Source organism: Geodermatophilus sp. URMC 63 (assembly GCF_053502565.1).
In genome coordinates, this window is sequence record NZ_CP199956.1 from 2,099,830 (window position 1) to 2,157,500 (window position 57,671).

Sequence of the window (57,671 nt, forward strand, 5' to 3'; positions counted from 1 at the left end):
GTGTCGCAGCGCCCGGCGAGGGAGGAGCGCAATACGGCGGCGGCGACCGCGGAGGGGGCCAGCCCGAGCACCGTCCCGCCGCCGGCGGTCCAGGCTCGGGCGAGGGTCGCCAGCGCGGTGGTCTTGCCGGCCCCAGCTGGAGCAACGGCCAGCTGTACCCGGGCGCCGCTACCGGCCAGATCGCGGACCAGCTGCGCCTGCCCGGGGTTGAGCTCGGTGCCGTTGGCGGTGACCTCCAGCAGCGCCAGCTCGACGACGGCCGCATCTGCGCGGCGCCCGTCCGTGCGCCCGGCGGCCGTGACCAGCAGAGCCTCGGCGTCCAGCACCGCCCGGCTGGTGTAGAGCTGGGCGCCGGCGACGGTGTAGACGCTGGCGCCGTCCGAGCGGCGCAGCTCAGGTGGCTCGACCACCGGATCCGGTGCCCCCAGCGGAACGGACAGCGCGGGGGACAGCGCCGTCTCGGTAACCCGGGACACCGCGCTCTCGACGTCGCCGGGGGCCAGGCCGGCGGCGCGCACCACCCGCTCGGCCTCGGCGCAGACGTGCCAGAACTGCCAGGTCGCCCGCTGCCCGCTCACCGTCTCCAGCACCCTGGCCGCAGCCGTTCGGACCCACGCCTCGGGGACACCGGACGGGCGCGGCGCCGGGGTGTGGCCCAGTACGCGGTCGAGCATGGCGGCCAGGTCCGACGGGCTGCCGAGGACGCCCAGGGCCTGCTGCCGCCAGGCCGCCCGCTGCTCGGCCAGCGAGCGCGGCTCGTGCTTGGCCTCCCGCGTCTCCAACGTGGCCTGCTGGGCGAGCGCGATCGCCTCACTCGTCGTCGGCGGCCGGCCGTGCTCGGCCTGGAAGCCGGCCGCCAGCTGCCCGCGGCGGACGTCGATCGCCTGCCGCCGCGAGGACCAGGTGGTGAGCAGCCGGGAGTCGAGGCCGACGACCTCGCGGACGGTCCGCTTGCCCGGCTCCCGGCCCGGGCGCTCGGCGAAGCGCACTCCCAGCGTCGCGACCAGGTGGGCCTCCAGCCGGGTGTTGTAGTGCTCCGAGGCGGCGACGTTGGCCTTGTACAGCACCCGTCCGTCCAGGGCCCGCCACCGCCCGTCGCCGGTCTGCACCTTGTTGCTCACCGCGACGTGGGTGTGCAGGTCCGGGTCCCCGGCGCGTGAGTCGCGGTGGGTGAACACCGCCGCGATCAGCCCGGTGGTCTCCACCTGCCGCGCTCCGCCGGCGCCCAGCCGGGTGAAGCAGGCGTGCCGCTCCAGCCAGGCTAGGGTGTCGGCGACCGCGGCGGCGTGGGCGGCCTCGACCTGCTCGGCCATCTCCCGCGGCGCCAGCGCCCACAGCGCCGAGACCGACTTCACCGGGGAGAAGGTCAGGTCGTAGCCGGCCACCGCGCGGGTCGCCGGCCGAGAGGCCCGGGCGAGGAACCCCGACAGCTCCCGGGCGTCGGCCGGCGGCCGGCCGTGGACCTCGGTGAACATGCCGCGCGCGACCCTGCTGCGGATGCGGGCACGCTCCGGCTCGGGCAGAGGCGCGTCGTGCGGACGTCCACGTGCGGCGTTGACCGCAGCGAACTCCTGCGCGCAGAGAGGGCGGAGGCCGTCGGCAGGTGCGGGGTAGACCAGGAACGGCAGGCCGAGGGCGCCCGCGGCCCGCGCCTGCTCCGCCGTCCTCCCGGCGGTGAGGGCCTCTGCTTCCAAGCGCTCGGCGTCGGGATGGCGCCCCTGCCCGAACAGCGCCTTCATCTGCGCTTCGCCGACCGGCTGCCTGGCAGACACCCCGCTCAACCCGGCCAGGCCAGCGCCGGCCCAGACGCCGGGGGACTCACCCCGCTGGGAGTAGTAGTCGCTCAAGCCGGCCAGGCCTCGTTCGGTGGCGTCCATCGCCGCCACCTGCCGCGTCAGGTACGTGTACCCGTCACCCGCGGTCAGCTTGTGCAGCGACATCACGGGCGCGGACGCTAGGAACGCGACCTCCGGTACTCCTTGCGTGGACCTCCTGTTCGGCGACCTCGTCTGTCGAGTGGGCTCGCCCCGGGTGTCACCGCGGCGCACCGCCGCGGGCGCGCAGGTCCTCGCGACGCGGCGAGCGAGACTTGGGACTTGGCGGCCACTCGGCTGGGGCAACGACCCGGCCAGGTGATCCTCGGGATCGCTCGCGTTGATCCCCATCGCAAGACAGCGCGGACGTCCGGCCCGCGAGGGAGCCACCTGGCGAAAGCTGCCGGGCCCGCAGCGAAGGCCAAGCCCTCGCCATCTTCCGCCCCGGCTGCCAGCTTGACGACACGGCCTTCGACCCCACAGTGCATAAGGTGTGATGGTCCGCGATCTTGAATCCTTCAGGACTCTCAGTTGGCTTCCGGGCGGCGCTCTTGTCCCTGCACTCCCTTGTCGGGAGTTCCGACGCGATGACTCTGTGGGGATGCGGGCGCTGCTCGTCGCCTCTCCGGTGGTGGGTCACGTGCGCTGACCGATCGCTGCCAACGGCGCCGAGATCATGTCCCGGCGAAGGTGAACCCCGCACCTGCCGTGGTGGCCGCTCGAGGACACGGGACTCAGTAGCGGCTGGAGCTGGTTGGTCATCATGTCGTCCGGCCGTGCTCGCGGTGGAGGAGGACGAGGGCTGCGGCGACCGAGTTCCCCTGGCCCAGGGAATGGCTCAGTGTCCTGGGACTCCGTTGACGCCGGGTGGCGACGGTACGGTGGACGACGTTCACATGCCCGGAACAACGGCAGGGCACCATCCGCAGGCGTGCACACGGGTGACCAACTGTCCCTGACCGCGGCGGACCTGGCGGGGCGCACGCTGGGCCCCGCCACGATCTCCTCGCCGCTTGCCGGTGGCCTCCTTGACCGGCGGGACACGGTTCATTACGTCGCCGAGACCGACCGGGTGCTGCTGGACGACACCCTGGACATGGCCGCGCGCCGGGGGGTGCCGACCTGCGAGCTTCCCCGCGTTCGAACCCGGCGGGCCCCGGTTGCGGCTGTTCTTCGAGCCGGAGCGAACCCGCGTGGGTGTGGTCACGTGCGGGGGTCTCTGTCCGGGACTGAACAATGTCGTCCACGGGCTCGTGCTGGAGCTGTACGGCCACGGAGAACGTTGCAGCGGCGAGTGCGAGCAGATCCAGGGCGTGGTCGTCGTGCCGACCGGGCAGCAACACCCGCCGCCTCCTTCGACGGCCGCCCTAGACCGCCGGCCCTACCCCCGCCGGCTTCGATGGCCCATGGGGTCCCCAGAGATGGGGCCCGTCGACGGCAGATCGGCGTCATCCCCAGGCCTTCAGCCCCTACGGGCTCTGGCACCCGTCAAGCCGACCACGAGGCCGAGGGCTGGGCCTCGACGCGGTCGCAGTCACCGAACGGGGTTGTCCCGTCCATGACAGGAGAGTGAGGGCGAGGATGACGAGGAAGAAGCAGGCCGGCGCCAGCATCGCGGAGTCGGGAAGTCCGGTGGAGGGCATCCCGATCGCCGCCGGAGGCTCCGTGCTCCGACCGCTCAAGGCCGCGCAGGTCGTGGCTCGTGACGTCGTTGCCAGCATCACCGCCGCCGGGCTCCAGCCCGGGGACGGTTTGCCCTCGGAAGCCCAGATGCTGCAGCAGTACGGCATCAGCCGCGAGTCCCTGCGCGAGGGGCTGCGCCTCCTGGAGGTCCAGGGGATGATCAGCATCCGTCGCGGCCCGGGCGGTGGCCCGGTGGTCGGCACCGTCGACACGGCCAACCTGGGCAGGATGGAGGCGCTGTTCTTCCACCTGGCGGGGGCGACGTACGACGAGCTGTTCGAGGCGTGGGTGTTCGCGGAGTCGACGCTCGCCCGGATGGCCGCGAGGAACCCGGACGCTGCGCTGCGCGCGCAGGTGATGGCCCCGTATCTGTCCGGTGACGTCGAGGCGGACGGACACGTCGCCCGCGACGTCTACGTGACCGGCCACGAGGGTTTCCACGGTGCGGTGTCCGGACTGGCCGGCAACCGGGTCTTCCAGATATCGTTCCGCGCGTACGGCCAGCTGGTCGCACACCGCCTCTCCACCGTCGGGGACGTCCGCAAGCTCCACAAACTGCTGGCCGAGGACCACCTCAAGGTGGCCCAAGCCATCATCGACGGCGACGGGGAGGTTGCCTCGACACTCATGGACGAGCACCTCTCGCAGATCGTCTCGATCAACCAGCGCGAGCTGGGCTCCCTGCTCGAGGGACCGGTCGGCTGGCTGTGAACGTCCCGGCCACAACGCTGGTCAAGAAGGCAGGACCCCCGGATCTCGGGCTACGGCGTGACGTCGGTGACCGGGTTCCGCAACGGATACCTGGGACTGACGCGTACGGGAGCCAAGGACAGCATGACGTTGGCGCCGGAAGGTGTGCGCGGGATCAACAGCCAGGGGGGCACCGTGCTCGGCACCTCCCGCGGCTGGCAGGACCTTGCGGAGATGGTCGATACCTTGACCCAGCGGGCGATCGACATCTTGTTCGTGGTCGGCGGCGATGGCACGTTGCGAGGTGCCCAGGAGATCGCCGACGAGGCGGACCACCGGGGCATACCGCTGGCCGTCGTCGGCATCCCCAAGACGATCGACAACGACATCCCGTGGATCGATCACAGCTTCGGCTTCCAGACCGCGTTCTCCCAGGCCGCGGAATCCATCCGTGCCTCACACACCGAGGCCAGCTCCATCCCCGACGGTGTCGGGCTCATCAAGCTGATGGGCCGGCACTCCGGCTTCATCGCCGCGTACGCGAGTCTGGCCAGCGAGGACGTCGACATGGTGCTCGTTCCGGAGGTGCCGGTCGTCCTGGAGGGCGAGGAGGACGTTCTCGCGCACGTCGACCGGGTCCTGAACCGGCAGGGGCATGCGGTGGTCGTCGTCGCGGAGGGCGCCGGTCAGGACCTCTTCACCGACCGGCCGACCGGCCGGGACGTCTCGGGCAACGTTCGCCTGGCCGACATCGGCGGTCTGCTGCGCGAGCGCATCACCGACCACACGGCGGCGGGCGGCCGCAGCATCAGCCTGCGTTACGTCGATCCGGGTTACGCGATCCGCAGTGTGCCGGCCAACCCGTTCGACAGCGTTTACTGCACCCGCCTGGCGCAGGCGGCCGCGCATGCGGCGATGGCCGGGAGGACGGCGATCGTCGTGGATCGATGGCACGGACGCTTCGTGCACCTGCCGATCGCCTTGGCCACCGGAAGCTGCAACCAGGTCGATCTCAATGGCGACCTGTGGCTCTCCGTGCTCGAAGCGACCGGCCAGCCCGTCCGCGCTGACACCAACGTATGACGGCCCTCGAGACGCAGCACGTCGCTGGACCTGTGGACGCGCACAGGCCGGCCGCGGGATTTGGCAGGCATACGGACTTTCGCTGCCTAAGAGCGCCCGCCAGTAGGTCAGCGGATGCGTGGTGATCGTGGTCGGGTGTCCCAGCGGTAGAGGTACCAGGCGGCCCGGCGGAGGGCACGAATAGTGACGATGGCCGCGGCGAGGCAGAGGTAGGCGTCCACGCAGTCACGGCGGCGTTCGGTGCAGCGGCGGAGTCTGCCGAAGTCGTTGAGCCAGGCGTGGGTGCGCTCGACGACCCAGCGCCGGCCGACCTGGATCGGGGCCGGCTCGCCGCGGTGGGCGATCTGACCGTGCAGGTCGCGGTCGGCCAGTGCTTGCCGGGCCGGCCGATGGTCGTAGCCGGCGTCGAGGTGCACGGTGACCCGTGCGGGCAGCGGCTGGAGGTCCTTGATCGCGTCGAGGGTGGTCGTCAGCAGGGTGTGGTCGACGGTGTTGGCCGGCGCGGACACCGCCGCGAGCGGGATGCCGGCGCCGTCGGTGAGCTGGGAGCGTTTCAGGCCGCCTTTGCCCCGGTCGACCGGACTGCGCCCGGCGCACTCCCCGCCGCAGGGCGCCTTGGTGGTGCAGCCGTCGACGGCGAGATCGGCCAGATCAAGGCCGATCATCTTCTCGTCGGCGTCCAGGCACGCCGGTCGCAGCCGATCCCATACACCCAGCCGGATCCACTCGTCCCGGCGGCGGCGCATCGTCGTCGCCGAGCAGCCAAGCCCGGCGATGCCTCGTACCCGGCGCCGAAGACCAACGCCTCCACCAGCTTGTCGACCACCACCGCATCGGCGATGCGCGGCCGGTGGCAGCCGAGCGGAGGCACGTCATGCCGGACGGGCAGCAGGGCCAGGAACTGCTCGCGCAGCGGGTCAAGGATGCACGATGGGAGGGCAGGCACGAGGGGTCCACAGTTCACGGAGCGTTAGCACCTTCGCGAGCGTGGCCCTCGTGCCTGCCCTCATCGATCAACCACGCCGGACTTCGCGACCGCGCCTATCGGCGGGCGCTCTAAGCGCCGGGATCGGGCTCGCCCGGACCGGCACGCGTAGCGCGGTGCTGGGGGCAGTTGGCCTGTGCTCGGGCGGAGCCGGGGCGTCGCTCGCGTGGTCTGCGGCGAGCGCCGCGCGGAAATCCCAGACGAGCACAAGACTGAGCCACCTCGCTTTCAGCAGGAAGAGCGGGTCGCCCGGTTCACGCGCGCATCTACGGCGAACGCCGCTTCGTGGCCGGCGTCGGTGATTCGGGCCTGTGCGCACTGCACGCCGGCGGCTCCGACCAATCCGGTGTCGGCGGCGCCTGAACACCGACTTCCCGGGGCAGGCGGGTTCGGCGTGGCGACGCACCGGCCTCGCCGAGTCGTTCGAGCATCGTGACGCGGTCGTCATCACGGCCGCTCACTCTCGAGACCATGACTGCGAGCGTTCACGTGACCGGAACCCATGTCGCCTCCGTCGAGCGCGACCCCGTGCGCGATGGCCGTGACCTCAACCGGGCGGGCAGCCTGGCTCACGCCGTGTCCAAGCCCGTGGTCGACGGTCTGGCGTCTTCGGTGTGCGGGGTTCTGGTCACCGCGATAGCGGACATGGACTGGCACGACGTCTGGGGTGTCCCCCGGTGCGAGGAGTGTCAGCGGATCGCCGGTTGACTGCCGGCGTCACGTCTGCGGCATGCGACAGGTCGAAATTCCCCCATGATTGCGAGTCTGTATGTGACCGGCACGTGCGTCGCGTCCGAGGCGCGCGCGGCTCCTCGACGGCGAGGACGCAGTCGGGTGGCACTGCTCACGCGGTAGCCCGGCCGGTTGTGGACGGCCTGGCGGCCTCCGTCTGTGGGTGCTGGTCACAGCGATCATCACCATGGCCTGGGCAGACGAGCGTGCGGTGCTCCGTTGTGACGAGTGTTGGCGGATCGCGAGCTGAGGGGCGCCTCGCGTGACCGGATCCTGGCGAGCCCCGACCGCGGGGCGAAGTCGAAGTGCCAGGCTGCTCTCCCGGCTGATCTGCAGCGCGGCCGCCTCGATCCACGGATGGTGGATGTCCAGGCCCTCCGCGCGGGCGGCGGATTGCAGCGCCGCGGTCGTGACCTCAACCGGTTGACCTGCAGCGCGTTGGGCGACCAGCTCGTACACGAGGCACGCCCGCACGCACGTGCCCAGGGAGAGGAGCTCCAGCTGGTCCCGCCAGTCCTGTGGCATGGTCGCCGGATGTCCTGCGGGCCGCATCGCCACGCGGGTGTAACGAAGAAGTAACAGAGGAATCCTCTATCCGTGGGCGACCGTATGCGCCCTCACGACCCGGAACGTTCGGGTCGCCTCAGCGACGTGAGCACAACCGGGAGCCGACCGACGTCTCGAGCGGGAGGCTTGGCGGCACCCGATCAGGACCCCGATTTTCACCGGCGCGAAACTCCCCCGGTGCGCGGCATTCCTAGGTTGGTGATGTCGGGTTCTGCCGGGACTCCCGACCACACCGCCATCCCCCAGGGAGCCGCCGTGAGCGGGAACGCCGTCCGTATGCAGGCCAACAGAGCGTCGAGGCCTACGTGCCCGCGGCCGTAAGCTTCACGGCCGGCGAGACGCCCGGTGAGATCTTCGGCGCCAACGTCTTCAGCAAGGCCGAGATGCAGAAGCGGCTGCCCAAGTCGGTCTACAGGTCGGTCCTGGCCACCATCGATTACGCAGCGCCGCTCGACCCGTTGATCGCCGACACTGTCGCCGCGGCGATGAAGGACTGGGCGATGGAGAAGGGTGCGACGCACTACGCGCACGTCTTCTACCCCCTGACGGGGCTGACCGCGGAGAAGCACGACAGCTTCCTGGAGCCGGCCGGGGACGGCTCAGCGCTGGCCGAGTTCGCCGGCAAGACGCTGACCCAGGGGGAGTCGGACGCGAGGACGCCTGCCGGCGGGCCAGCGCGCTGGGAGTCAGCGGCCACGGTGGCGTGATGACAGCGGCCGCCGATGGGGGGTGCTGAGGCAGATGGCTGAGATGACCGGCACGCCCTCCCCCAGGCCAGGAACGATCGGTCCGCTGAAGCAGGGAGGCATCCCTAACATGGGCGCACGTGGTTCGAGGAGGCGCCGACTCCGTCGCTCCCCAACGCGGCCCGTGCCGAGATGGCGACCGCGGCGTTGGCCCGGCGGCACCCCTCATCGGCGCGGTCGCGCCAGGCTTCGCAGGCTGAGGTTCTCCCGGGCCCGAGGCCCGGCGTCAACGGGAGTGATGGCGGGGCACAGGGCTGCCCAGCGGCCGCCCTTCAGCGCCTGAGGCCGTCACAGGGGCGAAACACAGAGCCATACTGCGCTGAAACTGTGTGAACAGTCACGGTGGCCTCTTGTAGTGGGCCTGACGCTCGGGTTCCCTCATGCGAAGTCCGTCTCGAATGACGCAACAGAATAGGGAGTGTCATGGAGCAACAGCTCAGCAGGCCCGGCTGGCTCTCCCGCCAACGTGGCCAGGCCGACGGAGATGACCCAGCGCCGCAGGACCGCGCGGGCGGAGTAGGGGAGGAGCGCCCCACCGTCCATGCCACGGACGTGGTCGACACCGGAACTCATCCGGCCATCGCCGAACCGCCAGACTGCGTCGCAGATCAGCACTGGGCCGTGGACAAGGTGCTGTTCGCGGTCGCCGCAATCATGGCGCTGGGCTTCGTCGCCTGGGGCTTCGCGAGTCCGACGGGTCTCGGCACCGCGAGTGGCTCCGCTCTCGGCTGGATCACCGGCAACCTCGGTTGGCTGTTCGTGCTCCTCGCCTCGGCATTCGTGCTCTTCGTCATCTGGCTGGCGGCCGGCAAGTACGGGCGGATCCCGCTGGGGCGCGACGACGAGCTGCCGCAGTTCCGCACCATCTCGTGGATCGCGATGATGTTCAGCGCCGGCATGGGCATCGGGCTGATGTTCTTCGGGGTCGCCGAGCCGCTCTCGCACTACGTCTCCCCGCCGCCGCTGACGGCCGAGCCCGAGTCGTCGCAGGCGATCGAGACGGCGATGGCGACCACGCTGTTCCACTGGACGCTGCACCCGTGGGCGCTCTACGCCGTCGTCGGGCTGGCGGTCGCCTACGGCACCTTCCGCCGTGGCCGCCGTCAGCTGATCAGCTCGGTCTTCGTCCCGCTGCTCGGCCGGCGGCGGGCCGAGGGCCCGGTCGGCCGGGTCATCGACGTCCTGGCCATCTTCGCGACGCTGTTCGGGTCGGCGGCCTCCCTCGGCCTCGGCGCCCTGCAGATCGGCAGCGGGGTCGAGATCCTCGGCTGGGCCGGGGACGTCGGCAACGGCGTCCTGGTCGCGATCATCGCGGTCCTGACCGCCGCCTTCGTCGCCTCGGCCGTCTCCGGCGTCGAGCGGGGGATCCAGTGGCTGTCCAACACCAACATGGTCCTGGCCCTGATCCTCGCGGTGTTCGTCTTCGTGCTCGGCCCGACGATCTTCATCCTCAACCTGATCCCCGACGCGGTCGGGAGCTACTTCTCCGACCTCGGCGACATGGCCGCGCGCACGGAGGCCACCGGCGGTGACCCGATGGCGACCTGGCTGCGTGGCTGGACGGTCTTCTACTGGGCCTGGTGGATCAGCTGGACGCCGTTCGTCGGCCTGTTCATCGCCCGCATCAGCCGCGGCCGCACCATCCGCCAGTTCGTCACCGGCGTGCTGCTGGTGCCCAGCCTGGTCAGCCTGCTGTGGTTCGCCGTCTTCGGCGGCGCCGGCATCGCCGCCCAGCGCGACGGCGTCGACGTCGCCGGCCAGGGCACCACGGAGGGGCAGCTGTTCGCCGTCCTGGGGCAGTACCCCTTGGCCACCGCCGCGACCGTGCTCGTCATGGTCCTCGTGGCGATCTTCTTCGTGTCCGGTGCGGACGCGGCCTCGATCGTCATGGGCTCGCTCTCGCAGCGCGGCACCCTGGAGCCGAGCCGCTCGGTCGTCGTCTTCTGGGGTGTGGTGATGGGCTCCGTCGCGGCCATCATGTTGCTCCTGGGCGAGGAGGGTGCGGCGCTGACGGGGCTGCAGAATCTGACGATCATCGCGGCGCTGCCCTTCGCCCTGGTGATGGCAGCGATGGCCGTGAGCCTGGTCAAGGACCTCCGTCGCGACCCCATGGTGCTGCGCGGCAATTACGCCAACGTGGCGATCGAGAAGGCCGTCGTCGATGGCATCACGCGCCACGGGGACAAGTTCGTCCTCGTGGTGGAGCCGCCCGAGGGCCCGGAGACATCCGGCACTGCGCACGTGGCGGCGCAGGCGTTCCCCATGAGCCCCGAGCCGGGCGGCCGGCGTTCGGGTAGCCCGGCGGGGCACTTCGTGGCGTCGGCGGGCGAGACCTCCGTGCCTGGGCAGGGTCCGCCCGCGGCGGAAGTCATCGGCCGTCCACTCGACCCGCGGGACTGAGGCCTCGGCCGGCTGGTGAGAGCCTCCCGGCACTGGAGCTGCGATGTGCCGCTCCCGTGCCGGGAGGCTCGCCGTGTCACGGCGCGGTGCTCCAGGTGAGGGACCTGCCATTCGTCGTGCGCCTCGACCAGGACCGCGCCGGCCAGGCGGAGCAGGGCTTCGGGGTTGGGAAAGACGCCGACGACGTCGGTGCGCCGCTTGATCTCCTTGTTCAGCCGTTCCAGCGGGTTGGTCGACCAGATCTTCTTCCAGTGCACGACCGGAAACGCTGTGAAGGCGAGTAGATCCTCGGCGGCGTCTCGGAGCATTGCCTCCACGGCTGGGAACTGCCGGCCGAGCATGCCGGCGACGACGTCGAGCTGGGCGTGCACGTGTTCGGCGTCGGGCTGGGCGAAGATGGTGCGGATCGCCGCGGCGACCATCTCGGCGTTGCCCTTCGGCACCCTGGCCAGCACGTTGCGCATGAAGTGCACCCGGCAGATGAGCGCTGCCAGGCGGCGCCGAGCAGCACCGCGCCGATCGCAGCCTTCAATCCGGTGTGGGCGTCGGAGATGACCAGCTGGGTGCCGGCCAGCCCGCGGGCCTTGAGCGAGCGCAGGAACGCCGTCGGAGAACGCCCCATCCTCGGAGTCGCCGACGGCGAAGCCGAGCACCTCGCGGTGGCCGTCGGCGGCCACTCCGGTGGCGATGACCACCGCCGGGGAGACCACCCGCCGGTTCACCCGCGCCTTGCAGTAGGTCGCGTCGAGGAACACGTAGGGGAACGCGGTCTCGGCCAGGCTGCGGTCGCGGAACGCGGCCACCTCGGCGTCCAGATCGGCGCAGATCCGGGACACCTCGGACTTGGAGATCCCCGAGTCGGCGCCCAGCGCGCGGACCAGATCGTCGACCTTGCGGGTCGAGACGCCTTGCAGATAGGCCTCCATCACCACGGCGAACAGCGCCTGATCGATCCGCCTGCGCCGCTCGAGCAGCGAGGGGAAAAACGATCCGGCCGCAGCTTGGGGATGCGCAGCTCCAGATCCCCGGCCGTCGTCGTCAGGGTTCGCGGGCGGGAGCCGTTGCGCTGCGCGGTGCGGGTCTCGCTGCGCTCGTGGGGCGCGGCGCCGATCACTGCCGTGAGCTCGGCCTCGATCAGGGCCTGGTAGATCATGGTGGCCGCCGCGCGAATCCGGTCGTCGACGTCGGCGGCCTTCAGTGCGTCGAGCACCTCGAGCAGGGCTGACTGGTCCAGGGCCATCGTGTGCTGTGTCCTTCCGCGAGAACCATTGGCGTGGTCTCGCTGACCATCACACGATGGCCCCTTCGCGTGGTCCTCCACGCGGGCGGTGACCTGGACTTACACCACCAGCAGGGACGTCACCGCTCGGTCGGTGGCCGGGCCCAGCTGGCTGCACATCGCGGCCACGAGGGTGAGAACAGTCACTGGGGAGCGTTACGGGATAGACACAGGGTTCGGTGACGCTGAAAGGGGTGACGCTGAAAGGCATGAGCGAGGCATAGCTCCCGAACTCCCGTGACGACGCGGCAGAGCACCGGGAAGGACGGCATGCCGACACGGCGACCAAGCAGATCCGGGGCCTGCTTCGGCGCATCCGGCGCCGCCTCGAGGACTGCCCCTGATCGCGGTCAACTCGCCTAGTCCGGCCCGGCGGACAGGTGATCCGCCAGCCTGGCTGGCGGGGCCACTGCCGACCAGCGGCTCCGCCGCCCCAATCGAATTAGGACGACGCCGTCCTCCGCCTTGTCATTTCTCGACCTGAGCTGGAGGCATCTCATGTTCGGAGCATCCGCACGGCTGCGCGACCGAGTTCGCTCCACACTGGTGCGCCGGGGCCGGATTCCCGGCCTGCGGACGGCCAAAGCTACGCTGGCGGTGGTCGCCGCCAATTTGCTGGCCGAGGTGCTGCACCTTAGCGAGCACCCGATCGTCGCACCGCTGATGGCGCTGCTGGTGGTGCAGCTGACGTTGTACAAGACCCTGATGCACGGGCTGGGCCGCATCAGCGGCGTGCTCGCCGGCGTGCTGGTGGCCGTCGGCGTGGCCAACGTCGTCGGGCTCACCTGGTGGAGTCTGAGCGTCGTGGTCGCCGGTTCCCTGGTCGTCGGCCGGCTCCTGCGGCTGGGCCCGCATCTGTTCGAGGCGCCGATCACCGCGATGCTCTTGCTCGAAGTTAGCGCCGGCGGCGCGCTCGCGCTGACACGAGTGACCGAGGCGCTGCTCGGCGCGCTGGTCGGGATCACCGTCAGCGTGCTCGTCGCGCCACCGCTGTACCTGCAGCCGGCCGGCGAGGCCATCGGTGAGCTCGCCGAACGGATGGCGGATTTTGCCCGGGACTTCGCCGACGGCCTGCGCGGCCCCTGGTCTCGGTCGACGGCCGACCACTGGCTCACGCAGGCCCGTGCCGTCCGCGACGAGGTGCTCCGCGCGGATCTGACCGTGGCCCGGGTTGAGGAGAGCGCCCGGCTCCACCCCCATGCCCGCAGCGCCCGCGACGCCCAACCGCGGCTGCGCACTACCCTGACTGGGCTGGAACGCTGCCACCTCACTCTGCGCACGCTGGCGCGAGCGGTCCTTGACCGCACCTACTTCATGCCCCCCGCCGAGCAGTCCGCGGCCTACACCAGCGAACAGCGCGCCGCGCTGGCCGACCTACTGACCACCGCCGCGGCCGCGCTCCACAGCGTCACCCCCATCGCCACCGGCGCCAACCCGGACGCCGCCCGATTCGCCGTCGAGGCCCACCTCGCCGAGCTCGACGACCAGCGCCACCGGATCAACACCCTCCTCACCGTCGCCCCCCAGATCGACCAGGCCGCTTGGAAGCAACACGGCGCCCTGCTGGCGTCCATCGACCGGCTCCGCGTCGAGATCGCCGCCGCCGCACGCCACCCCGATGAGGTGAACCCAGAAGCCAGGCATACACCGGTCATCTCCGCTACGGGCCACTGGCCTGGCCTGGCCTGGCCTAGCCAGTCGTCGCAGGCGGCTTCCTCGAACAGCAGCAAGTTCACTCCCCGGCACACGCCCGGGACGCTGACCAGCGACGCCAACTGCGCCCTTCAACTGGGTGCAGATTGAGGTTTTCTCAACGGATTGGCCGCTCGGCGCTGGTCAGAACAAGTGCGGCCGCGACGATGGCGCCGATTCGCTGAGGACACAGCCGAATACGGTGTAGCGCCTTCCATCGGGTCTTGAGCAGCGCGATGCCGCGCTCGCCTTCGGCGCGCAGCCGGGTCAGCAGCTGGTTGCGGCAGGCCGTGCTGGGCGCCAGCCGACCGCCCTTGGCCGGCGTGTGCACGCCGATACCGGCGCCGTCGTAGCCCTTGTCGGCCAGCGTGGGCAGCCCGAGGAGGGCGGCCGCGGCGTGCAGCGTGCCGAGGAAGCCGGTGGCGCGGGCGGCGGCAAGGTCATGCGCTGACCCCGGCTGCACGTCGGAGACGGCGACCGGGAAGCCGGTCGGGTCGCAGACGACCTGCACGTTGCCGCCGTGGGCCTGGTGCTTGCCGGAGTACCACAGGTCATGACCGGTGTCCGGGTTGTTCATCCGACAGCGGTCGGTGGCGATGAGGGTGCCGTCGAGGGTGACGTGACTCCAGCCGGCGGCTCGTCCGGCCTGCAGCACCTGATGCAGCTCAGGGGCTTGCGCAGCCAGTACGTCGATGCCCTCGCGCAGATAGCGGTAGCCCGTCGCGGTCGACACTCCGGAGTCGCGGGCCAGGACCGGCATGCCGGTGTCCTCCCGGAACCAGCGCAGCACCAGCACCGCCTGGTCGAAGCAGGAGGCGGCGCGGGCGCCGATGCCGGTGCCCGGGCGGCGCCGCTCGGCGACGAGCAGCTCGACCAGCTGCGCGACGGTGTCGGCGGGTACGTCGAGCGTGGCAGAGTAGGTGATCACGCGGGGTCCTCGCGATCATGATCAGTTCGCTAGGAAGAACCGATCCTCGATCGCAGGGCCCCGCGCCTCATGCGGTGACACACCTCGCGCGCCGGCGACCTGCCGCTTCGGCGCCACAAGTAGGCCTCCATCGCCAATCCATTGAGAAAACCTCATTCCTGGTGATAAATTCTCAATCGTCACCGCGATCACCGTGATGAATTGGGCTGACGCGCGTGCTGAGGTTTTCTCACCTGGTTCCGCGGTCGAGTGAGGTCAGCACCAATGCGGCGGCGACAATCGCGCCGATGCGGTGCGGGCTGACGGTGACCCGGTCGAGGGCGCGCCAGCAGCCGAGCAGGGCATGGCCCCGTTCGGCGGGCGCGCGGAGCGCGGTGATCAGGGAGTTGTAGCAGCGGTTGTCGGTGTGCAGCGGCCCGTCGGGCTGGTGCTTGATCGGGACGTGCACCCCGATGCCGGCACCGGTGTAGCCCTTGTCGGCCAGCACCGGCAGCCCGCGGGCGGCATGCGGGTACAGCGCCGGCAGCACCAGCTCGCGGGCGGCGGTCAGATCGTAGGTCGAGCCGGGCCGGACGTCAGAGACCCACAGCGGAAAGCCACCGGGGTCGCAGAGGACCTGCACGCTGCCGCCGAAGGCGTGGTGCTTGCCGGAGCACCACAGGTGATGGCCACGCTCGGCGCGGGCGGCCACCCGGTCGGTCGGGATCAGCGTTGCATCCAGGCAGAGGAAGGACAGGCCGGCGGCGCGAGCACGGGCCAGCACAGCACCCAGGGCAGGAGCGTGCCCGGCGATTACCTCGAGCGCTTCATGCAGATAGCGGTAGGCGGTGGCGATGCTGACTCCGGCGTCTGCGGCCAGGATGCGCACGTCCAGACGGTGGCGCAGCCAGCGCAGCGCCAGCACGACCTGGGCGTGCACCGTGCCGACCCGCTGCGCCGGACGGGTTCCCGGCCGACGGCGGTACCGGGCGACCCAGCCGGTCACCGCCTTCAACACCGGTGCGGACACATCCAGGCTGACACGATGAGACACGGCGGGCTCCCGGGGAAGAGGAGATCGGTCTTTGGCGAGTCGATCTTTACCCCGAGAGCCCGCGCCCGGTTCTTCCACCCCGGCCGCGACCAGCGACGACGTCAGTCAAGCCGGCAATGCTGGTGAGAAAACCTCAATGTGGACGGTCGTGCGGCGACGGTGGCGCGCAGCGCCTTCCAGAGTTACGTGCGGATTTCAAGGCGAGGCAGAGCGATGCCTAAAAATAGCTCACCACCATTGTGGGGTCCAAAGCGGACGAGAACCTCCGTAATGACCAAGGGTTCATCTGGCACGATTTCGATAGGGTTTTTGATGTCACAGTTTGCGAGCTTTTTCCATTCTGCGCGCGGCTCGCAGAGTACTCGTTCATCCTGGGAGACGGTCCAGAATGCCTCCGCGCCAGGATGATTCGCATCCCCGGACTCATCTATACCGAATGTGCCAGAAAATCCCACGATCTTCGCACCGGGAGCATATTTCGGAATGTTGAACGTATATACCTGCGGGCGCGACACGTCGGCCGGCGTATAGCGGCACTGAACCTGCTCCTCCACGACGAAAAGATCATCGCCGAAAACCAGATTGTATGGGGCTCCAGTGAAGCAAGTATCACCTTCATTGTCTGCATAGTAATCCGCTAGCTGCAAGTCATCATTTGCCCGATGTTCATCTTCGCTGCCAGGGGTTGGTATCATGTTGACGCTGAACAAGAGGCCGATCACCGTCAGGCCGATGCCGGTGGAGGCGACAAGCACCCGCTGCCAATTCTCCAATTGTTCCTTCAGATCGATATTTATTCCCGGCACTGTGACCTTGACGCCAAGCGCAGCCAAAAACGCGGCAAAACCAAGTATGATCAGCGCAATCTGCCAAGGCATTCCGACTCCAGTGCTAGTAGCCGCCCGTCAAGTGAGAGAATCAAGTCTTGAGGTGGCCACTGGCCGGGTCACTGAGGTCTGCACCGAGCGCCACCGGCTTTAGCAGGTCCTAGCCTTCCTCAAGCAAGTCGCCACCGCCTACCCCCGCCGGCAGCTGCACGTGGTGGTCGACGACTACGTCACCCACAAGCACCCGCGGTCCGCGCGTGACTCACCCACTACCCGCGGGTCACCCTCCACTTCACCCCGCCCTCGGGCTCCTGGCTGAACCTGGTCGAGGCGTTCTTCGCGATCATCGTCCGGCAGGCGCTCCGGCGCGGCGACTTCCCCACCGTCGCCGACCTCATCGCCGCTATCGGGCAGTTCATCGGCGCCTGGAACGGCCGCTGCGCCCGGTTCACCTGGACCAAGGATCCCGACACCGCACTTGCCGAGGCCACCACTCCGCGACCCGCAAGGCAGGGACAGTGTTGGTTACGAGCACTAGCCGGCAGGATGTGGCACGGCGAGCTTCCGAAGAGGAGAAGTCACTTCAGCAGGGGCACCCTGACCTCGGAAGTCCGTCTCATATCTCCCAGTCGTTACCCCGCCGATGACTCGGACAGTTACCGTGACGGCGAAGGCAGATCAGAACCTCCTGCCGCTCGTGGTGGAGACGTGTCTCGGAGTTGCGGTCGGCCTACGCTGGTCCAACCGGGCGCAACCACTTGCACCATACGCCGGCTAAGTCATCAACGTAAATTTGCAGTGGCATGGTTGTTCCCCGAGAGTCCCGTAGATTTTCCCATGTCTTCTGCGGAAAATCCCGCAAGTAGAACCGGGAGAATCCTTGGGGTCCCCGAGGGGTTGTTATCTCAAGTGCTTGCGGATAGTTTCCGGAGCCGTCCTGCCCATGACTGTAGTCGGTCGTATAGGTTAGTATAAAACCATCTATCCATGGGTGAGGGTAATTAGTAGCGGGCCGTAGCTCAACAACTCTTTCAGTATCTTCTACTTCTGGCCGCACGGTCATGGACGGCACCTTTCTATTCGCGACGGGTATGGAACTGGGCTCACAAGGCCGGACAACGTCCCCGCTGCCTCTCGACTCCGGGGAAGGAAGCAGGTGGGGCGTTTGGTTCTAGCGGAACACAGCCGTTGGGCTGCCGGTCGGAGATTGTGTATGCAATCACCTCCCTGGGCACTCTCCCTGACTCGGTGGGCTCATCCCGGCTGCAGAGGGGGTGTCCTCGCGTTCAGGATGACCGGTAGACGTCACCGCCGCGTCACGCCGATATCACCGCGCTGCATGCGCGAGCATCCCGCGTCCCGCTACCCATCGGGGTGGATCGTCCTGCATCTGGCACCCGCAAGCGCGGGCCATAAAGCCTGATTTGGGACACGCTGAACCCAGGCCTTGCTTGGAGAAGGCGAGAAGACCAGACGGTGGCGAGGGAGACGTACTCAGAGGAGTTCCGCCGCGACGCGGTGGGCTGTACCGGTCGACGCCGGGGCGACGGTTAGAGGTGAAGCGGTTGTGCTCGACCGTGAGCGTGTCCCGCTCGTCGTTCTACGCCTGGGAGGCCACCGCGCCGGCGCGGGCCGCCCGCGCTACCGCTGACGCCGAGCTCGCCGAGCAAATCTGCGCGGTGCACGCCACCGGCCGGGCCTACGGGGCGCCGCGGGTGACCGCCGAGCTCAAACGACGGGCGGCCGGCGCCGGAACGGGTGACCTCAAGCGGGTCGCCCGGGTTATGGCCACTTATGACATCGCCGGCATCCGGCTTCGCCGCCGCGTGCGCACCACCGTCCCGGAGCTGGCCGACCAGCTCGTGCCCGACCTGGTGAACGGACCTTCACCGCGCATACACCCGACATCGTCTACGTCGGGGACATTGCCTACCTGCCTTAGGGTGGTGGGGAGAACCTGTACCTGGCCACGGTGATCGACTGCTTCTCTCGCCGGCTGGTGGGCTGGTCGATCGCTGGCCACATGCGCCCCGTGGTCGCCGTGGAACACCACCCCGGCCAACCTGTTGCAGGCGTACGGCGTCTCCCGACCACGAGCGGGGTCCCCCTGCCGATCGTGGCGGGCGGCCGCTGTGGTTGAGCACGGCGGTTGTCCACGCAGCATGTGGGGTTGGTCCCTCTGCCGTACGACGAGCGGTGTATGTCCAGAGCGTCGGCATGTTCGTGGGGCAGCTTCTGCAGTCAGCGCTCAACTTGGAACCTCTTGCTCGCCGCTGACCTGCATATCTGCAGGTCAGCACAGCGCTCAAGCGCAATGAGGTTTTCTCACCAGGATTCGCCGTCCGCGGACGGCTGGGAGAGGCATCGCTGCAGGTCAGACCCTCGTGCCAGCGAAGTGTCGAGTGCCGCCTGCCGGGAGCCTGCGTCGAGGGCCCGCGCCCGAAGTCGCTGACGACTCGCTGAAGCCCTGACCAGCGACGCCCACTACGCCCTTCAAATGGGTGGGGATTTCTAGTGAGAAAACCTCGCTGTCCCCCGTTGTCAGGAGCGCTGGCGGATCGGAGCTGGGCGGCCACCTCCCGAGACCGGTTCTGCGCGCAGTCGGCCGCGGCCGAGTCCGGCATTCGCGCCGTCCCGGGACGGTGACGGCGCATAGCGGTCACGGGCGTGCAAGGCTGCCCTCCCGGCTCATCTGCAACGCGGCCGCACCGATCCAGGATTGGCGGGTGTCCAGGCCCTCAGCCCGGGCTGCGGATCGCAGTGCTGCCGTGGTGACTTCGACCGGTTGACCGGCCACACGTTGGGCGACCAGTTCATAGACCAGGCACGCTCTCATGCACGTGCCCAGGGAGTGGAGTTCGAGCTGATTCCGCCAGTCCTGCGGCATGGTCGCCAGTTTTCCCGAACGCTGCATCGACACGCCTGTGTTACGCAGATGTAACATGGGCATTCTGTCCGTGGCGATGCTTGGCACGCTCGCGACCGGAAGTGTTCCGGTGACCTCGGCGACGTCGAGCGCAACCGGAACAACGGCCGCCGTCGCAAGCGCGAGGCATCGGCGGCACCCATCGCGAGCCCGGTGTTCACCGGCGCGCAACGCCCTCGGTGCGGGACGTTCCTAGGTTGGTGGGTGTCGGGTTCTGCCGGGGTTCCCGCGGAGCGCACCGCCATTCCAGAGGAGCCGCCGTGAGCGGGAACGCCGTCCGTACGCAGGCCATCAAGGGCGTCGAAGCCTACGTGCCCCCGGCCGTGACCTTCACCGCCGGCGAGACCCCTGGTGAGGTCTTCGGCGCCAATGTCTTCAGCAAGGCCGAGATGCAGAAGCGGTTGCCCAAGTCGGTCTACAGGTCCGTCCTGGCCACCATCGACCACGCCGCGCGCCTGGACCCGCTGGTCGCCGACTCCGTCGCCGCGGCGATGAAGGACTGGGCGATGGAGAAGGGGGCGACGCACTATGCGCACGTCTTCTATCCCCTGACCGGGCTGACCGCGGAGAAGCACGACAGCTTCCTGGAACCGGCCGGGGACGGATCGGCGTTGGCCGAGTTCGCCGGCAAGACGCTGGCCCAGGGCGAGCCGGACGCCTCCAGCTTTCCCAGCGGCGGGCTGCGCAACACCTTCGAGGCCCGCGGGTACACCGGCTGGGACGTGACCAGCCCGGCCTACGTGCTGGAGAGCCCCAACGGCAACACCCTGTGCATCCCGACGGTCTTCGTCTCGATGAACGGCGATGCTCTCGACCACAAGACCCCGCTGCTGCGCTCCCAGCAGTCGATGGCCAGGCAGGCCGAGCGAGTGTTGCGCCTGTTCGGGCACGCCGCGCCGGACGCGGTGGTGTCCTACTGCGGCCCCGAACAGGAGTACTTCCTGGTCGACCGGCACTTCTTCCTTGCCCGGCCGGACCTGCTCAACGCCGGCCGCACCCTGTTCGGCGCGAAGCCACCCAAGGGGCAGGAGTTCGACGACCACTACTTCGGGGCCATCCCCGAGCGCGTGCTGGGCTTCATGATGGACACCGAGCGGGAGCTGTTCAAGCTCGGCATCCCGGCCAAGACCCGGCACAACGAGGTCGCGCCCGGGCAGTTCGAGATCGCCCCGATGTTCGAGCGCGGTAACGTGGCCGCCGACCACCAGCAGCTGCTGATGACGACGTTCAAGCGGCTGGCCCGCAAGCACGGCATGGAGTGCCTCTTCCACGAGAAGCCGTTCGAGGGCATCAACGGCTCGGGCAAGCACGTCAACTTCTCCCTCGGCAACGCCACGGAGGGCAACCTGCTGCTGCCGGGGGACACGCCGCACGAGAACGCGCAGTTCCTGGTGTTCTGTGCCGCGGTGATCCGCGGGGTGCACAGGTACGGCGGTCTGCTCCGCGCCTCGGTGGCCTCGGCGAGCAACGACCACCGCCTCGGCGCCAACGAGGCACCCCCGGCGATCATCTCGATCTTCCTCGGGGACCAGCTGGCCGACGTCTTCGACCAGGTGGCCAAGGGCGGGGCGACGTCGTCGAAGGAGAAGGGGACGCTGATCATCGGCGTGGACACCCTGCCGGTCCTGCCGACCGACCCCGGCGACCGGAACCGGACGAGCCCGTTCGCGTTCACCGGCAACCGGTTCGAGTTCCGGGCACCCGGCTCGCAGCAGACGGTCGCGGGCCCGATGGTCACGATCAACACGATCATGGCGGAGGCGCTGGACCACATCGCCACGGAGCTGGAGACCGCCGTCGCCGCCGGTACCGAGTTCAACGTCGCGGTGCAGAAGCTCCTCGAGGAGATCATCACCGAGCACGGCGCCGTCGTCTTCAACGGCGACGGCTACTCCGAGGACTGGCAGGTCGAGGCGGCCGCGCGTGGGCTGCCGAACCTGCGGACGACGCTGGATGCGCTCCCCGAGCTGGTCTCGGAGTCGGCGATGGAGCTGTTCAGCACCTACGGGGTCTTCAGCGAGCGGGAGATGCACAGCCGGTACGAGGTCGGGCTGGAGCACTACGCGCTGACCGTGGGCGTGGAGGCGCGCCTGACCCTGGAGATCGGGACGACGTCCGTCCTCCCCGCCGCGGTGCGTCACCAGACTGAGGTCGCGCAGAACATCGGCGCGCTCCGGGCCGCCGGCGTGGGGGCCGACACGTCAGCGCTGGAGGAGGCGACCCGTCCGCTGACCGAGCTGCGGGTGGCGCTGGCCGGCCTGCGCTCGGCACTGGACGAGCACTCCGGCCCGACGGCGATGGACGAGGCGCAGCACGCGCAGGACGAGGCGCAGCACGCGCAGGACGCACTGCTACCGGCGATGGCGGCGGTGCGGGCAGCGGTCGACGCGCTCGAAGGCCTGGTCGCCGACGACGTGTGGCCCCTGCCGACCTACCAGGAGATGCTCTACATCCTCTGATCGGGCAGGCCGGCCCTGCGGTCGAGGTGTCCTCATCGGTCGTCCGGGTGACCCGCCGGCCGGGTCTGCCCGCGGCCTGTGTCTCCGTGTCGGCCGTGGACGACGAGCAGGGCACGGCGATCCGTTCCGCCGACGCCTGCGGGCGGGACGTCCTCGAGCCGGGCGCGGTCACCCGCGGGTGCCGTCCGGCCTGGCACGGGTTCGCAGCGTAACCAGCAGTTCACGCCGCGGGCCGGGTGGCGACACACGGAAAGACCATCGTCCGTGCTGGGCCGGGCGGCAGCGCATGGCCGCTCGTCCGGCCTGCTCGACCGCCGCACCCCTCGGAGGGCCTTGTGAACGAGACGACGTCCCGACCAGCCGCGCGGCCGGCACCTGCGGTCGCCCGACGCGCAGCGGTGGTGGCGTGGCCGTGACCGGCTATCTGCCGATCGAGGAGCACGGGATCATCGGTGATCTGCGCACGACGGCTCTGGTAGGGACCGACGGGACGATCGACTGGTACTGCCCGGGCCGGTTCGACGCTCCCTCCCTGTTCGCCGCGTTGCTCGACGCGAGGCGGGGCGGGTCCTTCTCGCTGTCGTGTCGCACAGCGGTCCGGCCCAAGCAGCTGTACCTGCCCGACACCAACATCCTGCTGACCCGCTTCCTCGCGGCGGAGGCCGTGGGGGAGGTCGTCGACTTCATGGTCCCGGAGACCAGCAGCGTGGCGGTGCCACGGGACCTGCTAGTGCGGCGCGGGAGCGCAGTCCGCGGGCGGGCAACGTTCGAGCTGTCCTGCCGGCCGGCCTTCGACTACGGCCGCGTCTCACACAGCGTCGACGTCGTCGAGGGCGTCGGTGCGGTCTTCCGGTCCGCCGCCGGTACGTGCGTCCTGCGCACGCCCGTGCCGCTCAAGGTGGACGACGACGGCGGAGTCGAGGCGACCTTCGTCCTCGACGAGGGCGAGGGCGTGGACTTCGAGCTGGAGTGGCGCGGCGAGGTACGGCCGCTCCAGCCCGGACAGACGGAGCAGCACTTCGAGGAGACCTCCCGGTTCTGGCAGCGGTGGGTCGCCCAGTCTCGGTACCGGGGTCGCTGGCGGGAGACCGTGCAGCGTTCGGCGTTGACCCTGAAGTTGCTCGTCTACCACCCCACCGGAGCGCTGGTCGCCGCGCCGACGACCTCGCTACCCGAGGAACTCGGCGGCACCCGGAACTGGGACTACCGGTACGCCTGGCTCAGGGATGCCGCGTTCACCACGTACGCCTTGATGACGCTGGGCTTCCTCGAAGAGGCCGCGGCGTTCATGGACTGGATCCAGCAGCGCTGCGAGACGGCGACCCGGGAGCGGGACGTCATGATCATGTACGGGGTCGACGGCGGGGAACACCTTCCCGAGACGGTTCTCGACCATCTGGAGGGCTACCGCGGATCGGCGCCCGTCCGGATCGGCAACAACGCCGTCGGACAGCGGCAGCTGGACGTCTACGGGGAACTGATGGACTCGGTATGGCTCTACAACCGCGAGGTCCCGATCTCCTACGACCTGTGGACCGGGCTGTCCAAGCGGCTGGACTGGCTGGCGGAGCACTGGCAGGAACCCGACGAAGGCATCTGGGAGGTCCGTGGCCCGCGCCAGCGCTTCACGTACTCGGCGCTGATGACCTGGGTCGCCTTCGAGCGAGCCGGCCGTCTCGCCCGGGACCGTGGGTTGCCCGCCCCCGTGTCGAAGTGGCGCAAGCTGGCCGGCGCGGCGTATCGCTTCGTGCAGGACGAGTGCTGGGACCCGGCCCTGGGGGCGTACACGATGCACCCCGGCAGCGACGCGCTGGACGCCTCGCTGCTGTGCATGCCCCTGGTCAAGTTCTCTGGTCCGACCGACCCGCGGTTCTTGTCCACCCTGGACCGGATCGGCGAGCAGCTGGTGTCCGACAGCCTCGTCCACCGGTACGCCACGACGGGGCACGACGGGCTGACGGGGACCGAGGGGACCTTCAACCTCTGCTCGTTCTGGTACGTCGAGGCACTGACGCGGGCTGGCCGGACGCGGGAGGCGCGCATGGTGTTCGAGAAGATGCTCACCTACGCCAACCACGTCGGCCTCTACGCCGAGGAGATCGGCCCCTCGGGCGAAGCACTCGGCAACTTCCCGCAGGCCTTCACGCATCTCGCGCTGATCAGTGCCGCGGTGAATCTCGACCGGGCGCTGGGTGTCCGCTGACCGACACGGGACCAGTGACCGCCACCGAGGGGACGCCCGGCACACCGGGGCGCGGGTGGGTCGGGCGCGGCCGGCCGGCCGTCGGGAGGAGTGTTGCGCGGCATCGACCTGCACGGGGTGCGGGCACCGGTCCTCCGTGGCCGGTGCTCGAGCGTGCGCCCCCGAGGAGCGCTGCATCGGGCGGTCTCGAGGACGTCTCAGCTGCGGCCCTCGACATCGCCGCGGGTGGGCATCCTCTCCGGACGGTCCCCGCACGTGTGGTGCTGCTCGTGGAAGGCCAGTCACTCCCGGCCGAGCTCCTCCCGGCGTGCCCGGTCGGTGTTCTCCCGGACGACGAACAGGGGATCGCACTCCTCCTGCCGGTGGTCCTCGTCGACCTAACGGGCCCTCCGCAGTGCCGCGTGCTCGACATGTCGGTCGCTCGTCGGCGGCTCGCGTCGGCTTCGGAGAAGCGATGGCCTCCTCTGCCCTTGCGTGGATCTCGGGGACTCGCGCAGGGTGGCCCACGCTGCGGTCAGCTCCTGTGCGCCGGTCAGCGAGTCGACGGCGCCTGACACTGGTGACGCATCGCCGCGTGTTCGCACTTCACGAGGACGGCGACGTCCCTGTCCGGACGCGCGCCGGAGGAGGGCCCGGCGTCCTCGGGGTTTGTCCTGGCCATCACGTCCTGCCAACCACGGGTGCGCCCGCAACCGCGGGAGGTCGTGACGAGCACATGGGGTACGCGTTCTCCTGAGAGCGGTGCGGGGCTCTTCTCGAACGACAGGTGATCCGATCAGCGCGGCGGTGACCGCCGCCACGTGCTTCTCCTGCTCCTCGTGCTCAGGAACCCGGGACGGGACTGTTTCCAGATCCAGCGAGCGGCTCGATCTGTGTGCAGGCGATGGATCATGCCTGCACCCCCCATCCGAGAGCTGTTCGATGACCTGCCGGGGCATCTGGCGGCACTCCGTGCGCATGACGCCGAGGCCCGGCTGGTCGTGGGTGACCCGGTTGACGCGCCCGCTCCGCAGTCGTCGGCACTGCAGAGTCAGTGACCGTGCCCGCCTGACCTCGGGAGTTGCCTGCCCGCCGGGACGCCGGTGACGGTCGGCTCACCACTGCGAGCGCGGTCCACCCGGTCGCGGTCCGACCGCCGGTCGCCGCGCAGGGGACCGGTGAGTCCTATGCCTCGACCGACGGCATAGCTGCGTGGAGCCGCGTGCCTGCAGGTAGGACTGGAAGCGGCCTGCGTCTCGTCACGCATTGAGCGCTGGAGGTCGAAGGGGCCACATCGGGGGGAGCGGAACTCGTATACCGGCACGGTGCTCCTGTCGGAGGAGTTGGGCGATGGCCCCGGGCCGGTCGGGCGCGGCGCACCGGTGGGGGTTCAGTCGGCGGTCAGGTCACGGCCGCCGCCGGCGCCGCTGGGGAGGATATTGCGGTCGAAGATGGACAGCGGGATGCTCAGGGACACGGCGCTGTTGGGGATGTCCACGACGCCGCCGATGCGGCCTTCGATGGGGGCGGCGCCGAGGAACAGGTAGGCCTGTTCGAAGGTCCAGTCCATGGCGGGCATCAGGTAGTTGATGGCGTTGAGGCAGGCCTGGCGGTAGGCGACGGTGGCGTTCATGTAGTAGTTCCGGCCGTCCTCCACGCTGATGCCCTCGAAGGTGATGAACTCGGAGTAGTTCGGGCCGACGCGGCCGGGCTTGAAGAACGGCATCGTCTGCTTGTAGCGGTCCATGCCGCCCTTGATCAGGTCGAAGTGCAGGTCGATGAAGCCGGGCATCTCGATGGCGCCGCAGAAGGTGATCTCGCCGTCGCCCTGGGCGAAGTGCAGGTCGCCGATGGAGAAGTTGGCGCCCGGGACGTAGACGGGCATGTAGACCCGGCTGCCCACACCGAGGTCCTTGATGTCGACGTTCCCGCCGTGTTCGCGGGGCGGGATGGTGCGGCAGGCCGTTGCGGCGGCCTGGTCGAACGCGCTGCCGGACAGCGTGCCCAGCAGTGCGTCCTGGGGCAGCGGCGGGAGGGCGAGGGCGGGGACCTGAGGTGCACCCGGGACGTCGCCGGGGTGGGCGGGGGCGTCCCCGGTGACTCGGTCGGGATTGGCGTCGATGAGGGCTTGCTCGCGGCGGTTCCATTCGGTGAGCAGGTCTGGGGACGGGGCGCAGCCGAAGAGGCCGGGGTGGGAGTTGCCGATAAAGCGGACACCGGGCACGTGCCGGGAGCTGGTCCAGATGCCGTCGAAGTCCCAGATCGCCTTGGACGCCCCGGGGGAGTAGTCGGTGAGGAACCCGCCACCGTTGTCCTTGGCGAAGACCCCGGTGTAACCCCAGGGCTGCTCCGGGAACGGGCCGATGCCGACGATATCGACGACCAGCAGGTCACCGGGCTCGGCGCCCTCGATGGCAAACGGGCCGGAGAGCATGTGACAGGGGTCGATGTTCATGTCCCGGATGTCATCGGCGTCGTCGCTGTTGCGGACCTGGTCGTCGGTCCAGTCCTTGCACTCGATCCGGTAGGAGGCGCCGGGCTTGACCGTCGCCGCCGGAGGGATGTCCGGGTGCCAACGGTTGTGCCCGGGCACCACCTGGTCGCGCATCGACACACTCAGATCACGGTTGACCTCGAAGATGACCTCGGGCACGGGAGCTCCTTCGTTGCAGTGGTGGACGGGGTCGAGGGGAACCGGCCCGGCGCCTCCGTGCTGGCGGGACTGCTGGATCAGAAGCCGGGCTACGGCATCCCAGGGCCCGAGTCGAGACGGCCCGGCCCTGCGGCCGACGGCTCGATGTCGCAGTCGCAGTCGGGTTGGACCGTTGCAGTCCGGGGCAGATCCACCGTCCGGGGTGGGGCGCCGATGGGGAGGCTCACCTCGACCGCCCCGTGGTCAGCCCACGGGTCCACGTAGGTCGTCGCGCGGTCTGCTTCCCGCAGTGTCGCGGCCACACTGCCGAGGCCCCGACCGGTCACCGGGTGTCCCGCAGGTCACCGGGTCGGCTCGGTGATCGCGGCTGGCTGGATGGCCGGCGCCGGCTGCTGCTCGAGCAGGACGTGTTCGCCGGTCCGGTCGGTCGACAGGCACAGCGAGCAGATGTGGGCGCCGTGCGCCTGACAGGCGGCCATGTCCGGTCGCTCGTAGTCCTGGCCGCAGACGTGGCAGGTGAGCACCTGGTCGGAGGGGTTGCCGTCCTGGTCGTACATCGGGAGGTCGATGCCGTCGTCGGTGCGCCGCAGGTACCAGCGCCCACGGGTGGCCACGGCGAAGACCGGGGGCAGCACAAGGGCCAGGACGATGGCCACCAGCGGCGAGTAGGGGCGGAGGGTCTCACCGAGGCCGCCGAAGAAGACCAGGATGGAGACGCCGGCGGAGATGAGCATCGATCCAGACCCGACCGGGTTGACCGCGTAGAGCATGCCGCGACGGAACTCCGGCTCCTTGGGGGAGATACCCAGCAGGTACTTGTTGATCGCGATGTCGCTGGCCACCACCACCACCCAGGCGATGCCGCAGTTGGCGTAAAAGCCCAGGATCGTGTTGAGGAAGTCGAACATGTTCGCCTCCATCAGCAGGAGCGCGATCAGCAGGTTCACACCGAGGAAGACCAACCGGCCCGGGTAGTGCCCGGTGACCCGGGTGAAGGAGTTGGTCCAGGCCAGCGACCCGGAGTAGGCGTTGGTGACGTTGATCTTCACCTGGCTGATCACCACCAGGACGACGGCCAGGGTCATCGCCAGCCAGGCCGGCACGAGGTCCTGGTAGATCTCCAGGAACTGGTGCACCGGCTGGTTGGCGATCGCCGCCGAGTCGGCCACGTTGGCGATCAGGTACACCGCCAGGAAGAGACCGATCACCTGCTTGGCCGCACCGAAGAGCACCCAGCCCGGGCCGGCGAGGAGCACGGCGGCCCACCACCGGCGCCGGTTGGCCGCGGTCTTGGGTGGCATGAACCGCAGGTAGTCGATCTGCTCGGCGATCTGCGCGATGAGTGACAGACACACGCCGGCGGCCAGCAGCGCCGAGCCCACGCTCGGCGCCGTACCACCCTCGCCCTGGTAGGCGAAGAAGTCCCCGACCGACTCCGGGTGGCTGATCAGTAGGTAGCCGAAGGGGAGCACCATGAGCACCAGCCACAGCGGCGTCGTCCACACCTGCAACGTGGCCAGTGCCTTCATCCCGTAGATGACCAGCGGGAAGATGAGCAGGGTGGACAGGGCATACCCCAGCCACAGCGGAATGCCGAGCCCGAGTTCCAGCCCCTGGGCCATGATGGCGCCCTCGAGGGCGAAGAAGATGAACGTGAACGTCGCGAAGATGACGTTCGTGACGACCGAGCCGTAGTAGCCGAAGCCGCTGCCGCGGGTCACGAGGTCGAGGTCCAGGTTGTAGCGGGCCGCGTAGTAGGCGAGCGGAAAGCCGGTCAGCAGGACGACGACGGCGAAGATCGCGATGCCCCACAGGGCGTTGGTGGTGCCGTAGGCGATCCCGATGTTGGCGCCGATCGCGAAGTCGGCGAGGTAGGCGATCCCGCCGAGGGCGGAGGTGGCGACGACTCCTGGTCCCCATCGCCGGTAGTGCCGGGGGGCGAACCGGAGGGTGTAGTCCTCCAGCGTCTCCCGGGTAGCGGCGTCGACGTTCCGGCCGGTGGCGTAGTCCGGGGCCGACGGACCGGCCGGGGGCGGGCTGTGAACCGCCTCGCTCTGAGCCATCTTGATTCTCCTGGGTGGGCGGGAAGAGCGGGAAATGCGCGCGTCCCTGCGTGCCAGGTGAAAAGTAGGTGCACCGTGATTCCCGGCGATGTACCCGCTGTTTCGTCATTGCTCGGAATTGTTTACGCGCCCCGAGTTGCGATCATGGCCCGCGACTGGCATCCGGACGGCAGCGTGGGTGCGGTAGGCACCCAACCGGTTCCCATGCAGTGCGCAGTTCGCCAAAGAGCCGGGCGCCACCCCGCTCGCGCTGGACGGCCACGCTCAGCAGGACCCCGAGGGAGGCGATCCCCGTGGACAGCCGTGACGATCTGTTGCCGCCCGATCCGCCCGACTGGTCCCGGAGCGAGCAGGACCTGGTGATGCCCGCAGCCGCGACCATCGGGCCCATGACGCGAGTGCTCGTGCAAGGTCGGCCGGTCCGACGGCCGCCGCAGACGTTGCTCGGGAAGCGGCGACCTCCCGGCTCGTGGGAAGCCGGCGCATCGGCGCCCGATGCGCCGAGGACTTCGCCGCCACGATGGCGCCGGTCAGCAGCGCCTACCCGCGCTTCAGTGTGTGGGTCCATTGTCATCTCATGCGCCTGGCGTGGCCAGTGCTCCGACGGTCGAGGCCCCGAGGCGCGCGATGGTCCAGCGATTCGGTCACGTGACGACACGGAGCGCCATGTAGTTGACCGCTTGCTTCAAGTCATCGGCGCGGATGCCGACATATGCAGGACACGTGGCAGGGTGAGACTTGCTTGATGACGGCCACTGTGTATGCGACTGGCGCGCACGTCGCCTCGGTGGAGCGTCACCGCCTCGTCGGCGACCGGGACGAGACGGGTGTCGTGAGCGTGGCGCATGCGGTGTCGCGGCCGGTCGTGGACGGCCTGGCGGCGTCGGTCTGCGGCACGCTGGTGACAGCGATCGCCGACATGGACTGGGTCGGCGCGCGTGCGGTCTACCGGTGTCAGGAGTGTCAGCGCATCGCCGGTTGAGGGCCACCTTGTGGGGACCGGCCACACCATGCGAGCCGACAGGAGCGCCGGCAGCTGCGGGTCGTGTCCTGGTCGCGGCCTGACGACCAGTCGGCTCGCCGCCGAACCACGACGCGACGGCCGCGACGGCGGTCTCCCGGGTTGCCGGAGGGGGCCGGAGTGCCGCACCGAGCGAAGCGCAACACGCCGGGGTAGCCACATCGGCCGCCGCCCCGGGCCATCCTGGCGGCGGCCCAGCAACACGGGACGACGCCGCTGCGTAAGGCGCAGCGACGCGCTGGGACGCGCTGCAAGCGTCCCCGCGGCAGCAGGTGCTCGTCGATGGCGCTGGCCAACGCACGAGCCGTTGCGGTTGCACGTCGATGAGGGCGTCGCGCAGGTGGAGCGATTGGGTGGCAGACACAAGTGCCAGGGTTGGGCGGCAAGGCCGACGAAGGCGCGACGGTGAGCCCGACTCGGCGAACCGCCAGCGGATTCCGAGTCGAGACCTGCTGCGGCACAGGGTCGAAGCGGCCTTCGCCGCGAGCCTCCCGGGTGTCGGTGATACCCCCGTGACGTCGCGGGGTACATCGTCACCCCGCCGGCCCGTCCGACCCTGTCTTGAGCCGGAGCATGACCCCCTCGCCCGCCTCAGGCTCAAGGAGTGCCTCTCCGGTCGGCGGACGGTCGCGTCAGCGCAGGTCAGCGGCGTCGGTATTGACCACCATGGTGCCTGATGCGGGGACGATCACTGCGGTCCGTCACAGTTCCGTATGCGGGTGAACTGCAGAAACGTACTTCCGCGAACCGCCGTGAACGGCTCCGCACGTCTGGGGGTTTCGGCGGCGCCGCAACTAGCGGTCGGGCGGTGTCCGCGGCCGGCCCCGCGAGTCGTCGACGGAGAGACGAGCAGGCTGGCGCCTGCCAAGCCGGCCGTGCGCTTGCGGCGGCGGTTGGGGCTCCACCCTCCGTGCACCGAGCTCCGTCTCAGCCGCGTCTTCACCAGCGCCGTGAGCTCGGTGATGGTGTGCTTGGTCGGGTTGGCCAGCGACCGCTTCAGGTGCGACCACACCGGCTCGACGGGGTTGAGCTCGTGGGCGTAGGGCGGCAGCCGGTAGACCGTCAGCCACGGCCGGGCGGCGATCAGTTCGGCCATGGCCTTGCTGGCGTGGGTGCTCAGGTTGTCCCAGACTCCCACGATCGGCCCGCCCAGCTGCTGATGGGCGGCGTCGAGCAGGCGGGCGTAGTCGGCCTCGGTGAACCCCTTGCGCCGGCTGCCGCGCCGGCCGCGGTGGGTGCGGTAGATCAGCCGCGGCCGGTGCCCGGGCCGGGTGGCCAGCAGCGCGGCCACTGACACTCGGGGGCTGATCGCCGCGGTCACCCGCACCACCGGGGTACGCCCCCGCCGGCCCCAGGTACGACCCGTGGGCGGCCTGAGCCCCTGGCCGGACTCGTCTTCGAAGACCAGCCAGGCGCCCAGGTCCGCCGCGGTCCTTTTATCTGCGGCCAGGTCTCCTCCCGCCAGGCGGCGATCTGCTCCTCATCCCGCTCGACCGCGCGCCGGGCGGGCACCTGCACGCTCCACCCGATGCGGTGCAGCAGCAGGTCGACCCCGGGCAGGGTGTAGTCCACGCCGAACCGCTCACGCACGACCGCGGCGATGCGCGCCAGCGTCCAGCACTGATCGGCCCAGTCCCAGGCGGCCGGGCCGGCCTCCAGCAGCACCTGCAGCTCCTCCAGCTGCGCCGGGGTAAGCCGGCAGCGGGCCCCGCCCGGGCCCTTGGAGGCCAGCGCCGGTCGACCGCCTTCGGCCAGCGCGCGGCGCCACCGGTTGACCGACATCCGCGTCACCCGGAAGCGCTCGGCCACCTCACGGTCGCTGGCGCCCTCCTCGATCACTCCGCGGCCGCCAGCCGCACTTGTTCCCGCCGGGCGCACTCCTCGGCGGTCAGCCCGCCACCCTGGGAATGCCGCATGTCACCGGCATAGCGCGCGCTGCGCCGACTGTCAGCAGGACGTCACCCGGGCACTGAAGTCCCGCCGTTAATGATCGTTAGGCGGTTCATCGGCATGGCGATGCGAAAGACCGCGCGGGTGGATGCCGCGACTGGGTGGAGCCCCGGGTCTGGTGGCCCGGGGCTCCGCCCGATCGTCGGAGCCGGCGGCGAGGCCGTCGACCTCGACGGGTGTCAGCGGGCGGGGCCGCCCCCCGCGGTCACCGTCGGCTCAGCCGTTGGTCCACCTGATCGTGATGTTGTCCTTCACCCACTCGTCGCGGCAGCCGTTGGCGTCGGCATCGGCGCACCAGACGACGTACTGGGTGCCCGCCGTGCTGGTGTTGTTCATTCGGGCGTGGAACTCGCGGTCACCCGCCGCGCCGGTCCTCTGGTAGCTGGACTGGAAGCACAGGTCGTTGCGGCCGTCGCGGTTGGTGTCGCTGAGCCGGGAGTACTCCGGTCCCGCGCCGTCGGGGTCGGGGCAGGCGCTGATGAAGCCGATGCCGGAGCTCTGGAAGGAGGCCGGCCCGTTCACCTTCTGGCCCTGCCGGTCGAGGAAGCAGGCGTCGTTGTGCACGTTGCGGTTCGCGGTGCCGGGGTCGCTGAGCCGCTGCTGGTCGTACTGGTCGGGGTCGGCGCAGGAGGACCCGCGGTTGACGTCGGGGTTCTCCGTCGCCGCGCCGGTGTCGCGGTTGATGTACGAGGCGGCGCGGACGCCGTCGCGGCCGTCGCCGCGGTCGTAGCTGGCGCCGTAGCTCCCCCCGCTGGTGCTGCCGCCCTCGCCGCCGTGGGCGAGCGCCGGTGGGGTGCCCAGGCCCATGGCGGCGATGCTCAGGGTGGCGATTGCTCCGGTGCGGAAGGCCAGTCGCATGACGAGCTCCTTGTGATGTCGACCTGACGGCCGGACCCGGCTCTGCGAGTCACTGGTACATACGGGGCTCTGGCGTGGTCTGTTGAACGCGGAGAGGTATTTCTCACGGCGCCCGCGAGCCCGTGGCCTCCCGGTCAGAACAGGGCCGGCGCTCGACGAGCACCAACCCTCCAGTCGACCGGTCCACCCGCAGCATACCGGCCTCAGCCAGGGCGATCACGGCAGTCTCCACCGCCCGGCGCGGCTCTTCGGCAAGAACGGCGAGCTCGTACACGTCCAGGGTGCGCGTTTCAGTCAGCTCCGTCGCTCTTCCCCGTGAGAATCAGCTGCAGCCACCGCCGGAAACGCCTCGGGGAGCCACCGAGCAGCGAAAGACACACCGCACAATCGTGACCTTGCACTGGACTAGTGCTGCGTATCTGACGTTGTCGGTGTGTTGTCATGCTGTTGATCGGTGGCCTTTGCGATGATCGTGTCGGGCGCCTTGATCCAGGTGACGGGTTCGTAGCGGTCGTTCCAAGCGTCGATGGAGCGTTCGATCCCGGCGATGAGGTCTGCCACGGTCGGGAAGTTGCCGCGGCGGGCGATCCGCGGGGTAATGCCAGGGGCGCGCAGCTGGCAGCTGTAGGAGTCGTGGTCGTAGCCGCGGCCGGCGAAGAGCTCGCGTGGTCGTCGTAGTGGCCGGCGACGCCTCCGCGGATCGGCGGCACGGCATCTAGCCTAGCTGCCTGACGGCAGGGTGATGTGGTTGTGCTTGCCGCCGTTCAAGGTCGCGGCCAGCGGGATGCCGCCGGCATCGTAAATTAGTGATGCTTGGAACCGGGCCGCCCACGGTCGACCGGCGACGGGCCGACGTAATTCCCCCCGCCGGCTATTGGGAAAGGCTCAGTAAATCCACGAGGCCTTGGTGACGCGCTGGTGACGTTCCCGTGACGCTCGCCGAGGACCTTACGGTTGACACCGCGCAGCAGCTCAGCAGGAGTGCGTGGAGAGGCCGGAGACATGACTGACTTCACCCCATGGCCCATATTCGGACCCGAGGATCAGCGGCTCCTTGTGCCGGCATACTTTTTTCCCAGCGGAACGAGATGGCAGGACACATGCGCCGCGATCCTCAATCGACTAGCGATCGCAGTCCTGATCATGAACCCCGACAGCGGGCCTGGCCAAAATGTGATCCCGGCCTACCAGGCAGCATTGACTTCCTGTCAGGATAAAATGCAGTCGGTGATCGGTTACGTCACCACGGATCGGACTAACCGTGACCTGGCAGACGTTAAACAGGAAGTCCTCCGATACTACGATTTTTACCCAACGATTGCCGGAATCTTCTTCGACGAAATGACCAACGATGCCGGTGATAAAGATTACTATCGGGAGCTCTACTCGTTCGTCAAAGAGAGGTCGCCGTTCGCTGCGGTTGTAGGAAACCCAGGCATCCCCGCAGCAACCGCTTGGCAAGTGACTGATCCGAAGGTCGCGGACGTCCTCGTTGTCTTCGAGGGTCCATGGGAAAAGAGGTCTGACCTGGTGGACGAGAGCGGGGAGGCCGTGAAGGATGTCGCGACGCCATACAAAGGTTGGCATCCCCCCGCATGGGTGTTATCCCGGCCGCGTCGCATCTTTGCGCATATCGTCTATGAGTCCCCCTCCGCAAGCGCCATACAGTCAATTTGTGAGTTGTCATATAAGGGGAACAATGCTGGCTGGATCTACGTGACCACGGATGGGCGGCCTAATCCGTTTGACGAGCCGCCTGATGCGGCCCTGATCGCAAGCCCGACCCTTGAGTGGCGATCCGTTCTTGGATAGTCCACCTCGCCGATTGCCCGCGCACCTCCGTTCACGGCCCCGTCGCTGGGGGACTTCAAGATGACCAGTGCGCGGGCGGAAGTCACTGAGCCGGGACACCGACACACGCCATCCAAATGACTACGCCGCCCACAATCCCGATCGATATTGGCAGCCCCAGCCAGAGGATGTGCAGTCGGATTGTCACTCAGCGAGATACTTTCGGCCGCTTCTTTACTGAGAAGATCGTTAGTAGCTTGATTTCGATCGAGTAGGCGCGGACGATCGAGGAATGCGGGAGGACGACGGCCGCAAGCTCGACCACCAGACCCTGGAGGCGCTGCGGCTGCGGGCGGTCGAGCAGGTGGCCCGGGGCGTCCCGGCGGCCCAGGTCGGCGCGGGGCTGGCCGCGTTGGGCCTGCATCGGCGGACGATCTACACCTGGCTGGCCACCGAGCGCACCGAGGGCCACGAGGCACTGCGGGCCCGCCCGGTGCCCGGGCGGCCGCGCAAACTCGCCGAGGAGCAGCTGGGCGAGCTGGCCGGGCTGATCGCCGCGAGCGATCCCCGCGATCACGGGTTCGCGGTGGCGCTGTGGACCCGCGAGGTCGTCCGCCAGCTGATCGCCGCCCGGTTCGGCGTACAGCTCACCGTGGCCAGCGTCGGGCGCACCCTGCACGACCTGGGCTTCTCCGCCCAGCGGCCGCTGTACCGGGCCGAGCAGGCCGACCCCGTCGCGGTGGCCCGGTGGAGAGAGATCGACTATCCGACGATCGCCGCAGCCGCCAAGGCGGCCGGCGGGACGGTCTACTTCGTCGACGAGGCCGGGGTGCGCAGCGACTACCACGCCGGCACCACCTGGGCCCCGGTCGGCCAGACGCCGGCGGTGCACACCACCGGCGCGCGGTTCGGACTGAACATGATCTCGGCGATCAGCGCGCAGGGCGCGCTGCGGTTCTCCGTCCTGACCGGCACACTCACCGCCGCCGGGTTCATCGCCTTCCTCACCCGGCTGACCCACGACGCCCAGCGCACCGGTGCCGGGCCGGTGTTCGTCATCGTCGACAACCACCCGGCCCACCGGGCCCAGGCGGTGGACCGCCTCGTCGACTCCACCCACGGAGCGCTGCGGCTGCACCGGCTGCCGGCCTACTCTCCGCAGCTCAATCCGGACGAGTGGGTGTGGAAGAACGTCAAGCACGACGGGGTGGCCCCCGCCGCTCCGAGGGGACCCGAGCAGATGAAGGCGGTCGTCACCGCCCGCCTGCGCCGGCTGCAGCGCCTCCCGCAGATCGTCCGCGGCTTCTTCGGCGACCCCGAGTTGGCGTACATCACCGCTGTCGCCTGAAGTCACACACCCTGCAATCCCATTGGTAAGAACGCCCGGGGCGGGGCCGGCACCGGGCGCGGGCTGAGGGGCGCCGGGTCGACCGTCACCGCCGAGCACATCGGCGGCCCTCCGCGCCGACGGTCCGGGGTCGCGGGCTCATGCAGGGAGGGGTTCCCGCTCGTCCTGCCGCGTCCCGCCGGACGTCGGCGCACGCCAAAGGCGGTGGCGCGGCACGGCGGCGAGTGCAGGCGGCCGTGCGGCCACCACGAGCCGCAGGAAGGACCCGCCGATGGTGTAGGCGGCGGAGGCGACCGGGTGGCAGGCCGAGCCGGTCGGCCGGCCGGCCCGGCGCGGTGACCCCGGCGACCACCGCTCCCGCGGTGCGCAGCCCGCGGTGGGCGCGGCCGGCGTGCACCGCGCCGACCAGGGTGCTCGGCGTGATCGACCACTCCACCGGCCGGGCCGGCATCCGACGTCGTGGCGTCACCGTCGGTGATCAGGCGGCGCGTCGTCCCTGACGGGTTGTCAGGGACGACGGGTGACTTGGCCAGCCTGAATGAAACTGTCTAGGACTGACCGCTGCACGCGGACGTGTTTGCCGAGCTTGATGTAGTCGATGCGGCGCTCGGCGATGAGGCGGCGGACGAACCGCTCACCGGTGCACAGGTACTCGCCGGCCTGGCCAGGGGTCAACAGCTCGCCCGCGTAGGCGATGCCGGAGGTCCCGTCGACCTCGGATCGGGAATGCATGGAAGAACGGTGCTCGAACGGCCTCTTGTCCACCTCCTGTCCCTCGGCACCGACCACGGTCCTTCGGCTAGGGCGCCGGAGGGTGGTTTGTTCGCTTCGGACGGCGCAACCAGGAGCAGTACCGGAGAAGAACCGCAAACTGCAGGGCCTCCTGTGCGGAGGCTGCTTCACCTTCAAATCCCCCAGAGCGGAGGTCGTACTCCGCTGAGCGGGGACCGCCCGACCTGACGGCTTGCGTACGTCCCCTCCCAGCGCATGGGTCCGGCCCATTCTGCGGGGGGACCGGTCCAGTGCTCAGTTTGTCAGCCTCGACAGCTGTCCGGCCTCTGCGTAGGAGCTGCCGCAGGGCGCAGGGCTTCGAGTGCCGCTGCGGCGCCGGTGGAGGCGACCTGGCGACCGAGGTAGACGTCCTGGGTGAGGCTCGGGTTGGCGTGGCCGAGCTGATCGGCGATGGCGCGCGCGGATAGGCCTGCCTCATCGAGCAGCGTCGCCGTCGTCTTGCGCAGGACGTGGCTGGTGACGTGCTCGAAGCCGGCAACGTCGAAGGCGGCTCGCAGGTCGGCCTGCGTGTTGGAGGGGTCGCGCCAGCCACCGAGCGGCGCGGGGAACACCGGCGTCTCTGCTCCTGCACCCTCGTCCGAGGCGCTCGGACGGGCAGCTCTGCTCCGCAACTTCTCGACGCACCAGGACGGGAGGAGCAGCGTGCGGGCGCCCGAGGCGGTCTTGTTGCTCTTGCGAATGAGCCCCTGCCCGGTCACCCGGACGATCGTCGCCCTGACGTCCACGGTGCCGGCGTCGAGGTCGAGGTCGCCCCAGGTCACGGCTGCAGCCTCGCCGATGCGACAGCCGCTGGCGAGCATAAACGCCACCAGGTCCGGCACGTCCCGCCTGTGGGCGGTCTCGTCGGCGTCGAGCTGTGCGAGGAGCTTGCGGGCCTCGTCGGCAGCGAGCGCCTTCGGCGCCTTCGCGGTCGAGGCCTTGAGACTGCCGGTGTCCCGGACGGGGTTGCGGTCTAGCGCGTCGTGACGGGCCGCCAGACCGCAGACACCGCTCAGGACGCTCTTGGTCATCTTCGCCACGGCCGGGCCGTGCTTGTCGGAGACGAGGCGCAGATGCCTGTCGATGTTGCCGATGCTGAGTTCTCGTACCCGCAGGTTGCCCAGGCCGGGGAGGACCTGCTGGTCGAGCCGGTTGCGGTAGGCCTGCATCGTCGTGGGGCTGAGGTTCTCCAAGGCGGCGAACCACGCCTCGGCCAGCACGTCGACGCGCGTGTTTGGACTGATGTCCCCGTCGACGTTGAACCGGGCCCGGTCGCGGAGGGCAAGCCGGAGCGCTGCCTCCGCGGCGGCCTTCGTCTTGGCCTGGCGCTGGACCTGTCGGCACTTGCCGTCGTAGTCCCGGTACCAGGCGACGGCGCGATGCCCCGACGGCGTCGCGTGCACGCGGATTTTGCCTGCCGTGCCGAGCGCCAGACCGGGTCTGCCCATGATTTACCCCTGAAATAAAGCGGCCTTCAGTGGCTCGTCACGGTACGACACGAACGCCAGGGCGGCCATGAACCTGCACGTCAAAGGTTAGTTCGGTATGTGACGGTGTGCTGCGGTCAAGGGCGACCAGGTAATCGGGCGGTTGGGGGTTCGAGTCCCCCCGTCGGCTCGTCCCTCCGGACGGGCGGCCTGGTCGTCTGCACCCGACGACCTGGTGGAGGTCCGTGGTGGCTGCGTATCCGTTGCCGACCACGGGTATCTCGGGGACGTGGCCCCGGACGACGCGCTGGAGCCGCGGGCCACGCGAGCGGCTGCTCCCTCCGGCGCCGGCCACGCCAGGCACCGTCGTCCCGCACGACGGCGTCGCCGGACGACGGTGGCGCTCCTGGCCGGCCTGCTGGCCGCCGTCCTCCTCGGCGCGGCCCTCGCCCTCGTCAGGACCGGTCAGGACCCGTCCCCCGGCGCCGTCGCGGATCCGCCCGCGCGGACGGACCAGGCGTCGCCGCCGGCCGGGGGCGCTCCCGTCCCGGACGGGACGTCCCTCCTGCCACCGTTGCCCGCCACCGCCACCACGCCCGTCGAGCGGCTGGGCCTGACCATCCCGGCCCTCGCCGAGGCGGCGGCGCGCACGCCGGACGCCGTGGGACCGCGGGCCGCCGACGTGCTCGAGGACCTCCGGCGGATCGAGACCCTCGGCGGGGGCTTCCGCCGCTCCGCTGCGATCACTGCGGACGTCGCGGTCGCCGACGCCGTGCTGGCCGGCGAGCTGGACGCAGGTGTGGGGCAGCGGGTCCGGCAGGTCCTCGACGACGTCGTCCGGCCCGACCGGCTGGTCGACCTGGTGGCGATGCTGGAGGTGGACCCGCTCGCCGCCGGGTCGGGCGGACCGGAGCTCTTCGACCAGATGTTCGCCCTCGACCACCGCGTGCCCGCCGACCAGACGACCGCTCGTGCCGGCGCGTTGCTGCAGGCGGTGACCGCAGGCGCCGAGCAGGGGCGGCTGACGGAGATGGTCGAGAGGGCGGTGGTCCCCACGTTGCTGGAGCTGGCCGACCCGGCGCCCCAGCAGGCACTGGTCGACCTCGTCGCCCGGGCCGAGGAGGACCCGGACGCCGTCGGTCCTGCCGCGGAGGAGGTCCTGGCGTCGCTGCGGAGCATGCGGGCGCTGCCGGTCTTCGAGCTCGGCAACGAGGCCGCCGGCCTCCTGCAGCTGCTCGGCGAGGACGGGCGGGTGACACCGGCGTTCCGGGACGCAGCCGTCCCCGTCCTGACCGCGCTGGTGCGGTGACCGGGCTCAGTCGAAGCTGCCGGCTCCGCCCACGCGGTAGGGGAAGCGCTGTTCGACGCGCGTCGCCCGCGCCGCCTCGGCCCGCTCCTCGCGCACCCGGGCCGCGGTGCCGGCGGGGTAGCCGGCCTTGGCGACACGGTGCTCGGTCGTCTCCACCATGAACGCCATCGAGTACACGAGGCCCACGAGCAGGCCGCCCAGCGCGGCGGTGAGCCGGTAGGCGACCGCCACCGGGACGGCGAACAGGCACAGCGCCACGAGCGGCGACAGCTGCACCAGGGAGCGGGCCAGGTGACGGCGCACCCAGCCGGGACGGGTGGTGTCGGCGAGCACCCAGGGCCACAGGGCCCGGGGCAGGCCGCCGCCGAAGGCATAGCGCAGCCACTGCCACGGGCCGGGGCGGGTGGGACGGGCCGCGTGCTCGGTTCGCACACCACGACGGTAGGCCGCCCGCGCCACCCGGGGGAGGGGTCCACGAGCCCGCACGGCCGGGACGCGCGGCGCGCCGGAATCCGTTGCCCGCCGGGCGCGTGCGGGTGGACACTGCCGGACGCCGAGGGAGGGAGGGCTCCCGTGCAGATCGCCCAGCTGCTGCGTCGCAAGGGCCCGCAGGTCGTCACGGTCGCGCCCGGTGCTCCGGTCCGCGCGGCACTGTCCCTGCTCGTCGAGCGCGGCATCGGCGCGCTCGTCGTCTCCGGTGCCCCCGGCGTCGTCGACGGGATCCTCTCCGAGCGCGACGTGGTCCGCGGGCTGCACGCCTCCGGGCCCGGCGTGCTCGACGGGCCGGTGTCGGCGCTGATGACCGCGGAGGTCCGCACCTGCGTGCGCACCGCCTCGGTCCACGACCTGGCCCGCCTGATGACCGAGCACCGGGTGCGCCACGTGCCCGTCGTGGAGGACGGCCGGCTGCTCGGCATCGTCTCGATCGGCGACGTCGTCAAGGCCCGCCTCGACGAGCTCGAGGACGAGCGCGCCCACCTGGTCGACTACATCCAGACCGGTTAGGCGAGGACGCCCCGGCCCGCTCGCGGCGGGGCCCGCACCAGGGCAGGCGTACGGTGCCCGCCGTGGACGAGCGGCGGCTGGGGACGGCGGCGGGCCTGTCCGCCTACGGTCTGTGGGGCGTCTTCCCGCTGTACTTCCCGCTGCTCGAGCCGGCCGGCGGCCTGGAGATCGTCGCCCACCGCGTCGTCTGGTCGCTGCTGTTCATCTCCCTGCTGGTCACCGTGCTGCGCCGCTGGTCGCTGGTCCGCGCCGCGGTCACCGACGCCCGCACGATGCTCGTGCTGGCCGGCGCGTCGGTGCTCATCGCGGCCAACTGGCTGGTCTTCGTCTACGGCGTCAACTCCGGTCACGTCGTCGAGACCTCGCTCGGCTACTTCATCAACCCGCTGGTCAGCGTCCTGCTCGGCGTCGTGGTCTTCGCCGAGCGGCTGCGTCCCCTGCAGTGGACGGCGGTGGGGCTGGCGACGGTCGCCGTCGGCGTCCTCACCGTCGACTACGGCCGGCCGCCGTGGATCGCCCTCACGCTGGCCGCCACGTTCGGCAGCTACGGCCTGCTCAAGAAGCTCGTCCGCGTCGAGGCGGCGCCGGGTCTGCTGGTCGAGACGGCGGTCGTGGTGGTGCCCGCGCTCGCCGTCCTCGCCGTGCTGCACGCCACCGGCCGGGGGACGGCGGGCACCGCCGGCACCGGGCACCTGCTGCTGCTCCTGAGCTCGGGGATCGCCACGGCGGTGCCCCTGCTGCTGTTCGCCGCGGCCGCCCGGCGCATCCCCCTGTCGACCGTGGGGCTGCTGCAGTACCTGACCCCGCTGATGCAGCTGGCCATCGGCGTCTTCGTCTTCTCCGAGCCGATGCCGCCGGCCCGGCTGGCCGGTTTCGCCATCGTCTGGGCCGCGCTGGTCGTCTTCACCGTCGACAGCCTGCGGTCGGCCCGTGCGGCCGGGCGCCGGGCGGCCGAGCAGGTGCCCGCCGCCGCCTGACCGCGCTCGGTGATCACGGATCGGACGAGCCCGTGCACGGCGCGCCGCGCAGTGTCGGCACCCGGGCCTACCGTTGTCGGTGACGGCTTCCCCCCGATCGAACGGACGTCCCCGGCCATGACCTCCGACCCCGACCCCGCGGTCCCCCCGCAGGAGGACGCGGCGTCGAGCGAGGGCCCCGCGCACCCCGCGGGCCTGACCCGGCGCGAGCACGAGATGCTGGCCTTCGAACGGCAGTGGTGGCGCCACGCCGGAGCGAAGGAGACGGCGATCCGCGAGCGGTTCGGCGTCCCCCCGACGCGGTACTACCAGGTACTGAACGCCCTGGTCGACCGGCCTGCCGCGCTCGCCGCCGACCCCCTGCTGGTGCGCCGGCTGCGCCGGTTGCGCACCGCCCGCAGACAGCGGCGTTCGCCTCACCTGCTGGGCAAGGACTCCTCCGCCCTCTAGATTTGGTCACTGTGGGCAGGCATGCGGCGCCAGGTAGTGACCAAACGGACCGGCCGGCCGCCCCGGCGGCCGGTGGCCGGCGCCGTACCGACGTCCCGCCCCCCGGGGGTGACACGTCCGTCCCCGGTCCTGCTGGGCCCGCCGCCCCTCGCGGCGCCCCGCCGGCCGCGGCGCCGCAGCCGGCCGACCTGAGCGAGCACCCCACGACCCCCGGCCGCAGCCGCGCCGACCGCCGGCGCGACGCCCTGCTGGGGGGCGACGGCGACCGGCGCCGCCCCCTTACCGGCCGCCCGTCCGCACAACCGGCACCTGCGCGCCCCGCACAACCGGCACCCGCCCGACCGGTCGCCCAGCCGGCCCCCGCGCGGCCCGTCGCCCAGCCGGCGCCCGCGCGGCCGGTCGCCCAGCCGGCGCCGGCGCGGCCGGCCGCCCAGCCGGCGCCGGCGCGGCCGGCCGCCCAGCCGGTACCCGCGCGGCCGGCCGCGCGGTCGCGCCCGCTGGAGCCCGCGCCGCTCACGCGGCCGCGGCTGCCCGCCCCACCGGCCGGCGCAGCCGCCGGCCCGGCACCCGAGCCACCCGCCCGTCCCACGGTGCTCGAGACCACCATGGCGCCCTTCCAGGCGGTCCCCACGCCCCAGGCCGACGCGCCCGAGCCCGCGACCCCCGTCCTGGACCCGTGGGACCAGCCCGCCCGGCCCGCCGCGCGCGGCCGGACGGCGTCCCCGGCGCGTCCCGCGCCGGCCGAGTCCCCGCGCCGGGCGCCCGCCCGCCCCGCACCCGAGGACATCCGCCCGGCCGCGGCCGGCAGCCGGGGCCCCGCCGCAGCTCCGTCCCCGTCCCCGTCGCCGGCCCCCGGTGCCGCACCGGCCGCCACGGCGCCGGCCGGCGGTGCGTCGGCCTACCGCGACTGGACCCGCCCGTCGGGCCCCGGTGCCGCCGCCCCTGCCGCGGCCCCGCTCACCGAGGCCATCCCCGACCGGGAGGTCTCCCGCGCCCGGGCGGCCGCCCCGGCCACCGAGGCCATCCCCGACCGCGACGTGGTCCGCGACCGCACCGACGCCCCGCCCCCGGCGCCGCTCACCGAGGCCATCCCCGACCGCGAGGTCGCCGACCGGCGCCGGGCCCGCGACCGCCGCGACGAGCCCGGCGCCGGGCCGCCGACCGGACCCTCCACGGGACCGTCGACCGGGCCCTCGACCGGACCGTCGACCGGTGTGGTCGGGAGCCGGGCGGCGTCGCGCGCCGAGCGGCAGGCGATGGAGGTCGAGCGCCGCCGGGCCGCGCGCCGGGCCGGCGTCTCCCCGTCGGCGCTGCGCGGGGACGACGACGAGGGCGGTCACTCGCGCCGGCGGTCCGTGGTCGGCCTGCTCGTCGTCGTGGTGGTCGCACTGGTCGTGCTCGGCGTCTACAGCTTCACGTCACCGGCCGCGCAGGAGAGCGGCGCCGCCTCGCCCGCGGAGCCGACCGCCTCGGCGTCCGTGGCGCCCACCTCCGGCCCGCTGCCGCCGCTGTCGGCCGTCCCGCTGCCGCCGGTGGAGCAGGCGCCGACCACGCCGGTGCGGGTGCCGGTGACCGTGCTCAACGCCACCGACGTCGGCGGGTTGGCCGGCGACGCCTCCGCCGCCTTCGCCGCCCAGGGGTGGACGGCGGCCGGCGTCGGCGAGTACCAGGGCAGCGAGATCGCGACGACCACCGTCTTCTTCACCGCGGGCAACGAGTCCCAGCGCCAGTCGGCCCTGCAGTTGATGGAGGCGTTCCCCGGGATCACCGTCGGGCCCACCGTGCGCTTCTTCGAGGTCCCCGGCGAGGCCGATCCGGGCCTGGTCGTCGTCCTCACCGCCGAGTGGCAGCCCTGACCCGAGTCCGTCGCGTCCCGTCCCGGAACACCGGTGCGGCGCCGTCCGTTGGCCGCAGCGTGCCTCCCGTCCGCGGGCCCGTGCGTCTCCGCCCGCGCTCGAGCACCCGTGCCGCCCTCGGTGTCCTCGTCGCCCTGCTCCTCGCGGGCACGGCGCTCGTCTCGCTGCCCGCACCCGCGGTCGCGGCCGAGGACGTGTCCACCGAGGACGCCCGCGTCCCCTCCGGCTCCGGTGCCGACGCCGTCGAGCTCGACACCACCCTGTACCGGCCGGCGTCGGCGACCGCGGACGCGCCGGCCCCCGCGGTCGTGCTCGCCCACGGCTTCGGCGGCAGCAAGCAGTCGGTGGCCGACGACGCGCGCGACCTGGCCGGGCGCGGCTACGTGGTGATGACCTACTCCGCCCGCGGGTTCGGCGCGAGCACCGGGCAGATCGGCCTCGACGACCCGCGCTACGAGGTCGCCGACCTGTCCACGCTGCTCGACGTCCTCGCCGCGCGCGACGACGTCCTGCTCGACGGCGAGGGCGATCCGCGGGTGGGCGTCGCCGGCGCCTCCTACGGCGGAGCGCTGTCGCTGCTCGGCGCCGCCTACGACGACCGCATCGACGCCATCGCCCCGCAGATCACCTGGAACTCGCTGACCGCGGCGCTCTTCCCCTCCCAGACCGGCACCGTCGACGCCGCCACCCCGGCCGCCACGCCGCAGACCGCCGGGGCCGGCGTCTACAAGCGGCTGTGGGCCGGGCTCTTCTTCGGCGTCGGCTCGGCGCCCACCGGCGGGCTGCTCGACGCCCTCGGCGGCGGCGCCGACGGCGCCGGCGCCTCCGCCGGCGCCGCGCTGCCGTTCGACCCCTCCTCGGTCGACCCCGCCGCCGTCGACCCGGCCGTGGTCGAGCAGGCGCTCACCTGCGGCCGGTTCCGCGCCGACATCTGCGCCGCCTACCAGGACGCCGCGGCCACCGGGACGCTGACGCCGGAGATCGCCGCCGTCCTCGACCGCAGCAGCCCCGCCGCCGTGCTCGACCGGATCACCGCGCCCACGCTGCTGGTGCAGGGCACCGAGGACTCGCTGTTCGGCCTCGGCCAGGCCGACGCGAACGCCCGCGGGATCGACGCGAACGGCACGCCGGTGGAGGTCGTCTGGTACGCCGGGGGCCACGACTCGCAGGCCTCGGAGCGGGAGACCGCCGACCTGCGCGACCTGGTGGCCGGCTGGTTCGACCGGCACCTGCGCGACGAGGGCGACCCCGCCCGCGGCGAGCACCCGGGCACCGGCTTCGAGTTCCCCGCGCCGACCGGGCTGGGCAGCGGCCTGGGCAGCGTCCAGGGCGGCACGCAGAGCGTGGTCGCCGCCGCCTACCCCGGCCTGGACGGCGGCGACCCGGCCGAGCGGACCGACGTCGTCCTCGACGGCGCGACCCAGCCGGTCGTCACCCCGGCCGGCGGCACCCCCGCCGCCATCACGACCGTGCCCGGGCTCGGCTCGCTGGCCTCGGCGCTCGGCGGCACCGCGGTGGAGATCCCCGGCCAGTTCGCCGCGTTCTCCAGCCAGCCGCTCGACGACGCCGTCGAGGTCGTCGGCGCCGCCACGGTGGACCTCGCCGTCGCCTCGCCCAGCGGCAGCGCCACCCTCTTCGCCAAGCTCTACGACGTCGGCCCCGACGGTGCGCAGACCCTCCCCGGTGGCGTCGTCGCACCCCTCGCGCTGACCGGACTGTCGGCCGACCCGGCCGCGCCGACCGAGGTCGCCGTCACGCTGCCGGGGATCGTGCACCGCTTCGAGGCCGGCCACACGATGCGCCTCGTCGTCTCCTCGACCGACCAGGCCTTCGCCCTGCCGGCCGAGGCGACGGTCTACTCGGTCGCCCTCGCCGGGGCGGGCGACGGCGGCGCGACGCTCGCCGTCCCCACCGTGGCCGGCCAGGCCCGGGACGAGGGCGGCACCTCGCGCTGGTGGTGGCTGCTCGGCGCGGTCGTCGCGCTCGGCCTGCTCGGCGTGCTGGCCGGGTGGCTGTGGGGCCGCCGGCGGCGCCGGGTGACCAGCGCGGTCGAGCCCGACGGCGAGGACGTGCCGCTGCGCTTCGAGGGCGTGACCAAGGCCTACAAGGACGGCTTCGTCGCCGTCCGCGACCTGTCCTTCGAGGTGCGGCGCGGGCAGGTGCTGGGCCTGCTCGGCCCCAACGGCGCGGGCAAGACGACCTCGCTGCGCATGCTCATGGGCCTCATCCGCCCGACCGAGGGGCGGATCAGCGTCTTCGGCCACGCCGCCGGGCCCGGCGCGCCGGTGCTCTCGCGGCTGGGCTCCTTCGTCGAGGGCACCGGGCTGATGCCGCACCTGTCCGGCCGCGACAACCTCACCCTGTACTGGGCCGCCACCGGCCGCCCGGCCGCCGACGCGCACATGGACGAGGCGATCGAGGTCGCCGGCCTGGGTGCGGCCATCGACCGCCCGGTGCGCCGCTACAGCCAGGGCATGCGCCAGCGGGTGGCGATCGCGCAGGCGATGCTGGGCCTGCCCGACCTGCTGGTGCTCGACGAGCCGACCAACGGGCTGGACCCGCCGCAGATCCACGCGATGCGCGAGGTGCTGCGCTCCTACGCCGCCACCGGCCGCACGGTCATCGTCTCCAGCCACCTGCTCAGCGAGATCGAGCAGACCTGCACGCACGTCGTGGTGATGGCCAAGGGGCAGAAGATCGCGCAGGGCACGGTCGAGGAGATCGTCGGCACCGGCGGGTCGGTGCTCGTGGGCCTCGCCGCCGACGACGACGCCGACCGGGCGGCCGCCGTCCTCTCCGGCCTGCCCGGCGTGTCCGTCGAGCGCACCGACGAGGGCCTGGTCGCCGACCTCGGCGACCGGATGTCGCGCGCGGCGGCGCTGCAGGCGCTGGTCGCCGCCGATGTCGCCGTCGACCAGTTCACGCCGCGCCGCCGCCTGGAGGACGCGTTCCTGGCCCTCGTGGGGGAGTCGTGACCGTCGACCACGAGAACGACGGCCGCGGGAGCATCGCAGCGAGCGCCAGCGAGCGAGGAGCGGACCGAGGCCGGAGTCGAGCCATGACACAGCACGTCCAGCCCACCGGCGCGGTCGCCGGCTACCGGCCCGAGCGGACGCTGCGGCTGTCGGTCGAGCTGCGCCGGCAGTTCAAGCGGCGGCGCACCATCGGCGTGTTCGCGCTGATGGTCGCCCTGCCGCTGGTGCTCATCGCCGCGCTGCAGCTGGGCGCCAGCGAGGAGGCGCAGACCAACAGCCGGATCAACCTCGTCGACGTCGCCACCGCCAGCGGCCTGAACTTCACGCTGTTCGTGCTGTTCGCGACGACGGGCTTCTTCCTCGTCGTGGTCTACGCGCTGTTCTTCGGCGACACCGTCGCCAGCGAGGCGCAGTGGGGGTCGCTGCGCTACACGCTGGCCACCCCGGTGCCGCGGAGCCGGCTGCTGCGGCAGAAGTTCGCCGCCGCGCTGGTGCTGTCGGTGGCCGCGCTGCTCACCCTGGCGGTCGTCGCGGTGGTGGCCGGCGGCATCGCGTTCGGGTTCGCCGAGATCCAGACGCCGATCGGGGTGACCCTGCCGCAGGGGGAGGGGCTGCTGCGGCTGGCCGGGATGCTCGGCTACCTCGCCGTCCACCTGCTCGTCGTCGGCACGCTGGCGTTCTGGCTGTCGACGATCACCGACGCGCCGCTGGCCGCCGTCGGCGGGGCGGTGTTCACGATGTTCGTGTTCGCGATCCTCGACCAGGTCGAGCAGCTCGGGTCCCTGCGCGACTGGTTCCCGACGGCGGAGGAGTTCGCCTGGACCGACCTGCTGCAGACGCCGGTCGACTCCTCCGACCTCTTCCGCGGCGTCGTCCAGTCGCTGGTCTACGCCGCGGTGTTCACCGCCCTGGGCTTCCGCCACTTCGCCCGGCGCGACGTCACCAGCTGACCACTGTGCACCGTCGCTTCTTGACAGCTTTAGCGGATTTTACGCTGCACTGTTAAAGTAGCTTAAACTTGTAAAGTTGGAGGGTCGGTGGATCGAGCCAACAACCCCTACACGCCTTAACGCCGGGGCGCCGCCCCGCTACTTGGCTGGTCGCCGTACGGAAGTTGACGACTTCAGGACACTCCTCCGGCGACTCGGGCGCGGCTATACGGAGCAGTCGCTGGTCATCACCGGTCTGCGCGGCGTCGGGAAGACGGTGCTGCTCGGTCAGTACCAACGCATCGCGGCCGAAGAGGATTGGGTCGCTGTCGACGCCGAGGTCTCGAAGAACGCGTCCTTCGGACCTCAGATCGCCAACTTGGCGCGGCGTGCCTTGCTGTCCATCTCGCCCAAGGCTCGTTGGTCCGAGAGAGGGCGTAGAGCTGCTGCTGTCGTCAAGTCCTTCTCCCTGACGGTCCAGCCAGACGGGACGCTGACAGCAGGTCTGGATGTCGAGGCTCAGGCCGGCCGAGCGGACACCGGGAACTTGAACGACGACTTGGCTGACCTCTTCGAGGCCGTTGGTGAGGCGGCGGTGGATCAAGGCCGTGGCGTCGTCTTCCTGTTCGACGAGATCCAGTTCTTGAGCAAGGTCGAGCTGGAGGCTCTGATCGGTGCGGTGCACCGGACGGTTCAGCGACAACTGCCCGTGACCTTCGCCGGGGCAGGCCTGCCCCAGCTGCCCGGGCTCGCTGGGGACGCGAAGTCGTACGCCGAGCGACTCTTCAAGTTTTCGATGATCGGAGAACTGCCGATCGGCGCTGCCGCCGAGGCCCTGACCGAACCGGCTCGACTGGAAGGCGTCGAGTACGAGCTCGACGCGGTGTCGGCCATCATCACGTACACGGAGGGCTATCCGTACTTCATCCAGGAGTTCGGTCGTGCGGTGTGGAACCTCGCCCGGGGCCGAAGATCACCGCGGCTGATGCCCGGGCGGCGGAGGATCTCGTCGAAGCAGAACTCGACGAGAGCTTCTTCCGAGCATGCGTGCAGCGCTCGACCCCGGAAGAGCTGCGGTACATGCGCGCCATGGCGGAGTTGGGGTCGGAGGCCCAGAAGGCCGCGGAGGTCGCGGACGTCCTCGGCCGGACCTCCGAGCAGGTGGCTCCGCTGCGTGCGCGCCTCATCAGCAAGGGCCTGCTCTTCACTCCCCGCTATGGCTTCGCGAAGTTCACAGTGCCTCAGTTCGACCGGTTCATGCGCCGCTACATGGCGCTCGAGAAGGTGCCGCCAGCTTGAGCGTCGCTATGAGGAGCCGAGACTGGCCCTGATGGCCTGCGCCCAGCCCTCGCCCATCGCCCCGCGCGTGACGGTCGCGTTGGGGACGGCGGCCAGCAGGTCGTCCATGCCCTCGACCTCGGCGCCGTTGGCCGTGATCCACAGCCGGCCGACGACGGGCGCCATCTCCAGGTCGCTGGCGCTGTCGCCGACCGCGACCGCGTCGGCGGAGTCGATCCCGCGGCGCTCGAGGTCCCAGGCGATCGCCGCGCCCTTGGTGATCCCGCGCGGCATGAGGTGGTAGACCCGAGCCAGCTGTCCCTCCGGCGCCAGGCGCAGCCGGGCCGAGGCGGGGATCGCGCCGTTGTCCTTCAGGGTCAGCCAGCCCAGCCCCCGCTCGGCCAGCCACGCGTCGACGGCGAGCGGGTCGACGTAGCCGCGCAGCAGCGCGTCGCCGGAGTGGGTGGTGTGCCAGGGCGCGTGCCACTCCAGCCGGCCGGGGTGGGCGGCGCAGAGGGCCTCGACGACGCCGAGCCCGGCCATGACGTCCATCGGCGTGCGACCGGCGTGCTCGGCGGGCAGCTCGCCGGTGAGCTGGTGGCGCGCCCGGCCGCCCTTCCAGGTGACCAGCGAGCCCAGTTCGGCGATGGCGCCGTCGGCGGCGAAGATCCGCCCGGCCTCGGTCACCTGGTCGACGGTCCGCCCGCTGACGATCACCAGCGCGACGCCGGCGGTGTGCAGCTCCAGCAGCGCGGCGGCGGGCTCGGCGGTGGGGACGCCGTCGGCGGTGTGCCAGAACGACCCCCGCGGGCCGACCATCGTGCCGTCGAGGTCGGTGTAGACGATGCGCGCAGCCACCCGACCAGCATGGCCGGGCGCCGGGGCGGTGCCGGAGGCCGGGTAGAGTCTCGGGCGTTCCACTCATCCAGAGGGGCAGAGGGACACGGCCCGGTGAAGCCCCGGCAACCGCGCGGCGCGAGCGGCGAGAGGTGCCAATTCCGTCCCGCGCGGCTCGACGGCCCGCCGCGGGGAAGATGAGGAGGTAGTCGTCGCATGACCCTGACCGCTCCCGGTTCCGTCCAGGCCGACTCCGCTGCCGGCGGCCCCGTCGCCCCGAGTCCCGCCCGTGGCCTGGTCTGTCGCAACTGCGGCGCCACCTTCGGCCTCATCGCCGAGCACGCCTGCGCCCAGTGCTTCGGGCCGCTGGAGGTCGACTACGACCCCGAGCGCATGCGCGCGGTGACGCGGGAGCAGATCGAGGCCGGCCCGCAGAACATCTGGCGCTACGCCGCCCTGCTGCCCGTGGGCCAGGACCCGGCCGACCGCGTCTCCCTCGACCCCGGCATGACGCCGCTGGTGCGCGCCGACCGGCTCGCCGCCGAGCTCGGCCTCACCGGCGGGCTGTGGGTCAAGGACGACTCGGCCAACCCCACCCACTCCTTCAAGGACCGCGTGGTCAGCCTCGCGGCCACCGCCGCCAGGCGGCTGGGCTACGCCAAGATCGCCGCCGCCTCCACCGGCAACCTGGCCAACTCGGTGGCCGCGCACGCCGCCCGCGTCGGGCTGCCCTCCTACGTCTTCATCCCGGCCGACCTCGAGCCGGGCAAGGTGGTGCAGTCGGCGGTCTACGGCCAGACCCTGGTCGCCGTCGACGGGTCCTACGACGACGTCAACCGGCTGACCAGCGAGCTCGCCGAGACCGACGAGTTCGAGGACACCGCCTTCGTCAACCAGAACGTGCGGCCCTACTACGCCGAGGGCTCCAAGACGATGGGCTACGAGATCGCCGAGCAGCTCGGCTGGCGGATCCCGGCCCAGGTGGTCATCCCGATGGCGTCGGGTTCGCTGCTGACCAAGGTCGACAAGGCCTGGCGGGAGCTGGCCGCCGCCGGCATCGTCGAGGCCACCGAGTGGCGGGTCTTCGGCGCCCAGTCGGCCGGCTGCGACCCGATCGCCACCGCGTTCGACAACGGCTGGGACGTCGTCAAGCCGGTCAAGCCCACCGGCATCGCCAAGTCCCTCAACATCGGCAACCCCGCCGACGGCCCCTACGCGCTCGACGCCATCCGGCGCACCGGCGGTGCCGTCGGCCGGGTCGGCGACGAGCAGATCGTGCAGGGCATCCGTGACCTGGCCCGCACCACCGGCGTGTTCGCCGAGACCGCGGGCGGGGTGACCGTGGCCGTGCTGCGGCAACTGGTGGAGGACGGGCGGCTGGACCCCACGAAGGAGACCGTCGTCCTCAACACCGGTGAGGGCCTCAAGACCCTCGACCCGCTGGAGCCGGTGGTCGGCCCCACGCACCGCGTGGAGCCGTCGCTGAGGTCGGTGCGGGCGGCCGGGCTCATCCGGTAGGGGCGTACGCTCGTCCCTGGCGCCGGTCCGGGTGAGCAGCTCCCCCGATCGGGCAGCAGTCGTGCGTGGGGTGACTCCCCACCTGGCTGTCCCTGATGTACGTTCTCGCGCGGTTGTCAGTTCCACGTTCGTGTCCGACGGGCGGAAGAGCTGTACCCGGCCCCCGGAACCCGGGGTCCGTCCGCACGCACGAACGTGGGAGCACACGTGGCACAGGGCACCGTGAAGTGGTTCAACGCCGAGAAGGGCTTCGGCTTCATCGCCGTCGACGGCGGCCAGGACGTCTTCGTCCACTACTCGGCCATCCAGATGGACGGGTACAAGAGCCTCGACGAGGGCCAGCGGGTCACCTTCGAGGTCGTCCAGGGCGAGAAGGGTCCGCAGGCCGACGCGGTCCGCACCGCCTGAGAACCACCTCTGCACGCCCACCGAGGCCCGGGTCCCCGACAGGGGAGCCGGGCCTCGGTGCCGTGTGCCCGCGGTGTCCTCCTCCCGGTGCTCCGCGGCCGGCCGCCGTGCGGCGGGGTGTGGCCCCGGGCTCCTCGCCGCGGGAGGCTGCCGCAGGAGGCGCGGCCGGCGCCGGGGGACGAGGGGGTGCCATGTCGCGCATCGCGATCGTCACGGGTGGTGCATCCGGGATCGGACGAGCCCTGGGCGCGGCGCTGGTGCGTCGTGGGGACCAGGTGGTCCTCGCCGACGTCGACGGCGCGGCAGCCGAGGGGACCGCGGAAGGGCTGCGCGCCACCGGACCCGGCACGGCCACGGCGGCTGCCGTCGACGTGCGCGACGCCGACGCGGTCGCCGCGCTGGTCGACGAGACCGCGGAGCGGCACGGCCGGCTGGACCTGCTGGTCAACAACGCCGGCCTCGGGATCGGCGGACCGGTGGAGGAACTCAGCCCGGCCCACTGGGACCGGACCGTCGACGTCAACCTGCGCGGGGTGGTGCACGGGGTGCAGGCCGCCTACCCCCTGATGCTGCGGCAGGGACACGGCCACATCGTCAACACCGCGTCGCTGGCCGGTCTCCTGCCGGGACCGGGCATGGCCCCCTACGCGACGACGAAGTGGGCGGTGGTCGGGCTGTCCCTCAGCCTGCGCGGCGAGGCGGCGCGGCGGGGGGTCCGGGTGAGCGTGGTCTGCCCAGGGGGCATCGACACCCCGATCCTCGACAAGGGGATGCCGGCGGACCTGCCGCGCGTGCCGACCGCCGAGGCGACCGACACCCGCGCCGCGATCACCCGGATGAGCGGAGGGCGGCTCTACCCCGCCGACGCGCTGGCCACCGACGTGCTGCGGGGGATCGACCGCAACCGGGCGCTGATCGTGGCCCCGCGGCAGGCGCGGGTGCTGTGGCGGCTCATGCGCCTGTCGCCGGCGCTCCTGCTGTGGCTCGAGACGGCGACCCTGGCCCGTCAGGAGACACGCGACCGCGCCGGGGCCCGGGCGACGTCCCCGGCCTCGGCGGAGGTCCCCCTGCGCTGACGGAGCCCAGCGGAGGTGGGGAACCGCCCGCGGCCACCCCCCGTTCTTGCACTCGGCAGGGGCGAGTGCCAGACTTCGGATTGGCACTCGACAGTGCCGAGTGCCAATCAGGTCGGAACGGTGAGGCACTGGAGCGCGGGCCACGTGAGCGCCCGCGGCGCCGGTGTCGTCCGTCGCGGGCGCCGGTCCCGGCCGTGCAGCGATCCATGCATGGAGGACATCACCACATGGCCAAGATGATCGCCTTCGAGGAAGAGGCGCGCCGCGGTCTCGAGCGGGGCATGAACACCCTCGCCGACGCCGTCAAGGTGACGCTCGGCCCCAAGGGCCGCAACGTCGTCCTCGAGAAGAAGTGGGGCGCTCCCACCATCACCAACGACGGTGTGAGCATCGCCAAGGAGATCGAGCTCGAGGACCCCTGGGAGAAGATCGGCGCCGAGCTGGTCAAGGAGGTCGCGAAGAAGACCGACGACGTCGCCGGTGACGGCACCACCACCGCCACCGTGCTCGCCCAGGCGCTCGTCCGCGAGGGTCTGCGCAACGTCGCCGCCGGCGCCAACCCGATGGCCCTGAAGAAGGGCATCGAGAAGGCCGTCGCCTCGGTCACCGACCACCTGCTCTCGACCGCCAAGGACGTCGAGACCAAGGAGCAGATCGCCGCCACCGCGTCGATCTCCGCCGCCGACCCGGCCATCGGCGAGCTCATCGCCGAGGCGATGGACAAGGTCGGCAAGGAAGGCGTCATCACCGTCGAGGAGAGCAACACCTTCGGCCTCGAGCTCGAGCTCACCGAGGGCATGCGCTTCGACAAGGGCTACATCTCGCCCTACTTCGTCACCGACGCCGAGCGCATGGAGGCCGTCCTCGACGACCCGTACGTGCTCGTCGTCAACAGCAAGATCAGCTCGGTCAAGGACCTGCTCCCGCTGCTGGAGAAGGTCATGCAGTCGGGCAAGCCGCTGGCCATCATCGCCGAGGACGTCGAGGGCGAGGCCCTCGCGACCCTGGTCGTGAACAAGATCCGCGGCACCTTCAAGTCGCTGGCCGTCAAGGCCCCCGGCTTCGGCGACCGCCGCAAGGCCATGCTGACCGACATCGCCATCCTCACCGGTGGCCAGGTCATCAGCGAGGAGGTCGGCCTCAAGCTGGACAACGCCGGCGTCGAGCTGCTGGGCCGCGCCCGCAAGGTCGTCGTCACCAAGGACGAGACGACGATCGTCGAGGGCGCCGGTGACAGCGACCAGATCGCCGGCCGGGTGAACCAGATCCGCGCCGAGATCGAGAAGTCGGACTCCGACTACGACCGCGAGAAGCTGCAGGAGCGCCTGGCCAAGCTGGCCGGTGGCGTCGCCGTCATCAAGGCCGGCGCCGCGACCGAGGTCGAGCTCAAGGAGCGCAAGCACCGCATCGAGGACGCGGTGCGCAACGCCAAGGCCGCCGTCGAGGAGGGCATCGTCGCCGGTGGTGGCGTCGCCCTGGCGCAGGCCACCACCGTCGCGTTCGAGAAGCTCGAGCTCGAGGGTGACGAGGCCACCGGTGCCAACATCGTGCGCGTCGCGCTCGAGGCGCCGCTGAAGCAGATCGCCGTCAACGCCGGCCTCGAGGGCGGCGTCGTCGCGGAGAAGGTGCGCAACTCCGAGGTGGGCAACGGCCTCAACGCCGCCACCGGCGAGTACGTGGACCTGGTCGCGGCCGGCATCATCGACCCGGCCAAGGTCACCCGCTCGGCGCTGCAGAACGCCGCCTCCATCGCGGCGCTGTTCCTCACCACCGAGGCCGTCATCGCCGACAAGCCGGAGAAGGCCGCTCCGGCCATGCCCGGTGGCGACGGCGGCATGGGCGGCATGGACTTCTGAGTCCGGCCACCCCGTAGCACCACCAGCACTGCCCGGCAGGGGTGGTCCGCTTCGGCGGGCCGCCCCTGCCGGCGTCTGCCGGACCCCGTCCGGGCCACCGCCCTGCGGTGATGTCGTGATCACCTCGGGTCCAGCGGGTCCTCGGCACGGAGGAGGCCCCACTGCACCCGAGGTGATCACGGGCGGCCGGCGGTGCGTCGGCCGGGACGGCGCCGGGTAGGTCGACGCCGTGGCCGTGGTGATCGGGACGTCGGGGTGGCAGTACCGCGACTGGCGCGGCCGCTTCTACCCGCAGCGGCTGCCGCAGCGGCTCTGGCTGGAGCACCACGCGCGGCACTTCGCGACCGTGGAGAGCAACGCGGCGTTCTACCGGCTGCCCGAGCGCGACACCTTCGCCGCCTGGCGCGAGCGGACGCCGGCCGACTACCGCTGGGCGGTCAAGGCCAGCCGGTTCCTCACCCACGTCAAGCGGCTGCGCGAGCCCGAGGAGCCGGTGGCCCGCCTGCTGCAGCACGCCGAGGGGCTCGGCGACCGGCTCGACGTCGTCCTGCTGCAGCTGCCGCCCACGCTCAAGGCCGACGCCGGCCTGCTGCGCGACTGCCTCGCCTGCTTCCCGCCCGGCGTCCGGGTGGCCGTCGAGCCCCGGCACGACACCTGGTGGACCGACGAGGTCCGCGACCTGCTGGAGCGCTACGGCGCGGCCCTGTGCTGGGCCGACCGGGCCGAGCGGCCGGTCACGCCGCTGTGGCGCACCACCGGCTGGGGCTACCTGCGGCTGCACACCGGCGCCGAGGGCTGGGGCTACCCCACGGCGGTGCTCGAGGAGTGGGCCCAGCGGCTGGCGGCCACCTGGACCGACGACGAGGACGTGGTCGTCTACCTCAACAACGACCCCGGCGGGGCGGCTGTCGCGGACGCGGTGGCGCTGGCCGGCGCCGTCCGCCACGCCGGCCGCACACCCACCCGGGTGCCCACACCCGAGCAGGCGAGCGGCCTGGCCTGGACGGCGGCCTGAGGGTCAGTCGTCCCCGCCGCCGTGACCGGAGGAGTCCGAGCCGCCCGAGCCGGAGCCGCCCGAGCCGGAGCGGCCCGAGCCGGAGCGGCCCGAGCCGGACCCGTCGTGGCCGGAGCCGTCCTCGCCGGAGTCGTCGAGGTCGCTCGTGGAGTCGGTGCCGGAGTCGTGCGACTCGTCGTCGTGGGAGCCGGCACCGGGTGCGGCGACGGAGGGGACGGCGTCGTCCTCGGGGTGGTCGCGACCGGAGCCGGAGCCCGGGCCGGGGTCCGAGCCGGAGCCCGGAGTGGTCGACCCCGGGCCGGAGTCGGGGCCGGAGCCGGAGTGGTCGGAGGGGTCCGGCGCAGCCGGGGTCCGCGTCGGGACGGCGGAGGGCCGCCCGGCGGAGTCGTCGGGGGCGTCGACCGAGGCGTCCGAGCCGGGCGAGCCGGCCGGGTGCTCGGCGGAGGGCGCGTCGTCGGAGCCGGGGGTGTCGCCGGCGTCCGGGGCGTCCGGGGTCGGTGCGGCCGGCGTGGGAGTGGGGGAGACGGCGGCCGGATCGGTCCCCGCGTCGTCGTCGGTGGTGGCCGCGGCGTCGTCGTCGGCCGAGTCGGGCAGGTCGAACGGCGTCACGGTCTCCAGGACGCCGGCGACGCCGTCCTGGACCGGACCGGGGAGGACCCCCGTGGCGCCGGCGCCGGTGACCCCGACGACGGCGATGCCCACTCCTGCCGCGGCCTGGGCCACGGCGGAGGCAGAGGTGATCTTGGCGAGGACGGTGGTCAGTCCCGTCAGCAGCGGCATGCCCTGGTGTTCGGCATCACAGCCGAGAACTTGAACCCTGAAGGACCCCCTGCCCCCCACCACTCGCAAGCTCATTGCGGGGCCCTGCAGGGGGCCACGGTCACAACGCGGCAGGATCCTCCCGGTGGGTGACCCCGAGCTGCTCGGCGGCGCGGCCCAGGACGTCCTGGACGGCGAGGGTGTCGGCCAGCGGCACAACCGCGCTCTCCGTGCGGCCGGCCTGCAGGCAGGCGGTGACCTCGGCCAGCTCGTGGGAGTAGCCGACCCCGTCGGGACGGCGGGTGATCGTCTCCGGCTCGGCGCCGGTGCGGTGCAGCACGATCGTGTCCGGGTGGTGGAAGCGGGGGAGGACGTCGATCCACCCCTCCGTGCCGAAGACCCGCGCCTGCCCGGGGGTCGGGTAGCGCAGCGAGGTGGTCAGCGTGGCGGTGCGCCCGTCGTCCCACCCGAGCAGCAGCCCGGCCTCGGCGTCGACCCCCGTCGGGAAGATCGAGCCGACGGCGGTGACGGTGTCGGGCGCGCCGAGCAGCATCTGGGCGAAGGAGACGACGTAGACGCCGAGGTCGAGCAGCGCCCCGCCGCCGAGCTCGAGGGCGAACAGCCGGTCGGCGGGGTCGTAGGCGCGGTCGACGCCGAGGTCGGCCTGCACCGAGCGGACCTCGCCGATGGCGCTGTCGGCGACCAGGTCCCGCAGCGCGACGACGGCGGGCTGGAAGCGCGTCCACATCGCCTCCATGACGAAGACGTCGTTCGCGCGGGCGGCGTCGGCCACCTCCCGGGCACCGGCCGTCGTCGCGGTGAACGTCTTCTCGACCAGCAGTGCCTTGCCGGCGTCGATCGCGGCCAGCGCGACCGCGTGGTGCTGCGGGTGCGGGGTCGCGACGTAGAGGACGTCGACGTCGGGGTCGGCGAGGATCTCGGCATAGGAGCCGTACGCCCGCTCCAGCCCGTGCTGCCCGGCGAAGGCGGCGGCCCGGTCGGCCGACCGCGAGGCCACGGCCACCGGCCGGGCGTCGGGGACGTGCGCGAAGTCGCCCATCACGCTCTGCGCGATGCGCCCCGGCCCGACGACGCCCCAGCGGATCTCCCTGCTCACCCCGACGACGCTAGCCGGGGCGCGGCAGACTGACCCGGTGGCGGTGCTCATCGACTCCCCGGTCTGGCCCTGGCGCGGCCGGCGGTGGTCGCACCTGGTCAGCGACGTCAGCTACGAGGAGCTGCACGCCTTCGTCACCGCCGAGCTGGGCATCCCCCGGCGGGCGTTCCAGGGCGACCACTACGACGTCCCCGAGGAGCTCTACGACGTCGCCGTCTCCGCCGGGGCGCAGCCGGTCGGCGCCCGCGAGCTGCTCACCCGGCTGGTGGGGGCGGGGCTGCGGGTCCGGAAGCGCGGGTCCGGAGCAGACCGAGTTCCGCGGTGAGGTTGGCCCGCGCCCGCGGCTCCCAGGCGCCCGCGACCGCCGGGAGCCGGTAGAGCGCCGGCAGCGCCAGCAG

44 protein-coding genes, 8 pseudogenes and 1 riboswitch (2 of these 53 only partly in view) are annotated in these 57,671 nt (G+C 71.3%); of the genes and pseudogenes, 28 read left to right on the forward strand and 24 right to left on the reverse strand.

The annotated features are described in order from the left end of the window. Positions 1-1,940: the 5' end (the start) of a MobF family relaxase gene (gene mobF, locus ACWIZO_RS10185; RefSeq protein WP_448642935.1), read on the reverse strand. It extends 3,565 nt beyond the left edge of the window; 1,940 of the gene's 5,505 nt are visible here — the first part of the coding sequence; its start codon is at positions 1,938-1,940; its stop codon lies beyond the left edge, outside the window. A 1,455-nt stretch (positions 1,941-3,395) separates the two neighbouring features. Between mobF and ACWIZO_RS10190 the strand changes: the two genes are divergently transcribed. Continuing rightward, positions 3,396-4,208 carry a FadR/GntR family transcriptional regulator gene (locus ACWIZO_RS10190; RefSeq protein ID WP_448642352.1) on the forward strand — a complete coding sequence of 271 codons (813 nt, stop codon included), beginning with the start codon at positions 3,396-3,398 and terminating at the stop codon, positions 4,206-4,208. 57 nt (positions 4,209-4,265) lie between these two features. Further along, complete coding sequence (locus ACWIZO_RS10195; RefSeq protein WP_448642353.1) at positions 4,266-5,270, forward strand: ATP-dependent 6-phosphofructokinase; 1,005 nt, start codon at positions 4,266-4,268, stop codon at positions 5,268-5,270. Positions 5,271-5,377: 107 nt separating this feature from the next. Here ACWIZO_RS10195 and ACWIZO_RS10200 read toward each other — a convergent pair. Further along, positions 5,378-6,216: pseudogene (locus ACWIZO_RS10200) on the reverse strand (IS5 family transposase). Between the two features lie 510 nt (positions 6,217-6,726). On the opposite strand from ACWIZO_RS10200, the gene ACWIZO_RS10205 reads away from it, so the two are divergent. The 3 genes from ACWIZO_RS10205 to ACWIZO_RS10215 all read left to right on the forward strand — a co-directional run bounded on the left by ACWIZO_RS10205 (position 6,727) and on the right by ACWIZO_RS10215 (position 10,700). Beyond that, entirely contained in the window at positions 6,727-6,963 is a 237-nt protein-coding gene (locus ACWIZO_RS10205; protein ID WP_448642354.1) for a hypothetical protein, read from the forward strand. Positions 6,964-7,859: 896 nt separating this feature from the next. Continuing rightward, positions 7,860-8,261, forward strand: a complete 402-nt coding sequence (locus ACWIZO_RS10210) for a glutamine synthetase III (protein ID WP_448642355.1) — start codon at positions 7,860-7,862, stop codon at positions 8,259-8,261. A 660-nt stretch (positions 8,262-8,921) separates the two neighbouring features. Then, positions 8,922-10,700 carry a BCCT family transporter gene (locus ACWIZO_RS10215; RefSeq protein WP_448642356.1) on the forward strand — a complete coding sequence of 593 codons (1,779 nt, stop codon included), beginning with the start codon at positions 8,922-8,924 and terminating at the stop codon, positions 10,698-10,700. A 164-nt stretch (positions 10,701-10,864) separates the two neighbouring features. Here ACWIZO_RS10215 and ACWIZO_RS10220 read toward each other — a convergent pair. The 3 pseudogenes from ACWIZO_RS10220 to ACWIZO_RS10230 all read right to left on the reverse strand — a co-directional run. After that, positions 10,865-11,164, reverse strand: a pseudogene (locus tag ACWIZO_RS10220) (transposase); the annotation flags it as partial. 77 nt (positions 11,165-11,241) lie between these two features. Then, a pseudogene (locus ACWIZO_RS10225) lies at positions 11,242-11,322 on the reverse strand (hypothetical protein); the annotation flags it as partial. A gap of 49 nt (positions 11,323-11,371) precedes the next feature. Further along, positions 11,372-11,940 (reverse strand): annotated as a pseudogene (locus tag ACWIZO_RS10230) (transposase); the annotation flags it as partial. 537 nt (positions 11,941-12,477) lie between these two features. Between ACWIZO_RS10230 and ACWIZO_RS10235 the strand changes: the two are divergent. Beyond that, the gene (locus ACWIZO_RS10235) at positions 12,478-13,782 is read left to right on the forward strand and encodes an FUSC family protein (protein ID WP_448642357.1); all 1,305 of its coding nucleotides are present in this window, start codon (positions 12,478-12,480) and stop codon (positions 13,780-13,782) included. 7 nt (positions 13,783-13,789) lie between these two features. On the opposite strand, the gene ACWIZO_RS10240 is transcribed toward ACWIZO_RS10235, so the two are convergent. From ACWIZO_RS10240 to ACWIZO_RS10250, 3 genes are all read right to left on the reverse strand, one after another. Continuing rightward, complete coding sequence (locus ACWIZO_RS10240) at positions 13,790-14,599, reverse strand: IS5 family transposase (protein WP_448642358.1); 810 nt, start codon at positions 14,597-14,599, stop codon at positions 13,790-13,792. Between the two features lie 229 nt (positions 14,600-14,828). Further along, a complete protein-coding gene (locus ACWIZO_RS10245) occupies positions 14,829-15,632 on the reverse strand; it encodes a transposase family protein (protein ID WP_448642936.1) in 804 nt (267 codons plus the stop codon). 182 nt (positions 15,633-15,814) lie between these two features. Further along, complete coding sequence (locus tag ACWIZO_RS10250) at positions 15,815-16,510, reverse strand: hypothetical protein (RefSeq protein WP_448642359.1); 696 nt, start codon at positions 16,508-16,510, stop codon at positions 15,815-15,817. Between the two features lie 40 nt (positions 16,511-16,550). Between ACWIZO_RS10250 and ACWIZO_RS10255 the strand changes: the two are divergent. Together ACWIZO_RS10255 and ACWIZO_RS10260 are read left to right on the forward strand one after the other, a co-directional pair. Beyond that, positions 16,551-16,939: pseudogene (locus ACWIZO_RS10255) on the forward strand (transposase); the annotation flags it as partial. A gap of 1,076 nt (positions 16,940-18,015) precedes the next feature. Beyond that, positions 18,016-18,488 (forward strand): annotated as a pseudogene (locus tag ACWIZO_RS10260) (IS3 family transposase); the annotation flags it as partial. 630 nt (positions 18,489-19,118) lie between these two features. Here the strand turns inward: ACWIZO_RS10260 and ACWIZO_RS10265 are convergent. Then, the gene (locus ACWIZO_RS10265) at positions 19,119-19,433 is read right to left on the reverse strand and encodes a hypothetical protein (RefSeq protein WP_448642360.1); all 315 of its coding nucleotides are present in this window, start codon (positions 19,431-19,433) and stop codon (positions 19,119-19,121) included. Between the two features lie 212 nt (positions 19,434-19,645). Between ACWIZO_RS10265 and ACWIZO_RS10270 the strand changes: the two genes are divergently transcribed. Beyond that, positions 19,646-21,844, forward strand: coding sequence for a glutamine synthetase III family protein (locus ACWIZO_RS10270; RefSeq protein ID WP_448642361.1), 2,199 nt, complete (start codon positions 19,646-19,648; stop codon positions 21,842-21,844). Between the two features lie 286 nt (positions 21,845-22,130). Next, positions 22,131-24,047, forward strand: a complete 1,917-nt coding sequence (locus ACWIZO_RS10275; RefSeq protein ID WP_448642362.1) for a glycoside hydrolase family 15 protein — start codon at positions 22,131-22,133, stop codon at positions 24,045-24,047. A 1,369-nt stretch (positions 24,048-25,416) separates the two neighbouring features. On the opposite strand, the gene fmdA is transcribed toward ACWIZO_RS10275, so the two are convergent. Both fmdA and ACWIZO_RS10285 read right to left on the reverse strand, forming a co-directional pair. Further along, positions 25,417-26,679, reverse strand: a complete 1,263-nt coding sequence (fmdA, locus tag ACWIZO_RS10280; protein WP_448642363.1) for a formamidase — start codon at positions 26,677-26,679, stop codon at positions 25,417-25,419. Between the two features lie 341 nt (positions 26,680-27,020). Continuing rightward, positions 27,021-28,742 carry a purine-cytosine permease family protein gene (locus tag ACWIZO_RS10285; protein ID WP_448642364.1) on the reverse strand — a complete coding sequence of 574 codons (1,722 nt, stop codon included), beginning with the start codon at positions 28,740-28,742 and terminating at the stop codon, positions 27,021-27,023. Between the two features lie 745 nt (positions 28,743-29,487). Here ACWIZO_RS10285 and ACWIZO_RS10290 point away from each other — a divergent pair. After that, on the forward strand, positions 29,488-29,724 hold the full coding sequence (locus ACWIZO_RS10290; RefSeq protein WP_448642365.1) for a hypothetical protein: 237 nt from the start codon (positions 29,488-29,490) through the stop codon (positions 29,722-29,724). 727 nt (positions 29,725-30,451) lie between these two features. On the opposite strand, the gene ACWIZO_RS10295 is transcribed toward ACWIZO_RS10290, so the two are convergent. From ACWIZO_RS10295 to ACWIZO_RS10320, 6 genes and pseudogenes are all read right to left on the reverse strand, one after another. Continuing rightward, positions 30,452-31,183: a transposase gene (locus ACWIZO_RS10295; RefSeq protein ID WP_448642937.1), complete on the reverse strand. Its 732-nt coding sequence runs from the start codon at positions 31,181-31,183 to the stop codon at positions 30,452-30,454. Beyond that, entirely contained in the window at positions 31,081-31,602 is a 522-nt protein-coding gene (locus ACWIZO_RS10300; protein ID WP_448642366.1) for a winged helix-turn-helix domain-containing protein, read from the reverse strand. The genes ACWIZO_RS10295 and ACWIZO_RS10300 overlap by 103 nt, the downstream gene beginning before the upstream one ends. A 327-nt stretch (positions 31,603-31,929) precedes the next feature. Continuing rightward, positions 31,930-32,571: a hypothetical protein gene (locus tag ACWIZO_RS10305; RefSeq protein ID WP_448642367.1), complete on the reverse strand. Its 642-nt coding sequence runs from the start codon at positions 32,569-32,571 to the stop codon at positions 31,930-31,932. A gap of 103 nt (positions 32,572-32,674) precedes the next feature. Next, on the reverse strand, positions 32,675-32,845 hold the full coding sequence (locus tag ACWIZO_RS10310; RefSeq protein ID WP_448642368.1) for a hypothetical protein: 171 nt from the start codon (positions 32,843-32,845) through the stop codon (positions 32,675-32,677). Between the two features lie 131 nt (positions 32,846-32,976). Next, positions 32,977-33,132, reverse strand: coding sequence for a hypothetical protein (locus tag ACWIZO_RS10315; protein ID WP_448643024.1), 156 nt, complete (start codon positions 33,130-33,132; stop codon positions 32,977-32,979). A 12-nt stretch (positions 33,133-33,144) separates the two neighbouring features. Continuing rightward, a pseudogene (locus tag ACWIZO_RS10320) lies at positions 33,145-33,434 on the reverse strand (IS5/IS1182 family transposase); the annotation flags it as partial. Between the two features lie 139 nt (positions 33,435-33,573). Between ACWIZO_RS10320 and ACWIZO_RS10325 the strand changes: the two are divergent. Together ACWIZO_RS10325 and ACWIZO_RS10330 are read left to right on the forward strand one after the other, a co-directional pair. Then, positions 33,574-34,383 (forward strand): spherulation-specific family 4 protein, encoded by an 810-nt coding sequence (locus ACWIZO_RS10325; protein ID WP_448642369.1) that lies wholly within the window; start codon positions 33,574-33,576, stop codon positions 34,381-34,383. A 271-nt stretch (positions 34,384-34,654) separates the two neighbouring features. Next, positions 34,655-35,710 (forward strand): IS630 family transposase, encoded by a 1,056-nt coding sequence (locus ACWIZO_RS10330; protein ID WP_448642370.1) that lies wholly within the window; start codon positions 34,655-34,657, stop codon positions 35,708-35,710. Between the two features lie 507 nt (positions 35,711-36,217). Here ACWIZO_RS10330 and ACWIZO_RS10335 read toward each other — a convergent pair. Next, positions 36,218-36,499, reverse strand: coding sequence for an excisionase family DNA-binding protein (locus ACWIZO_RS10335; protein ID WP_448642371.1), 282 nt, complete (start codon positions 36,497-36,499; stop codon positions 36,218-36,220). 245 nt (positions 36,500-36,744) lie between these two features. Then, a complete protein-coding gene (locus tag ACWIZO_RS10340; protein ID WP_448642372.1) occupies positions 36,745-37,929 on the reverse strand; it encodes a site-specific integrase in 1,185 nt (394 codons plus the stop codon). Between the two features lie 376 nt (positions 37,930-38,305). Here ACWIZO_RS10340 and ACWIZO_RS10345 point away from each other — a divergent pair, with 376 nt between their 5' ends. Beyond that, the gene (locus tag ACWIZO_RS10345; RefSeq protein WP_448642373.1) at positions 38,306-39,217 is read left to right on the forward strand and encodes a hypothetical protein; all 912 of its coding nucleotides are present in this window, start codon (positions 38,306-38,308) and stop codon (positions 39,215-39,217) included. 6 nt (positions 39,218-39,223) lie between these two features. On the opposite strand, the gene ACWIZO_RS10350 is transcribed toward ACWIZO_RS10345, so the two are convergent. Beyond that, on the reverse strand, positions 39,224-39,649 hold the full coding sequence (locus tag ACWIZO_RS10350) for a DUF5313 family protein (RefSeq protein WP_448642374.1): 426 nt from the start codon (positions 39,647-39,649) through the stop codon (positions 39,224-39,226). A gap of 141 nt (positions 39,650-39,790) precedes the next feature. On the opposite strand from ACWIZO_RS10350, the gene ACWIZO_RS10355 reads away from it, so the two are divergent. The 8 genes and pseudogenes from ACWIZO_RS10355 to ACWIZO_RS10390 all read left to right on the forward strand — a co-directional run bounded on the left by ACWIZO_RS10355 (position 39,791) and on the right by ACWIZO_RS10390 (position 48,708). Continuing rightward, complete coding sequence (locus ACWIZO_RS10355) at positions 39,791-40,222, forward strand: CBS domain-containing protein (RefSeq protein WP_448642375.1); 432 nt, start codon at positions 39,791-39,793, stop codon at positions 40,220-40,222. A 62-nt stretch (positions 40,223-40,284) separates the two neighbouring features. After that, a complete protein-coding gene (gene rarD, locus ACWIZO_RS10360; RefSeq protein WP_448642376.1) occupies positions 40,285-41,199 on the forward strand; it encodes an EamA family transporter RarD in 915 nt (304 codons plus the stop codon). Between the two features lie 117 nt (positions 41,200-41,316). Continuing rightward, complete coding sequence (locus ACWIZO_RS10365) at positions 41,317-41,649, forward strand: DUF3263 domain-containing protein (protein WP_448642377.1); 333 nt, start codon at positions 41,317-41,319, stop codon at positions 41,647-41,649. Between the two features lie 590 nt (positions 41,650-42,239). After that, the gene (locus ACWIZO_RS10370) at positions 42,240-43,505 is read left to right on the forward strand and encodes a LytR C-terminal domain-containing protein (protein WP_448642378.1); all 1,266 of its coding nucleotides are present in this window, start codon (positions 42,240-42,242) and stop codon (positions 43,503-43,505) included. Positions 43,506-43,585: 80 nt separating this feature from the next. Continuing rightward, positions 43,586-46,480 (forward strand): alpha/beta fold hydrolase, encoded by a 2,895-nt coding sequence (locus ACWIZO_RS10375; RefSeq protein WP_448642379.1) that lies wholly within the window; start codon positions 43,586-43,588, stop codon positions 46,478-46,480. Positions 46,481-46,563: 83 nt separating this feature from the next. Beyond that, positions 46,564-47,430, forward strand: a complete 867-nt coding sequence (locus ACWIZO_RS10380) for an ABC transporter permease (RefSeq protein ID WP_448642380.1) — start codon at positions 46,564-46,566, stop codon at positions 47,428-47,430. Between the two features lie 142 nt (positions 47,431-47,572). Continuing rightward, a pseudogene (locus ACWIZO_RS10385) lies at positions 47,573-48,073 on the forward strand (ATP-binding protein); the annotation flags it as partial. 284 nt (positions 48,074-48,357) lie between these two features. Next, positions 48,358-48,708, forward strand: coding sequence for a hypothetical protein (locus ACWIZO_RS10390; RefSeq protein WP_448643025.1), 351 nt, complete (start codon positions 48,358-48,360; stop codon positions 48,706-48,708). A gap of 6 nt (positions 48,709-48,714) precedes the next feature. Here ACWIZO_RS10390 and ACWIZO_RS10395 read toward each other — a convergent pair whose 3' ends face one another. Next, positions 48,715-49,545 carry an HAD family hydrolase gene (locus ACWIZO_RS10395; RefSeq protein ID WP_448642381.1) on the reverse strand — a complete coding sequence of 277 codons (831 nt, stop codon included), beginning with the start codon at positions 49,543-49,545 and terminating at the stop codon, positions 48,715-48,717. A gap of 60 nt (positions 49,546-49,605) precedes the next feature. Continuing rightward, a riboswitch (SAM riboswitch) is annotated at positions 49,606-49,728 on the forward strand. 12 nt (positions 49,729-49,740) lie between these two features. On the opposite strand from ACWIZO_RS10395, the gene thrC reads away from it, so the two are divergent. The 5 genes from thrC (at position 49,741) to ACWIZO_RS10420 (ending at position 55,397) form a co-directional block, all read left to right on the forward strand. Beyond that, positions 49,741-51,042 carry a threonine synthase gene (thrC, locus tag ACWIZO_RS10400; protein WP_448642382.1) on the forward strand — a complete coding sequence of 434 codons (1,302 nt, stop codon included), beginning with the start codon at positions 49,741-49,743 and terminating at the stop codon, positions 51,040-51,042. A gap of 207 nt (positions 51,043-51,249) precedes the next feature. Beyond that, entirely contained in the window at positions 51,250-51,450 is a 201-nt protein-coding gene (locus tag ACWIZO_RS10405) for a cold-shock protein (RefSeq protein WP_091109274.1), read from the forward strand. Between the two features lie 191 nt (positions 51,451-51,641). Continuing rightward, a complete protein-coding gene (locus ACWIZO_RS10410) occupies positions 51,642-52,526 on the forward strand; it encodes an SDR family NAD(P)-dependent oxidoreductase (RefSeq protein ID WP_448642383.1) in 885 nt (294 codons plus the stop codon). 227 nt (positions 52,527-52,753) lie between these two features. After that, the gene (gene groL, locus ACWIZO_RS10415; RefSeq protein ID WP_448642384.1) at positions 52,754-54,382 is read left to right on the forward strand and encodes a chaperonin GroEL; all 1,629 of its coding nucleotides are present in this window, start codon (positions 52,754-52,756) and stop codon (positions 54,380-54,382) included. 229 nt (positions 54,383-54,611) lie between these two features. Next, positions 54,612-55,397 carry a DUF72 domain-containing protein gene (locus tag ACWIZO_RS10420; RefSeq protein ID WP_448642385.1) on the forward strand — a complete coding sequence of 262 codons (786 nt, stop codon included), beginning with the start codon at positions 54,612-54,614 and terminating at the stop codon, positions 55,395-55,397. Positions 55,398-55,400: 3 nt separating this feature from the next. On the opposite strand, the gene ACWIZO_RS10425 is transcribed toward ACWIZO_RS10420, so the two are convergent. Next, positions 55,401-56,177: a hypothetical protein gene (locus tag ACWIZO_RS10425; RefSeq protein ID WP_448642386.1), complete on the reverse strand. Its 777-nt coding sequence runs from the start codon at positions 56,175-56,177 to the stop codon at positions 55,401-55,403. A 100-nt stretch (positions 56,178-56,277) separates the two neighbouring features. Continuing rightward, the gene (locus ACWIZO_RS10430; RefSeq protein WP_448642387.1) at positions 56,278-57,273 is read right to left on the reverse strand and encodes a Gfo/Idh/MocA family protein; all 996 of its coding nucleotides are present in this window, start codon (positions 57,271-57,273) and stop codon (positions 56,278-56,280) included. A 37-nt stretch (positions 57,274-57,310) separates the two neighbouring features. Between ACWIZO_RS10430 and ACWIZO_RS10435 the strand changes: the two genes are divergently transcribed. Next, positions 57,311-57,598, forward strand: coding sequence for a DUF4031 domain-containing protein (locus ACWIZO_RS10435; protein WP_448642388.1), 288 nt, complete (start codon positions 57,311-57,313; stop codon positions 57,596-57,598). Here the strand turns inward: ACWIZO_RS10435 and ACWIZO_RS10440 are convergent. Further along, positions 57,528-57,671 carry the 3' portion of an HD domain-containing protein gene (locus ACWIZO_RS10440; protein ID WP_448642389.1) on the reverse strand. The gene runs 507 nt beyond the window's last position, so only the last 144 of its 651 coding nucleotides appear in the window; its start codon lies beyond the right edge, outside the window — the gene reads right to left on this strand; its stop codon occupies positions 57,528-57,530. The genes ACWIZO_RS10435 and ACWIZO_RS10440 overlap by 71 nt on opposite strands.

What these genes read in the sequence shown, in the direction of transcription:
- ACWIZO_RS10205 (WP_448642354.1), top strand. Translation starts at nt 6,727, where the DNA reads ATGACTGCGAGCGTTCACGTGACCGGAACCCATGTCGCCTCCGTCGAG.
- ACWIZO_RS10235 (WP_448642357.1), top strand. Translation starts at nt 12,478, where the DNA reads ATGTTCGGAGCATCCGCACGGCTGCGCGACCGAGTTCGCTCCACACTG.
- ACWIZO_RS10290 (WP_448642365.1), top strand. Translation starts at nt 29,488, where the DNA reads ATGACGGCCACTGTGTATGCGACTGGCGCGCACGTCGCCTCGGTGGAG.
- groL (WP_448642384.1), top strand. Translation starts at nt 52,754, where the DNA reads ATGGCCAAGATGATCGCCTTCGAGGAAGAGGCGCGCCGCGGTCTCGAG.
- ACWIZO_RS10425 (WP_448642386.1), bottom strand. Translation starts at nt 56,177, where the DNA reads ATGCCGCTGCTGACGGGACTGACCACCGTCCTCGCCAAGATCACCTCT.
- ACWIZO_RS10190 (WP_448642352.1), top strand. Translation starts at nt 3,396, where the DNA reads ATGACGAGGAAGAAGCAGGCCGGCGCCAGCATCGCGGAGTCGGGAAGT.
- ACWIZO_RS10340 (WP_448642372.1), bottom strand. Translation starts at nt 37,929, where the DNA reads ATGGGCAGACCCGGTCTGGCGCTCGGCACGGCAGGCAAAATCCGCGTG.
- ACWIZO_RS10365 (WP_448642377.1), top strand. Translation starts at nt 41,317, where the DNA reads ATGACCTCCGACCCCGACCCCGCGGTCCCCCCGCAGGAGGACGCGGCG.
- ACWIZO_RS10250 (WP_448642359.1), bottom strand. Translation starts at nt 16,510, where the DNA reads ATGCCTTGGCAGATTGCGCTGATCATACTTGGTTTTGCCGCGTTTTTG.
- ACWIZO_RS10330 (WP_448642370.1), top strand. Translation starts at nt 34,655, where the DNA reads ATGCGGGAGGACGACGGCCGCAAGCTCGACCACCAGACCCTGGAGGCG.
- thrC (WP_448642382.1), top strand. Translation starts at nt 49,741, where the DNA reads ATGACCCTGACCGCTCCCGGTTCCGTCCAGGCCGACTCCGCTGCCGGC.
- ACWIZO_RS10305 (WP_448642367.1), bottom strand. Translation starts at nt 32,571, where the DNA reads ATGCGACTGGCCTTCCGCACCGGAGCAATCGCCACCCTGAGCATCGCC.
- ACWIZO_RS10380 (WP_448642380.1), top strand. Translation starts at nt 46,564, where the DNA reads ATGACACAGCACGTCCAGCCCACCGGCGCGGTCGCCGGCTACCGGCCC.
- ACWIZO_RS10325 (WP_448642369.1), top strand. Translation starts at nt 33,574, where the DNA reads ATGACTGACTTCACCCCATGGCCCATATTCGGACCCGAGGATCAGCGG.
- ACWIZO_RS10285 (WP_448642364.1), bottom strand. Translation starts at nt 28,742, where the DNA reads ATGGCTCAGAGCGAGGCGGTTCACAGCCCGCCCCCGGCCGGTCCGTCG.
- ACWIZO_RS10410 (WP_448642383.1), top strand. Translation starts at nt 51,642, where the DNA reads ATGTCGCGCATCGCGATCGTCACGGGTGGTGCATCCGGGATCGGACGA.
- ACWIZO_RS10275 (WP_448642362.1), top strand. Translation starts at nt 22,131, where the DNA reads ATGGCCGCTCGTCCGGCCTGCTCGACCGCCGCACCCCTCGGAGGGCCT.